The organism is Cryobacterium sp. AP27 (assembly GCF_056680495.1).
In genome coordinates this window covers 457,641-513,506 of sequence record NZ_CM155285.1, presented here as the reverse complement: position 1 = coordinate 513,506, position 55,866 = coordinate 457,641, and the positions used below count along the sequence as shown (strand labels likewise).

54 protein-coding genes (2 of these 54 running past the window's edge) are annotated in these 55,866 nt (G+C 66.9%); 20 read left to right on the top strand and 34 right to left on the bottom strand.

The window, feature by feature from the left end; genetic code table 11:
* The 3 genes from AC1MB9_RS02430 to AC1MB9_RS02420 all read right to left on the bottom strand — a co-directional run.
* Positions 1–738, bottom strand: partial view of an aldo/keto reductase gene (locus tag AC1MB9_RS02430; RefSeq protein ID WP_479963455.1) — the 5' portion only. It extends 96 nt beyond the left edge of the window; the window shows 738 of its 834 coding nt (coding positions 1–738); the start codon lies at positions 736–738; its stop codon lies beyond the left edge, outside the window.
* Positions 704–1,135: a hypothetical protein gene (locus AC1MB9_RS02425; protein WP_479963454.1), complete on the bottom strand. Its 432-nt coding sequence runs from the start codon at positions 1,133–1,135 to the stop codon at positions 704–706. The genes AC1MB9_RS02430 and AC1MB9_RS02425 overlap by 35 nt, the downstream gene beginning before the upstream one ends.
* Before the next feature lie 70 nt (positions 1,136–1,205).
* The gene (locus tag AC1MB9_RS02420) at positions 1,206–2,261 is read right to left on the bottom strand and encodes an ABC transporter ATP-binding protein (RefSeq protein WP_479963453.1); all 1,056 of its coding nucleotides are present in this window, start codon (positions 2,259–2,261) and stop codon (positions 1,206–1,208) included.
* A gap of 217 nt (positions 2,262–2,478) precedes the next feature.
* Here AC1MB9_RS02420 and AC1MB9_RS02415 point away from each other — a divergent pair, with 217 nt between their 5' ends.
* Positions 2,479–6,591, top strand: coding sequence for a DUF3418 domain-containing protein (locus AC1MB9_RS02415; protein WP_479963452.1), 4,113 nt, complete (start codon positions 2,479–2,481; stop codon positions 6,589–6,591).
* A gap of 144 nt (positions 6,592–6,735) precedes the next feature.
* Here AC1MB9_RS02415 and AC1MB9_RS02410 read toward each other — a convergent pair whose 3' ends face one another.
* The 8 genes from AC1MB9_RS02410 to AC1MB9_RS02375 form a co-directional block, all read right to left on the bottom strand.
* A complete protein-coding gene (locus AC1MB9_RS02410; protein WP_479963451.1) occupies positions 6,736–7,530 on the bottom strand; it encodes an amino acid ABC transporter ATP-binding protein in 795 nt (264 codons plus the stop codon).
* Positions 7,527–8,441: an amino acid ABC transporter permease gene (locus tag AC1MB9_RS02405; RefSeq protein ID WP_479963450.1), complete on the bottom strand. Its 915-nt coding sequence runs from the start codon at positions 8,439–8,441 to the stop codon at positions 7,527–7,529. The genes AC1MB9_RS02410 and AC1MB9_RS02405 overlap by 4 nt, the downstream gene beginning before the upstream one ends.
* A gap of 117 nt (positions 8,442–8,558) precedes the next feature.
* Positions 8,559–9,449: an ABC transporter substrate-binding protein gene (locus tag AC1MB9_RS02400; RefSeq protein WP_479963449.1), complete on the bottom strand. Its 891-nt coding sequence runs from the start codon at positions 9,447–9,449 to the stop codon at positions 8,559–8,561.
* A 337-nt stretch (positions 9,450–9,786) separates the two neighbouring features.
* Entirely contained in the window at positions 9,787–10,794 is a 1,008-nt protein-coding gene (locus AC1MB9_RS02395) for an iron-siderophore ABC transporter substrate-binding protein (protein WP_479963448.1), read from the bottom strand.
* 43 nt (positions 10,795–10,837) lie between these two features.
* Positions 10,838–11,680, bottom strand: coding sequence for an ABC transporter ATP-binding protein (locus tag AC1MB9_RS02390; RefSeq protein ID WP_479963447.1), 843 nt, complete (start codon positions 11,678–11,680; stop codon positions 10,838–10,840).
* Entirely contained in the window at positions 11,680–12,786 is a 1,107-nt protein-coding gene (locus AC1MB9_RS02385) for a FecCD family ABC transporter permease (RefSeq protein WP_479963446.1), read from the bottom strand. The genes AC1MB9_RS02390 and AC1MB9_RS02385 overlap by 1 nt, the downstream gene beginning before the upstream one ends.
* Positions 12,783–13,844, bottom strand: coding sequence for a FecCD family ABC transporter permease (locus tag AC1MB9_RS02380; RefSeq protein WP_479963445.1), 1,062 nt, complete (start codon positions 13,842–13,844; stop codon positions 12,783–12,785). Before AC1MB9_RS02380 ends, AC1MB9_RS02385 begins: the two co-directional genes overlap by 4 nt.
* Positions 13,841–14,833 carry a siderophore-interacting protein gene (locus AC1MB9_RS02375; protein WP_479963444.1) on the bottom strand — a complete coding sequence of 331 codons (993 nt, stop codon included), beginning with the start codon at positions 14,831–14,833 and terminating at the stop codon, positions 13,841–13,843. Before AC1MB9_RS02375 ends, AC1MB9_RS02380 begins: the two co-directional genes overlap by 4 nt.
* Positions 14,834–14,951: 118 nt before the next feature.
* On the opposite strand from AC1MB9_RS02375, the gene AC1MB9_RS02370 reads away from it, so the two are divergent.
* Both AC1MB9_RS02370 and AC1MB9_RS02365 read left to right on the top strand, forming a co-directional pair.
* Entirely contained in the window at positions 14,952–16,160 is a 1,209-nt protein-coding gene (locus AC1MB9_RS02370) for an MFS transporter (protein WP_479963443.1), read from the top strand.
* A gap of 34 nt (positions 16,161–16,194) precedes the next feature.
* Positions 16,195–17,019 carry an aldo/keto reductase gene (locus AC1MB9_RS02365; RefSeq protein WP_479963442.1) on the top strand — a complete coding sequence of 275 codons (825 nt, stop codon included), beginning with the start codon at positions 16,195–16,197 and terminating at the stop codon, positions 17,017–17,019.
* A gap of 6 nt (positions 17,020–17,025) precedes the next feature.
* Here the strand turns inward: AC1MB9_RS02365 and AC1MB9_RS02360 are convergent, their stop codons facing one another.
* Positions 17,026–18,012, bottom strand: a complete 987-nt coding sequence (locus AC1MB9_RS02360) for an aldo/keto reductase (protein ID WP_479963441.1) — start codon at positions 18,010–18,012, stop codon at positions 17,026–17,028.
* A 201-nt stretch (positions 18,013–18,213) separates the two neighbouring features.
* Here AC1MB9_RS02360 and AC1MB9_RS02355 point away from each other — a divergent pair, with 201 nt between their 5' ends.
* The 3 genes from AC1MB9_RS02355 (at position 18,214) to AC1MB9_RS02345 (ending at position 21,525) form a co-directional block, all read left to right on the top strand.
* On the top strand, positions 18,214–19,224 hold the full coding sequence (locus AC1MB9_RS02355; RefSeq protein ID WP_479963440.1) for an alpha/beta hydrolase: 1,011 nt from the start codon (positions 18,214–18,216) through the stop codon (positions 19,222–19,224).
* 130 nt (positions 19,225–19,354) lie between these two features.
* The gene (locus AC1MB9_RS02350; protein ID WP_479963439.1) at positions 19,355–20,308 is read left to right on the top strand and encodes an SDR family oxidoreductase; all 954 of its coding nucleotides are present in this window, start codon (positions 19,355–19,357) and stop codon (positions 20,306–20,308) included.
* A gap of 197 nt (positions 20,309–20,505) precedes the next feature.
* Positions 20,506–21,525, top strand: a complete 1,020-nt coding sequence (locus AC1MB9_RS02345) for an LLM class flavin-dependent oxidoreductase (protein ID WP_479963438.1) — start codon at positions 20,506–20,508, stop codon at positions 21,523–21,525.
* Positions 21,526–21,585: 60 nt separating this feature from the next.
* Here the strand turns inward: AC1MB9_RS02345 and AC1MB9_RS02340 are convergent, their stop codons facing one another.
* Together AC1MB9_RS02340 and AC1MB9_RS02335 are read right to left on the bottom strand one after the other, a co-directional pair.
* Positions 21,586–22,482: an alpha/beta hydrolase gene (locus AC1MB9_RS02340; protein ID WP_479963437.1), complete on the bottom strand. Its 897-nt coding sequence runs from the start codon at positions 22,480–22,482 to the stop codon at positions 21,586–21,588.
* A 3-nt stretch (positions 22,483–22,485) separates the two neighbouring features.
* Positions 22,486–22,686, bottom strand: a complete 201-nt coding sequence (locus tag AC1MB9_RS02335) for a hypothetical protein (protein WP_479963436.1) — start codon at positions 22,684–22,686, stop codon at positions 22,486–22,488.
* A 168-nt stretch (positions 22,687–22,854) separates the two neighbouring features.
* Here AC1MB9_RS02335 and AC1MB9_RS02330 point away from each other — a divergent pair, with 168 nt between their 5' ends.
* Both AC1MB9_RS02330 and AC1MB9_RS02325 read left to right on the top strand, forming a co-directional pair.
* Positions 22,855–23,730, top strand: a complete 876-nt coding sequence (locus AC1MB9_RS02330) for a DUF4349 domain-containing protein (RefSeq protein ID WP_479963435.1) — start codon at positions 22,855–22,857, stop codon at positions 23,728–23,730.
* Between the two features lie 111 nt (positions 23,731–23,841).
* On the top strand, positions 23,842–25,185 hold the full coding sequence (locus tag AC1MB9_RS02325) for a threonine/serine exporter family protein (protein WP_479963434.1): 1,344 nt from the start codon (positions 23,842–23,844) through the stop codon (positions 25,183–25,185).
* 4 nt (positions 25,186–25,189) lie between these two features.
* Here the strand turns inward: AC1MB9_RS02325 and AC1MB9_RS02320 are convergent, their stop codons facing one another.
* Complete coding sequence (locus tag AC1MB9_RS02320) at positions 25,190–25,435, bottom strand: hypothetical protein (protein WP_479963433.1); 246 nt, start codon at positions 25,433–25,435, stop codon at positions 25,190–25,192.
* 220 nt (positions 25,436–25,655) lie between these two features.
* On the opposite strand from AC1MB9_RS02320, the gene AC1MB9_RS02315 reads away from it, so the two are divergent.
* Entirely contained in the window at positions 25,656–25,778 is a 123-nt protein-coding gene (locus tag AC1MB9_RS02315) for a hypothetical protein (protein WP_255408738.1), read from the top strand.
* Positions 25,779–25,870: 92 nt separating this feature from the next.
* Complete coding sequence (locus tag AC1MB9_RS02310) at positions 25,871–26,755, top strand: alanyl-tRNA editing protein (protein WP_479963432.1); 885 nt, start codon at positions 25,871–25,873, stop codon at positions 26,753–26,755.
* A gap of 1 nt (position 26,756) precedes the next feature.
* Here AC1MB9_RS02310 and AC1MB9_RS02305 read toward each other — a convergent pair whose 3' ends face one another.
* From AC1MB9_RS02305 to AC1MB9_RS02260, 10 genes are all read right to left on the bottom strand, one after another.
* Positions 26,757–28,184, bottom strand: coding sequence for an MDR family MFS transporter (locus tag AC1MB9_RS02305; protein WP_479963431.1), 1,428 nt, complete (start codon positions 28,182–28,184; stop codon positions 26,757–26,759).
* 92 nt (positions 28,185–28,276) lie between these two features.
* Entirely contained in the window at positions 28,277–29,494 is a 1,218-nt protein-coding gene (locus AC1MB9_RS02300; protein WP_479963430.1) for an acetyl-CoA C-acetyltransferase, read from the bottom strand.
* Complete coding sequence (locus AC1MB9_RS02295) at positions 29,491–30,171, bottom strand: CoA transferase subunit B (RefSeq protein ID WP_479963429.1); 681 nt, start codon at positions 30,169–30,171, stop codon at positions 29,491–29,493. Before AC1MB9_RS02295 ends, AC1MB9_RS02300 begins: the two co-directional genes overlap by 4 nt.
* Positions 30,171–30,974, bottom strand: a complete 804-nt coding sequence (locus AC1MB9_RS02290) for a CoA transferase subunit A (RefSeq protein ID WP_479963428.1) — start codon at positions 30,972–30,974, stop codon at positions 30,171–30,173. Before AC1MB9_RS02290 ends, AC1MB9_RS02295 begins: the two co-directional genes overlap by 1 nt.
* Positions 30,975–30,987: 13 nt before the next feature.
* Positions 30,988–32,274 carry a bifunctional 3-oxoadipate enol-lactonase/4-carboxymuconolactone decarboxylase PcaDC gene (pcaDC, locus tag AC1MB9_RS02285; protein WP_479963427.1) on the bottom strand — a complete coding sequence of 429 codons (1,287 nt, stop codon included), beginning with the start codon at positions 32,272–32,274 and terminating at the stop codon, positions 30,988–30,990.
* On the bottom strand, positions 32,271–33,764 hold the full coding sequence (locus AC1MB9_RS02280) for a lyase family protein (RefSeq protein ID WP_479963426.1): 1,494 nt from the start codon (positions 33,762–33,764) through the stop codon (positions 32,271–32,273). The genes pcaDC and AC1MB9_RS02280 overlap by 4 nt, the downstream gene beginning before the upstream one ends.
* Complete coding sequence (gene pcaG, locus AC1MB9_RS02275; protein WP_479963425.1) at positions 33,757–34,344, bottom strand: protocatechuate 3,4-dioxygenase subunit alpha; 588 nt, start codon at positions 34,342–34,344, stop codon at positions 33,757–33,759. The genes AC1MB9_RS02280 and pcaG overlap by 8 nt, the downstream gene beginning before the upstream one ends.
* Positions 34,337–35,155, bottom strand: coding sequence for a protocatechuate 3,4-dioxygenase subunit beta (gene pcaH / locus AC1MB9_RS02270; protein WP_479963424.1), 819 nt, complete (start codon positions 35,153–35,155; stop codon positions 34,337–34,339). The genes pcaG and pcaH overlap by 8 nt, the downstream gene beginning before the upstream one ends.
* 24 nt (positions 35,156–35,179) lie before the next feature.
* Complete coding sequence (locus tag AC1MB9_RS02265; protein ID WP_479963423.1) at positions 35,180–36,361, bottom strand: 4-hydroxybenzoate 3-monooxygenase; 1,182 nt, start codon at positions 36,359–36,361, stop codon at positions 35,180–35,182.
* A gap of 114 nt (positions 36,362–36,475) precedes the next feature.
* A complete protein-coding gene (locus AC1MB9_RS02260; RefSeq protein ID WP_479963422.1) occupies positions 36,476–37,285 on the bottom strand; it encodes an IclR family transcriptional regulator in 810 nt (269 codons plus the stop codon).
* Positions 37,286–37,467: 182 nt separating this feature from the next.
* Here AC1MB9_RS02260 and AC1MB9_RS02255 point away from each other — a divergent pair, with 182 nt between their 5' ends.
* The 4 genes from AC1MB9_RS02255 to AC1MB9_RS02240 are packed head-to-tail and all read left to right on the top strand — an operon-like array spanning position 37,468 to position 40,900.
* Positions 37,468–38,430, top strand: a complete 963-nt coding sequence (locus AC1MB9_RS02255; RefSeq protein ID WP_479963421.1) for an ABC transporter substrate-binding protein — start codon at positions 37,468–37,470, stop codon at positions 38,428–38,430.
* 52 nt (positions 38,431–38,482) lie between these two features.
* Positions 38,483–39,286: an ABC transporter permease gene (locus AC1MB9_RS02250; RefSeq protein WP_479963420.1), complete on the top strand. Its 804-nt coding sequence runs from the start codon at positions 38,483–38,485 to the stop codon at positions 39,284–39,286.
* The gene (locus AC1MB9_RS02245; RefSeq protein WP_479963419.1) at positions 39,283–40,056 is read left to right on the top strand and encodes an ABC transporter permease; all 774 of its coding nucleotides are present in this window, start codon (positions 39,283–39,285) and stop codon (positions 40,054–40,056) included. The genes AC1MB9_RS02250 and AC1MB9_RS02245 overlap by 4 nt, the downstream gene beginning before the upstream one ends.
* Complete coding sequence (locus AC1MB9_RS02240) at positions 40,046–40,900, top strand: ABC transporter ATP-binding protein (protein ID WP_479963418.1); 855 nt, start codon at positions 40,046–40,048, stop codon at positions 40,898–40,900. Before AC1MB9_RS02245 ends, AC1MB9_RS02240 begins: the two co-directional genes overlap by 11 nt.
* A 67-nt stretch (positions 40,901–40,967) precedes the next feature.
* Here the strand turns inward: AC1MB9_RS02240 and AC1MB9_RS02235 are convergent, their stop codons facing one another.
* Together AC1MB9_RS02235 and AC1MB9_RS02230 are read right to left on the bottom strand one after the other, a co-directional pair.
* Entirely contained in the window at positions 40,968–41,978 is a 1,011-nt protein-coding gene (locus AC1MB9_RS02235; RefSeq protein ID WP_479963417.1) for a PDR/VanB family oxidoreductase, read from the bottom strand.
* A gap of 12 nt (positions 41,979–41,990) precedes the next feature.
* Positions 41,991–43,112, bottom strand: coding sequence for an aromatic ring-hydroxylating dioxygenase subunit alpha (locus AC1MB9_RS02230; protein ID WP_479963416.1), 1,122 nt, complete (start codon positions 43,110–43,112; stop codon positions 41,991–41,993).
* Positions 43,113–43,210: 98 nt separating this feature from the next.
* Here AC1MB9_RS02230 and AC1MB9_RS02225 point away from each other — a divergent pair, with 98 nt between their 5' ends.
* A complete protein-coding gene (locus tag AC1MB9_RS02225) occupies positions 43,211–43,816 on the top strand; it encodes a PadR family transcriptional regulator (RefSeq protein ID WP_479963415.1) in 606 nt (201 codons plus the stop codon).
* A gap of 35 nt (positions 43,817–43,851) precedes the next feature.
* Here AC1MB9_RS02225 and AC1MB9_RS02220 read toward each other — a convergent pair whose 3' ends face one another.
* The 6 genes from AC1MB9_RS02220 to AC1MB9_RS02195 all read right to left on the bottom strand — a co-directional run bounded on the left by AC1MB9_RS02220 (position 43,852) and on the right by AC1MB9_RS02195 (position 50,002).
* Positions 43,852–45,393, bottom strand: a complete 1,542-nt coding sequence (locus AC1MB9_RS02220) for an acyl-CoA synthetase (RefSeq protein ID WP_479963414.1) — start codon at positions 45,391–45,393, stop codon at positions 43,852–43,854.
* A 105-nt stretch (positions 45,394–45,498) separates the two neighbouring features.
* Positions 45,499–46,497, bottom strand: coding sequence for an ABC transporter substrate-binding protein (locus AC1MB9_RS02215; RefSeq protein ID WP_479963413.1), 999 nt, complete (start codon positions 46,495–46,497; stop codon positions 45,499–45,501).
* 49 nt (positions 46,498–46,546) lie between these two features.
* Positions 46,547–47,002, bottom strand: coding sequence for a MaoC family dehydratase (locus AC1MB9_RS02210; protein WP_479963412.1), 456 nt, complete (start codon positions 47,000–47,002; stop codon positions 46,547–46,549).
* A gap of 26 nt (positions 47,003–47,028) precedes the next feature.
* Positions 47,029–48,180, bottom strand: a complete 1,152-nt coding sequence (locus AC1MB9_RS02205; RefSeq protein ID WP_479963411.1) for an acyl-CoA dehydrogenase family protein — start codon at positions 48,178–48,180, stop codon at positions 47,029–47,031.
* Positions 48,177–49,061, bottom strand: a complete 885-nt coding sequence (locus tag AC1MB9_RS02200; RefSeq protein WP_479963410.1) for an amidohydrolase family protein — start codon at positions 49,059–49,061, stop codon at positions 48,177–48,179. The genes AC1MB9_RS02205 and AC1MB9_RS02200 overlap by 4 nt, the downstream gene beginning before the upstream one ends.
* Positions 49,061–50,002, bottom strand: a complete 942-nt coding sequence (locus tag AC1MB9_RS02195) for an SDR family NAD(P)-dependent oxidoreductase (protein ID WP_479963409.1) — start codon at positions 50,000–50,002, stop codon at positions 49,061–49,063. The genes AC1MB9_RS02200 and AC1MB9_RS02195 overlap by 1 nt, the downstream gene beginning before the upstream one ends.
* Before the next feature lie 101 nt (positions 50,003–50,103).
* Between AC1MB9_RS02195 and AC1MB9_RS02190 the strand changes: the two genes are divergently transcribed.
* Positions 50,104–50,589 carry a MarR family winged helix-turn-helix transcriptional regulator gene (locus tag AC1MB9_RS02190; protein WP_479963408.1) on the top strand — a complete coding sequence of 162 codons (486 nt, stop codon included), beginning with the start codon at positions 50,104–50,106 and terminating at the stop codon, positions 50,587–50,589.
* Between the two features lie 34 nt (positions 50,590–50,623).
* Here the strand turns inward: AC1MB9_RS02190 and AC1MB9_RS02185 are convergent, their stop codons facing one another.
* Positions 50,624–52,285 (bottom strand): FAD-dependent monooxygenase, encoded by a 1,662-nt coding sequence (locus AC1MB9_RS02185; RefSeq protein ID WP_479963407.1) that lies wholly within the window; start codon positions 52,283–52,285, stop codon positions 50,624–50,626.
* 134 nt (positions 52,286–52,419) lie between these two features.
* Here AC1MB9_RS02185 and AC1MB9_RS02180 point away from each other — a divergent pair, with 134 nt between their 5' ends.
* From AC1MB9_RS02180 to AC1MB9_RS02165, 4 genes are all read left to right on the top strand, one after another.
* Complete coding sequence (locus AC1MB9_RS02180) at positions 52,420–52,836, top strand: DUF6855 family protein (RefSeq protein ID WP_479963406.1); 417 nt, start codon at positions 52,420–52,422, stop codon at positions 52,834–52,836.
* Positions 52,837–52,854: 18 nt separating this feature from the next.
* The gene (locus AC1MB9_RS02175) at positions 52,855–53,874 is read left to right on the top strand and encodes a VOC family protein (protein ID WP_479963405.1); all 1,020 of its coding nucleotides are present in this window, start codon (positions 52,855–52,857) and stop codon (positions 53,872–53,874) included.
* A gap of 244 nt (positions 53,875–54,118) precedes the next feature.
* Complete coding sequence (locus AC1MB9_RS02170) at positions 54,119–55,348, top strand: NRAMP family divalent metal transporter (protein ID WP_479963404.1); 1,230 nt, start codon at positions 54,119–54,121, stop codon at positions 55,346–55,348.
* Positions 55,349–55,353: 5 nt separating this feature from the next.
* Positions 55,354–55,866, top strand: the 5' portion of a protein-coding gene (locus AC1MB9_RS02165) for a putative hydro-lyase (protein WP_479963403.1). Its footprint extends 291 nt past the window's final position; only the first 513 of its 804 coding nucleotides appear in the window; it begins with the start codon at positions 55,354–55,356; its stop codon lies off the right edge, out of view.

The following is a 55,866-nucleotide window of genomic DNA, read 5'->3' as shown; positions in this document are numbered from 1 at the left end:
GTCCAGATTCTCGATCATTCGTTCGCGTCGGTTCGACTTGGGGAACAAAATGTTGCCCGTTTGCAGGTGCCACCGAATCACGATCTGCGCCGGTGACTTGCCGTGCTCCTCGGCGGCGTCCACGACGACCTGGGCCTCGAAGAGCGGGTACTTGCCCTGGCCGAGCGGCCCCCAGGCCTCGATGTGCATGCCCGACTCGCGTGCGAACGTCGTCACCTCGCGCTGCTGGTGGGCGGGGTGCAGCTCGATCTGGTTGACGACGGGCACAATGTCGGTCTCGGAGAGCACGCGGTCCAGGTGCGGCACCAGAAAATTCGACACCCCGATGGAGCGGGAACGGTCGCTCTCCTGGATCTTCTCCAGAGCCTTCCAGCTCTCGATGAACTTGTCGTTGGCCGGTGCCGGCCAGTGGATCAGGTACAGGTCGACGTAGTCGAGGCCGAGCTTGTCCAGGCTCTCCTCGAAGGCGGTGAACGCCGACTCGGTGCCCTGGCGGTCATTCCACAACTTCGTGGTGATGAAGAGATCGTCCCGGTCGACTCCGGACTCGGCGATGGCCCGGCCCACGCCCTCCTCGTTGCCGTAAATCGCGGCCGTGTCGATGTGGCGGTAGCCCACATCGAGGGCGTCCCGAACGATTCGGGTCGTCTCGTCCGGGTCAACCTTGAACACGCCAAAACCGAGCTGCGGGATGGTGTGGCCGTCATTGAGGGTGAGGGTGGCTGCTGGCTTCGTCATGCCCACACCCTAGGGCCAAATGATGAACGCTGCCTGCCGATCCGTTAGCGCGCATCCGAATACGAGCCGCGTCGCGGGCGAGCAGGCAGGTCGCCCCCGTCGCGGCGACGCGCGGGTCGGGCAGGATCGCCACGAGCCCCCTCAGACCGATTGAGAAGATGTAGCCGAGCACGCGCGCCGGGCCCGGTGCCGGGAGGGTGCGCAGGTAGGGAGCCCACGGCTTCTCCCGGTCCTCCGCGATATTGAGGCCAAAGCCGAAGAGCGAGTTGCCCATCACCGCGAAGACGCTGAGCGAGATGACCGCCTGCGTGGCGAACAGGGGGTCGTCGGCGACGGTGCGTTGGGGCACGACGAAGAACAGCAACGACAGCGCGGGAAAGGCCAGGGTTCCGATCACGGCGATCGGGATGCGGATGGTTCGATCAGGTTGTACCGGGCGTGCACGACCCCGAGGCTCATGGTGCTCATCAGTCGTCGTCCCTTCGAGAGTCCGAGTCGTGCCGGTACGCATGTCGGCCCGTGGCGATTGTGCCCGGCGGGCCCGGGAACCGGTCGGCGTCCGCGACCACCCCGGCCGGCTCGGCGGGCATGCCGCTGGTGATATCGGCGGCCGACGCCGCGGTCGCGCGCGTGTCGGAGTCGGTGAGGGTGAGGAACGCCTCCTCAAGGGTCGCCCCGCGAACCGTCAGATCGCTGAACGGGATGCCGGAGCGCACGAGTTCGACGATCAGGGCGTCGGAGTCCTGCGCGTAGAAGGTCGTGGTTCCATCGAGCGTCGGCTCGTGCCGCACGACGCCGGGCAGTCCCGCGATGCGGTCGACCGCGGGTGAGCGCAGGCGCAGGCGGCGCAGGCCAACCCTGGCAAGGATCGCGGGCAGGGCGTCATCGGCGATGACGCACCCGTGACCCATCACGACGACCCGTTCGGCGAGAGCCTCGATCTCCTCGAGGTCGTGGCTCGTCACCACGACGGTCACCCCGCGCTCGTGCTGGCCACGCAAGGCGTCCCAGAGCGTGCGACGGGCGTCGACGTCGACGTCGACGTCGAGCCCGGTGGTCGGCTCATCGAGAAGCACGAGGCGCGGCTGCCCCACGAAGGCGAGCGCGACGCTCAGGCGCCGCTTCTGCCCGCCGGACAGGGCGCCGGTCTGGCGTTTGATCAGCTCGGTGAGTCCGAATTCCTCGGCCACGGCCGCCGTCGACAGGGGCGTCTCGAAGTGCTTCCCGACGAATTCGATCACCTCGCCGACGCGCAACGTCGGCGGGAGCGCCGTCTCCTGCGGCGTGCTGCCGAGCCCTTGCCGGTTGCGATAATTGCCTGGCGAGCCGCCGAACAGTTCGACGGTTCCGCTGCTGGGCCGTCGGAGCCCCTCGAGCAGCGAGATGAGGGTGGTCTTCCCGGCGCCGTTGGGGCCCAGCAGGCCGAGAATCGTGCCGGACGCGATGCTGAGGCTGACGTCATCCACGGCGACGAGGTCGCCGAAGCGGCGCGTGACATGGTCGAGCTGCGCGAGAGTCGTCATCCGTTGTCTCCCAAAGGTGCGAAGGGTTAGGAAATAGTCCTCGAAGGCGCGCAAGCCATGCGCAGCCAGGGCGACGTCGATGACCGATTACGGCCCGGACGCGCCTTCACGGACCCACTGTACTGCGCTGGCTCACCGACTGAAGGCTGGGGAACCCGTCCGTCGGGACAGACACGGGAAGGAGCCTCCGACCGCGGAGAAGTACGATAGGAGATCCATGGAAAATGTTCAGATCACCTTCCCGCCCGAACTGCCGGTCAGCCAGCGCCGCGACGATATCGCCCGCGCCATCCGTGACAACCAGGTGGTCATCGTGGCCGGCGCCACCGGCTCGGGTAAAACCACCCAGCTGCCCAAAATCTGCCTGGAGCTCGGGCGCCAGAATATCGGGCACACCCAGCCGCGTCGCCTCGCCGCGCGCACGATCGCCGAGCGCATCGCCGAAGAACTCGGCCAGGAGGTCGGCGGCATCATCGGCTACCAGGTGCGGTTCACCGACCACGTCGGTCCGGAGACCCGCGTCAAGCTCATGACGGACGGGATCCTGCTCAACGAGATCCACCGCGACCGCATGTTGCGCAAATACGACACGATCATCATCGACGAGGCGCACGAGCGCAGCCTCAACATCGATTTTCTGCTCGGTTACCTGCACCAACTGTTGCCCAAACGCCCCGACCTCAAGCTCATCATCACCTCGGCCACCATCGACCCGGCGAGTTTTGCGAAGCACTTCGCCGCCGCCGACGGTACCCCGGCGCCCGTCGTCGAGGTGTCCGGGCGCACGTTCCCGGTCGAGATCCGATACCGCCCGCTCGTCGCCGAGTCGGGCGTCGAAGACGACGACACGACGGATGCCGCCCCCACCGTCGACCGCGACTACATCGAGGGCATCACGACCGCCCTTGACGAGCTCGAACGAGAGTCGAGCGGCGATGTGCTCGTCTTCCTCAGCGGAGAGACCGAGATTCGCGACGCGGCGGATGCGCTGCAGGGCAAGTTCGCGTCGAGCGCATCGACCAATCCCACCGAGGTGCTGCCCCTGTACGGCCGGCTGTCTTCGGCCGATCAACACAAGGTCTTCCAGCCGTCGAAGGTGGCCGGGGTGCGGCGTCGCATTGTGCTCGCGACCAACGTGGCGGAAACCAGTCTGACGGTCCCAGGCATCCGCTATGTGATCGACGCGGGAACGGCACGCATCAGCCGTTATAGCGTGCGCTCGAAGGTGCAGCGGCTGCCCATCGAAGCGATCTCGCAGGCGTCGGGGAACCAGCGCTCCGGGCGAAGCGGGCGCACGAGCGACGGAATCGCCATTCGCCTGTACTCCGAAGAAGATTTTCTTCGACGGGACGAATACACCGAGCCGGAGATCCTGCGCACCAATCTGGCCGCGGTGATTTTGCAGATGATCTCCCTCGGCCTCGGCGACATCGCCTCGTTCCCGTTCCTCACCCCGCCGGACTCCCGCAATATCAAGGACGGCCTCGACCTGCTCGCCGAACTCGGCGCGGTCGAGGCCTCCGGGGCCGGCCGCACCAAGAGCTCACGCGGCCGCCGGAGCGATGCCACGGGCCAGCCGGCGTCCGGTGAGCCGGCGTCTGAGGCTCCGGCTGTCACACCGAAGCCGGATGCCGGGCCGCGCCTCACCCGCATCGGGCAGCAGCTCGCGCAGCTGCCGATCGACCCGCGATTCGGCCGCATGGTGATCGAGTCGAAGAAGCAGGGTACGAGCCGCGAGGTGATGGCCATCGTGGCCGGCCTCACGATTCAGGACCCGCGCGAGCGGCCACTCGAGCGGCGCGCCCAGGCCGACCAGCTGCACGCGCGCTTCGCCGACCCGACGAGCGATTTCCTCACCCTGCTCAACCTCTGGAACTACCTGGAGAAGCAGCAGGGCGAGCTCGGGTCGAGCGCCTTCCGTCGCCTGTGCAAGAACGAGTACCTGAACTACCTGCGGGTTCGCGAGTGGCAGGACGTGCTGCGCCAGCTGCGCCAACTCTCCAAGCCCCTCGGCCTGCACCTCGGTGAGCCGAGCACGAATCCCGACGGCGTGCATCGTTCGCTGCTGGCCGGTCTGCTCTCCCACATCGGGTTGAAAGACGTCGCCAAGAAGGACTATGTGGGTGCCCGGCAGCAGCGCTTCGTGCTGTTCCCCGGATCCACGCTCGCGAAAAAACAGCCGCAGGCCGTGATGAGTGCGGAGCTCGTGGAGACCAGCCGATTGTTCGCACGGATGAACGCGGTCGTCGACCCGGCCTGGGCCGAGCCGCTCGCCGGGGACCTGTGCAAGCGCAGTTACTCGGAGCCGCACTGGGAGATGAAGCAGGGCGCGGCCGTGGTCTATGAGCGCGTCACGCTGTACGGCGTGCCGATCGTGCCGCGCCGGCGCGTGCAGTTCTCCCGCATCGACCCCGCTTATGCCCGTGAGCTGTTCATCCGGCACGCGCTCGTCGAGGGCGAGTGGGACCGTGCCTCGAACGGCCCGGCGGCGGGCAACCCCGCCGATGCCGTGGCAGACCGCGGCGGCCGCGGGCCCGAACGCAACGAGCGCGTGGGCATCTCCCTCGACGGCCGCAGCGCCTCCGGTGGCCGCGGCTCCGGGTCGCCGGCGGGGGGCGGGGCGGCCCGCGGGGGCCGTCCGGGCCAGACCGGCGACCCCGGCATGTGGGCGTTTGAACGCGCCAACGCGCAACTGCGTGCGGAGCTCGCCGAGCTCGAGGAGCGCACCCGCCGCCGCGACATCCTCTTCGATGACGAGGCCGTGTTCGAGTTCTACCAGCGGCGCGTTCCCGCCGAGGTCTCGTCCACGAAGAGCTTCGAAGGCTGGTGGCGCAAGGCCCGACTGGAGACGCCGCAATTGCTGACCATGACCGCGGACGCGCTCGTGGCCGATGACTCCCCCGAAATCGACGAGGGCCTCTTCCCGCCGAGCTGGCAGCAGGGCGACCAGCGCCTCTCCCTCGGCTATCGCTTCGAGCCGGGCGCGGAGGATGACGGCGTGACCGTGCGTGTTCCCCTGGCGCTGCTCGCGCGGCTCTCGCCGAACGGCTTCGACTGGCAGGTGCCGGGTCTTCGGGCCGAGCTCGTGACGGCCCTGATCAAGTCGCTGCCCAAGAACATTCGTCGGAATGTGGTGCCCGCGGCGGACTGGGCGGCGCGGCTCCTTGCCGAGCTTCCGCCCGAACCGGGAATCGTACAGTCCCTGCCCACCGAGGTTCCCGACAAGACCTTCACCGCGACGCTCGCCGCGCTCATCCAGAAGCTGACCTACGTTCCCGTCACCGAACGTGACTTCGAACTCGACCGGATCCCCTCGCACCTGCGGGTGACGTTCGAGGTCACCGACGAGCGCGGGCGCACCGTCGCGGCCGACAAGGACCTCGGCGACCTGCAGCGCCGGCTGGGCACTCGGGTGCGTGACAGCGTCGCCAAGGCCACGAGCGCGGCGACACCGTCGAACGCCATCGAACGCAGGGGCCTCACCACCTGGGACTTCACCGAACTGCCCCGTTTCCTCGACACGAAGCAGGGCGACAACACGATTCGCGGCTACCCGACTCTGATCGATGACGGCGACTCGGTCTCCATCCGCATGATGAGCACCGAGATCGAGCAGGCGCGAGCCTTGCCCCGCGGCGTGCGGCGTCTGCTGCTGCTCGCGACACCGTCCCCGTCGGCCTACGTGCAGCAGCATCTCACCGCGGCCGAGAAGCTCAGCCTGGCGACGAGCCCGTACAAAAACACCCCGGCCCTGTTCGAGGATTGCCTCGCCGCCGCCATCGACGACGTGCTCTACCGGGTGCGCCCCGACGGCCAGGTTTTCATGAAGGCCGAATTCACCAGCATTCGCGATCGGGTGTCGGGCGTGGTGATGGATTCAATGTTTGAGACGGTCGGCCTCGTCGCCCGGGTCCTTGCCGCGAGCCGCACCGCCGACAAGGCGCTCAAGGCGGCCACGAGCATGGCACTGCTTCCGGGCATCAGCGACGCCCGCGGCCAACTTGCGGCGCTCGTCTACCCTGGTTTCGTGAGCCAGACCGGACTCGCGCAGCTGCGCCACCTCCCCCGGTATCTGGGCGGAATCAGCGCCCGCATTCCGAAGCTCGTCGACAACCCGGGCCGCGACCGGGTGTGGATGAATGAAGCCCAGGCTGCCACGACGCGCTTCGAGAACGCCGGCGGCAGCATGCCGCTGGCCCCGGATGCCGCGGCGAACCTGGTACGGGCCCGCTGGATGATCGAGGAGCTGCGCATCAGCCTGTTCGCGCAGGAGCTCAAGGCCGCGGAATCCGTCTCCCTGCAGCGCATCCACAAGGTGCTCGCGAGCTGACGCCGGCCTGCGACCCGCTGCCGGGGATCAGCGGGATCACTCGACGTACGCCCGGACGGTCCCGCTCGACGCCGCCGGTCTCGCCGGGATCCCGCTCAGCGGGGCTCTCGACGGGACCGGCGTGCGTGTGTCGGCGCCTGTCGGCTACAGCACCTTGGAAAGGAACGCCTGCGTGCGTGCGTGCTGCGGGTTGGTGAGCACCTCGCTGGGGACACCGGATTCCACCACGACACCGCCGTCCATGAACACCAGCGAGTCGGCGACCTCCTTCGCGAAGCCCATCTCGTGGGTGACCACGATCATGGTCATGCCGTCGCGGGCGAGGCTCTGCATCACGTCGAGAACCTCGCCGACAAGCTCCGGGTCGAGGGCGCTGGTCGGCTCATCAAAGAGCATGAGCTTGGGCTCCATCGCGAGCGCCCGAGCGATCGCCACCCGCTGCTGCTGCCCGCCGGAGAGATGCGCCGGGTAATAGTCGGCGCGGTTGGCCAAGCCCACCCGCGCCAACAGGGCGCGGGCGTTCGTTTCCACAGCGGCCTTGTTCAGGCCCTTGACCCGAATGGGCGCCTCCATCACGTTCTGCAGCGCGGTCATGTGCGGGAAGAGGTTGAAACGCTGAAACACCATGCCGATGTTGCGGCGCTGCAACGCGGCGGCCTTCGGATGCATCTCGTAGAGCTTCCCTCTGCTCTCGGTGTACCCGATGAGTTCACCGTCGACGCTGAGCCGTCCCGATGACACCACCTCGAGATGATTGATGCAGCGCAGGAACGTGGACTTGCCCGAACCACTCGGTCCGACCAGGCACATCACCTCGCCGCGCTTCACCTCCAGCGAAATGCTCTTGAGCACCTCGTTGGAACCGAAGCTTTTGGATACCGCCTCCGCAAGCACCATGGGAGCATCGTCGGTCGGTCGCTGTCCTGCCGTGGCGGTCATCGGCTGTCTCCGTCGTTGTCGGTGGACGGGCTCTCGGGCGTCTGCGGGAGCACCACGGTCGCCTGGCCGCTCCCTGCCCCCGGCACGATCCCGGTGATGGCGCCGGTGGCGTCATCGGCCTTGCGGTCGGGGCGTCGGTCGCCGATGCCGCGCGCGAAGCGCTTCTCCAGAAAGTACTGGCCGACCATGAGGATGGATGTGAAGAACAGGTACCAGATGGACGCCACGATAAGCAGCGGAACCGGGTTGAACGTGACCGCCGAGATGTCCCGAGATCGCGTGTAGAGCTCCAGCGTGAACGGAATGGCCGTGACGAGCGACGTGGTCTTCAGCATCGAAATGACTTCGTTGCCGGCGGGGGGAATGATGACGCGCATGGACTGCGGAATGACGATGCGGGTCATCGTCTGCGCCCAGCTCATGCCGAGGGCGGTTGCGGCTTCTTCCTGACCGGCGTCGACCGCCAGCAGCCCGGCGCGCACGATCTCCGCCATGTACGCCGCTTCATTCAGCGCCAGCCCGATCACCGCGAGCATGAAGGCGCTCACGGCCACCCGGGTGGGGTAGGACGCCCACGGTTCGGTGAACGGCAGGCCGATGTCGATCGTCTGGTAGATCGTTCCCACCAGGCCCCAAAACGTGAGCTGCACATAGACCGGGGTTCCCCGGAACACCCAGAGATACACCCAGGCGATGCTGTTGACGACGGGGTTCGGCGAGAGGCGCATGACCGCGAGGGTCACACCCAGGATGATGGCGATCACCATGCTGTACACGGTGAGCTGCAGGGTGACGAACGCGGCCTGGGAGATGCGCTGGTCGAACAGGAACTTGCCGACGGACGGCCAGTCGTAGGCAGGCCGCTGCGCCGCGTCGATCACGAAGAGAGCAACGAGGATCAGCAGGATCACGGCGAAAACATTTCGCCACGGGTGCCGGAGGCGGATTGCCTTGATTCCCGGGGTTGGGTCCGAACCGTTCGGCGGGGTCCGGCCCGCCGAACGGTTCACGACTGCTTCCGACATCAACTAGCCGTTGGCCGCGGCGTTGATCGTGATGGTGTCGAGGCCGCCGTCGGTGACGCCCCAGGCATCCAGGATCTCGGCGTACGTTCCGTCATCGACCATGGACTGCAGTGCGGCCTGCACGGCCTTGGTCAGCTCGGAGTCCTTGTTGACCACGATGCCGTACGGCGCCACGTCGAAGCTCTCGCCGGCGGCTTCGAGCTTCCCCTCGGTCTTGGAGATGGCGTAGAGGGCCACCGGGGAGTCCGCGCTGAGCGCATCCGCCTTGCCGAGGACGACGGCGTTGGTGGCCTCGTCCTGCGAGGTGTACGGCAAGACCTCGATGGCGGGCTTGCCGGCGGCGGCGCAGGCCGCGTTCTTGGCGGGCAGCTCGTCCGTGTCTTGCACCGTGTTCGACTGGACGGCGACGGTGAGACCGCAGGCATCGTTGGGGTCGACTGTGGTTCCGGCCTGGGCCGCCCAGAGGATTCCGGCGTTGAAGTAGTTGACGAAGTCGACCTGCTTCTCCCGCTCCAGGTTGTCGGTGAACGACGACTCACCGATGTCGACGGTGCCCCCGGTGATGCTGGGGATGATGTTGTCGAAGTCGGCGATCTGGTACTTGGGGGTCAGCCCCAGCTTGCCGGCGATGGCGTTGGCGAGCTCAATGCCCCAGCCGATGGGCTTGCCGGCATCGTCCTTGAATTCGTTGGGCGGGTAGGCCGCGTCCGTGCCGATCCGAAGAGTTCCCGAGCTCTTGATGTCGGCGGGAAGCAGCGCCACGGCGGCGGAATCGGGAGCGACGGTCGCAGTATCCGTTGAACCACCGGTGCTCGGCGTCGAATTGTCGACACAACCGCTGAGCAGGAGGGCGGCCGCGGCAGCGAAAGCCGGGAGTACGTATCTGGCACGCATAGGGAGTCCTTCGTTGTGATCTGGAGATGGGTTTCGTCATTGAAGCCGTTACACGATGCGACAGGGACGAGCCTATAACACCGCTGTACGGCGGTTTCGTGCGTCTGGAGCGGATTTGCACCCACTTCAGAGCGTCATGACGAATGTGTTGCGCAAAATTGAGCGTGGAGTGAAGCACGGACAGAACTGGCCGCCTCGCCGAGAAACGTGGCCTGCCCGGGCAAAGCACAATTCCATAGGCCTCATTTTGACACTCTTTGCCCCCAACTCCCCCGCTCCCCCTCCGGGAACGCGCATTCTCGACCGCAATCGTCGTCGCGAACCGGGAGCGCTCGGGCTACTTGGCGACCGCGGCGGACAGCACGTCGACGTAGTCCTGCAGCCCCCAGGTCAGCGAGAGGCCGGTGGGCGGGGACACCGAGGCAATGAACGCCGCGCCGACCGGGGATGCGACCGTGCCGTTCTGCACCTGCGGCATCACCTGCGCGTAGCCGGCGGCGAGGAACGCGTCGGACTCCTCCTGCGTCGGTTCAAAGTTGACGAGTACATCGCTGCTGAGCTCGTCGAGCTGTTCGTAACTCAGCGTGTAGTAGAAGGTGGCTTCGTCGGTCGCGAGCGTGTCGACGCTCGGCGCGCTGACGAAACCCAGGTCGAGCGTGAAGCCGACGCGAGGATCTTCCTTCTTATAGACGTAGAAGGCTCCGCCGCTGTCCGCCGTGAGCGCGATGCTCCTGCCCGCGAATTCCGGGTGCGCGGCGGCCTGGTCGGCGATATCCGTGTCGATCTCGGCCAGCAGCGTGGTCGCTTCCTCGTTCTTGCCGAGGGCGGTGCCGGTGATCGTGATGAGCTCACGCCAGTCGGTCGCCCAGGCCTCCCCCGGGTACGCGACGACGGGGGCGATCTGGCTGAGCAACTCGTACTGGTCCGAGGTGATTCCGGAATACGCGGCCAGAATCACGTCGGGAGCGGCGGCGGCGATCTCCTCGTACGGCGGTTCCTTCGATTCAGGCAGAACGATGGACACCTCGTCGCCGGATGCCGCCAGAGCTTCGGAGATCCAGGGCAGCACGCCGTTTTCGTCGCCGCCGTAGGACTGGAACGGGATGGCCACGGGGGTCACGCCGAGTGCGATCGCGTCATCGGCGCTCCCCCAGCCCCACGCGACAACGCGTTCGGGTCGCGCGTCGATGGTCGTTTCACCGAAGGCGTGCTCCATGGTGACGGGGAAGCTGCCGGAGGCCGGGGCAGCCGCTGTCACGTCGGCGTCGGACGTCGTGCAGCCGCTCAGGGTCAGGGCCAGGGCGGCCGCGGTGGCGGCAAGGGCGAGGGTGAGGCGTCGTGACACAGGTGTCTCCACTTTCATATGTGAGTCGTTTGTATAGGTAAGCCTAACCTAACATAGAGGATGGGCCGGCACGGTGAAAACGACCTTGCGGGATGACCATGGGTGAGCCGGTCACCGGGTCGGGGATGATCGTGGCGGCCAGCCCGAAGGCGTCGTCCACGATCTCGGCCGTCAGCGTCTCTGCGGGAGGCCCCGCGGCGCGGATGCTTCCGTGCTGGAGAATGACGAGCTGATCGGCGTAGCGGGCGGCGAGGTTGAGGTCGTGCAGCACCATGACCACGGTGGTGCCGCGGGTGCGGTTGAGTTCGAGGAGCAGGTCGAGCACATCGATTTGGTGCGCCACGTCGAGGAACGTCGTCGGCTCGTCGAGCAACAGAATGTCGGTGTTCTGGGCCAGTGCCATGGCGATCCACACCCGCTGCCGCTGGCCGCCGGAGAGGTCTTCGAGCCGCCGATGGCCGAGCTCGAGGGTGTTTGTGGCCGCCATCGCTTCGGCGACGATCTCATCATCAGTGCTCGTCCAGGTGCGAAACCAGCCCTGGTGCGGGTAGCGGCCCCGACCCACGAGGTCCGCGACCGTGATGCCGTCGGGGGCGACCGGTTGCTGCGGCAACAGTCCCACGACGGTCGCGACCTCCTTGCTCCGTCGTGCGGTGATGTCCCGCCCGTCGAGCGCGACCCGGCCGGCCTCCGGTCGAAGCAGGCGTGCCAATCCGCGCAGCAGGGTGGACTTGCCGGAGGCGTTCGCGCCGACGATGGCCGTGATCGCGCCGGGCGCGATGTCGAGGGTGAGGTCGTCGACGATGGTCGTCTTGTCGTAGCCGAGGGTGAGGGCCTCCGCCCGGAAATCGTGGGCGCCGGCCCGGTCGGCAGCGGGGCGGGGCATCAGGCTCCCTTTCCGGATCTATTGGAGGTGGCGAGCAGCCACAGCAGGTAGGGGGCACCGATCGCGCCCGTGATGATCCCGGCCGGCAGCTGCAGCCCGCCGGGGAGCAGATGCTGGGCGGTGAAGTCCGCGACCGTGGTGATGAGCGCACCGACGAACGCCGCCGGAACGAGCGCGAGGCCCCCGGTTCCGGAGATTCTGCGCGCAATCGGTGCCGCAACGAAGGCCACGAACGCGAGGGGGCCCACCGCGGCCGTGGCGATCGCGGCGAGAGCCACGGCCACGGCGAGCAGCAGCAGGCGCGACCGCTCGGTGGCCACGCCGAGGCTCGTGGCGGCGTCGTCGCCGAGTTGCAGCGCGCGCAGTCGCCCCGACATCCCCCACAACACGGGCAGCAGAACGGCGAGGAGGGCCGCGAGAACGACGATGTTGGTCCAGCGCGCGCCGCTGACGCTCCCGACGAGCCAGAGCAGGGCGCCCTGGGCGTCGTTCAGGTCCGCACGGGAGAGCAGGTAGCCGAGAAGCCCCTGAACCATGAATGCGACGCCGACGCCGATGAGAACGAAGCGGTAGCCCACGACACCGCCGCGCCAGGCGAGTGCGTAGATGAGGACGGCGACAACCACGGCACCGCCGAAGGCGGCGAGGGACGTCGCGAGGGCACCGAACCCGAGGATGAGCATGCCGAAGACGGCCGCCGCGCTCGCGCCGCCGGTGACCCCGATGATGTCGGGGCTGGCGAGCGGGTTGCGGAGCACACTCTGGAACACGGCACCGGAAAGCGCGAAGGCCACCCCCACGAGCAGCGCCAGCACGAGGCGCGGGAGCCTCAGCGTGAGAACGATGAAGTTCTCGCTGGCGGTTCCCTGTCCGAGCAGCGTGGCCAGGAGGTCGGGCACGCTCACCGAATAGGCGCCGACCGAGAGGCTCAACGCGGCGACCAGCAGCACGCCGACCGCGAGCCCCGTGACGACGCGGCGCTCGCGCCGGCGCTGGGCCTTTCGTCGGGCGGCCAGCGCGGATGCGGCCACCCGGGTCGGCGAGGCGCCGGGCACGGAGCCCCGCGGCGGGGAGGGGGGCCGCGCGGCGGATATGACGCCGGTCACAGTCCGGCCAGCTTCACGCGGCGAACGAGCGCGATGAGCACAGGGGCGCCGAGGAAGGCGACCACGAGACCCGCCTCAATTTCGCCGGGGCGACCGATGACGCGACCGAGAACATCTGCCGCAAGCAGGAGCGCGGGGCCGAGCAGCGCCGACAGCGCGAGGATGAGGCAATAGTCCGGCCCCGTGAACCAGCGGGCGATGTGCGGGACGGCGAGGCCCACGAACGCGATGGGACCGGCCATGGCCGTGGCCGAACCGCAGAGCAACACGATGGCGACGGCACACACGATTCGGGCCGTCACGAGCTTCTGGCCGAGGCCCCGGGCGAGGTCATCGCCCAGGGCCAGGGCGTTGAGCATTCGGCCGGCCGCCACGGCGAGCACTGCACCGACCGCGATGAACGGCACGAGCGGGAGCGTGGAGTCCAGCCCGCGGGCAACGAGCGAACCGGCCGCCCAGAAGCGGTACCGGTCGAAGGCTTGGTCGTCGCTCAGCAGGATGATGGTGATCAGCGAGGTGAGCGCTGCCGTGAGGGCGGTACCGGCGAGGGCGAGCTTGACGGGAGTGGCGCCTTCGCGGCCCAGGGACCCGATCACGTAGACGACGGTTGCGGCCACGGCGGCGCCGGCGAAGGCGAACCACACGTAGCCGAGCGCCGAGGTCACCCCGAACCAGGCGACGCCGACCACAACGAAGAGGGACGCCCCCGCGTTGACGCCGAGGAGCCCGGGATCGGCGAGGGGGTTGCGGGTGACTCCCTGCATCAGGGCGCCGGCGAGGCCGAGCGCGAGACCGGCGAGCAGGCCCACGACCGTGCGGGGCAGTCGAAGATCCAGCACCACGACATGGTCGGTGCGGGTGTGATCGGGGCGCAGCAGGGCATCGATCACCGTGCCCGGTTCAATGTCGCGGGTACCGACCACGAACGAGGCGGTGACCACGAGCACGAGGATAACCGCCGAGACGACGAATCCCCCCAGGATGCGCGGCGACGCCGCCCTGCCGCCAGGCGTGGCGGCAGGCGCGCCGGGTACCGGCGCCGCGAGGGACCCGGTCATTGGGCTTCGGCGCGACCGTGCCGCCAGTACCCCATGAAGGCGACGCGCTTGCGGTCGATGCCGGTTTCGCTGACCAGGAAGCGACGCAGCTGCTTGATGACGCTCGCTTCGCCCGCGAGCCAGGCGTAGAAGTTGCTGTCGGGCGCCGCGCGCGGCGATTCCCACAACAACTCGCGGTCAACGTCGATGTCGTCGAGGTCCTGCGCGTCCGGAAGCACCGCAATGCGGTCGCGATTCCGGGCGACCCAGGCGCGCACGGCCGCGTCGAGGAGCGTGCCGCGCGGTTCCGTGCCGCGAGAAAGCCAGGTGATCTCGCAGCCCGGAGGCAGGGTCGCCGTCGCGGCGGCCCTGGCATCGGGCGTGCCGGGCACCTCGAGAAAGGCGTGCGCTCGGCTGGCTTCGGGCAGGCTTTCGAGAATGGCGCAGATGGCGGGCGCGGCCGTCTCGTCGCCGGCGAGGAGCAGAACCGTGGCGCAACCCGGATGCCAGTCGAGGCCGGTTGCCGCGTGCGCGCTGCGGGCATCCGGTCCGACGATGACGAGTTTGTCGCCGAGCACGACGCTCCGGAGCCACCGCGCGGCGGGTCCGGCGTGGCCAATGGAATCGTCGTGGGCGACGAAATCGACGTCGATCTCGCGAGCATCGGGCCGCACCGCTCGAATCGTGTAGGTACGGAACGGGTTGCGCGCCTCGTCGGGCAGGGCGCGCCAGCGTGCGTGCCAGGTTCCGCCGTCGATGGTGGCGGGGTCCGCGGCGCCGATGTCGCTGACGCCGATCCCGGGCAGCGGAAAAACGATCTTGACGCGCTGGTCGAGGCCCGCGGTGCCGAAATTGTCGAAATCGGCTCCCGCGAACGTCACCCGCACGGAGTGCTCGCCGAGGCCGCGCAGTCCGGCCACGTGCGCAACGTACGGTCGGTAGGCGGGCCGGTCGGCGGCCATCCGTTCGGTCGCCGCGTGAGGCGCCGCACTCTCAACTAAGGTAAGCATTACCTAAGTATGACATGCCTTATGTGATAAAGCACCGCGTTCGGCCAATCGGCCAACGCCGGTCATCTCGTCACGCAGATACCCCGGCAACCGGAGCCGGGCCGCTTAGACTCTGAGGGTGAGCAGCTACGCAAGTCTTCTGAAAACGCCGGGCGTGGCCCGGCTGATCGGAGCCCAGCTGACGGCTCGACTCCCCTTCGGAATGCTTTCCCTCGCCTTCCTGATCCACATCGAACGATTGTTTGACTCCTATACGGCCGCCGGGCTCGTGCTCGGCGCCATGAGCATCGGCCAGGCCGTCGCCGGTCCGCTCACCAGCCGGTTCATGGGCCGGTGGGGCATCCGCCCGGTCATCGTCGTGACGCTCGTCGTCTGCGCCATCTCGATCATCGCGATGGCCGTCGTGCCCATGGGCATTCCCCTGTTGATGGTCATCGGTCTCGTGGCGGGACTGGCAACCCCGCCCATCCAACCCGCGGTGCGCACGATTTACCCGAAGATCGTCAACTCTCGCCAGCTGACTCCCCTGTTCTCACTGGATGCCTCGGCGCAGGAGGTGATCTGGGTGCTCGGCCCCGTGATCGCCACCTTCGTCGCCATTCAGGTGAGCACCGTCGCCGGCATCCTGCTCGCGGCCGTGTTCCTCATCGGCGGCGGCATCTGGTTCCTCGTGCTGCCCGAGGTGGGCCGGGTACGTATTCCCCGCAGCCGCCGCAAGCTCGGCGTCGTGCTCAAACGCCCGGCCGTTCTCCTCAGCACCGTCGTCGGGTTCATGCTCGTGGCGGCATGTGCCGCCCTCGAGGCGGGAATCGTGGCCGTGTTCGGACACGGCAACGCCAATTCCGGTTGGGTCCTGTGCATCTTCGCCGTGGGCTCCCTCGTCGGCGGGCTCGCCCTCGGCCACGCACCGATCGGCCCATGGGCGCTCGCGAGCCGCATGCTCATCATCACCGTCGGCATGGCGGCAGCCGGCATCTGGCTCAACTTCGCCTGGCTCGCCGTGACCCTGTTTCTCGCCGGCATCGGCGTCGCTCCGGCGTTCGCGGTGTTGTTCGGAATCGTTTCGGCGAGCGTAAAATTCAGCGACACGGCGGAGGCCTACGGCTGGATCGGAACGGGCCAGCTGATCGGAGCGGCCATGGGTTCGGCGTTCGCCGGCTTCGCCATCGACCAGTCCGGAGCCGCCGCAGCCATCTTCCTCGCCGCGGGCTTTGCGGGCCTCGGTTGCATCATCCCCGCGCTCGGGCGCCGCTGGCACCCGGACTTGCGCGGCCGGGACCCCAGTCCCATCCCCGACACCGAACCGGTCCAGGTTCAGATCTCCTAGCGTTTAAGGCACGGGCGACCTGCGACGATAGAGCATGACCTCTTCCCCGCTCCTGACGCTCAACGACGGCCACTCCATCCCACAGCTGGGACTCGGCGTCTACAAGGTCGCCGATGACCTCGCTGCCGAGACGGTGCAGGTCGCCCTGGAGGCCGGCTACCGGCACGTGGATACGGCCGCACTATACGAGAACGAAGTCGGCGTGGGGAAAGGCCTGGCCCGCGCGGGACTCCCCCGCGCCGACGTGTTCGTGACGACCAAGGTCTGGAACGACCGCCACGGCTACGACGAGACGCTGCGCGCCTTCGATGAGAGCCTCACCAAACTCGGTCTGGACTACGTGGACCTCTACCTCATTCACTGGCCCGCTCCCCGGCAAGATCGCTACGTCGACACCTACCGGGCGCTCGAAACGCTGCGCGCCGACGGTCGCGCACGGTCCATCGGAGTCTCCAACTTTCACACCCACCACCTCGACCGGCTGCTCGCCGAGACCGCGGTCGTTCCGGTGATCAACCAGGTCGAGTTGCACCCGTGGCTGCCGCAGACCGACGTGCGCGAGTATGACGCGGCCCACGGCATCCTGACCGAGGCCTGGTCGCCGTTGGCCCGCGGCCGCGCCATCGGCAACCAGACGCTCGATCGCATCGGCGCCAAACACGGAAAGTCGGCCGCTCAGGTGGTGATTCGCTGGCACCTGGAGCTCGGAACCGTGGTCATTCCCAAATCCGTGACGCCGCAGCGCATTCGCGACAACCTGAACGTGTTCGACTTCGCGCTCGATGCGGAGGACGCGGCCGCGATCGCGGATCTCGAGTCCGGCGAGCGCACCGGCAAAGACCCGGATCTGTTCGACTAGGCCCGTTTACCAGCGCGGGTGGATCGCGTCGCGCAGCAGACGATCGTAGATGTCCTGCACGCCCTCGTTGAATTCGAGGCTGAGATCCTCGGCCTCCCCGGCCCGTGCGTTGCCCTGCGCCTGCGCCACCGATCGCGCACCCGGAATGACAGCGCTCACGCCGTCGACCTGCGCCACCCAGGAGAGCGCGGCCTGCGTGGCGGTGACCCCGGCCGGCGCGAGTGCTGCGAACTCGGTGGCCGCCTGCAGCCCCACCTCGAAATCCACGCCGGAGAAGGTCTCGCCCACGTCGAAGTGGCTGCCGTCGCGGTTGAAATTGCGGTGGTCGGACTCCGCGAACACGGTCGCCTCGGTGTACTTGCCGGTGAGCAGCCCACTGGCCAGGGGAACTCGGGCGATGATGCCAACGCCGGCGGCCCGGGCGGCCGGAATCACCGCGTCGAGCGGCTTGAGACGGAACGCATTGAACACGATCTGCACCGTGGCCACTCCGGGTCGCTTGATTGCGGCGAGCGCCTGCTCACACGTCTCCACACTCACGCCGTAGCTCTCGATCACCTGCTCCGCCACGAGGGCGTCGAGAGCGTCGTACACCTCGTCGGATTCCAGGACGGAGCCGGGCGGGCAGTGCAACTGCACGAGGTCGAGTCGCTCGGTGCGCAGGTTGCGGCGGGAGCGATCGGTCCACGCTCGAAAGTTCGCGAGAACGTAGTTCTCCGGCACCTGATCGACGCGGCGCCCCATCTTCGTGGCCACGGTGATGTTTTCACCGGGTGCATCATGCTCGAGAAACCGCCCGATCAGGCGTTCGCTGCGCCCGTCGCCGTACACATCTGCGGTGTCCAGGAACGTGACACCGGCGTCCACGGATGCCGCGAGCACGCCGAGCGCGTCGGCCTCCGTCACGGCGCCCCAGTCGCCGCCGAGTTGCCAGGTACCCAGCCCCATCACGGAGACTGCTCGGCCGGTGCGTCCCAAGATTCTTGTCTGCATGGAACGAGTTTATGGTCTGGGGCGGGCGGAGCGCGCGTCACGTTTGACGGCAATCTTCCGAGAGGCGCGTCCGTGCGATTTTCGCTTGCCGATCCGGAATGCGTGTGGCGATTTTCGGCCCCGTCCTTGACTATCTTGAACACCACTGTATAGATTCTATCTCATACATTAGTGTACGACTTAGATTCTCGGAGGCATACCTTGCGGAAGCACGATTCCCACCGCACGCGAACCGGACGGGTACTGCGCCGAATCGGCGCGGTGGCGGCCGTAGCGGTGGGCCTGACCCTGGCATCCACGGCAACCAACCTCGCCCTGGAGCAGCACGAACGCGCGACAATGAAGCCCTACGGTCAGCGGATACCCGTCGTCGGCGGCGAAATCAACGTCTACGAGCACGGGCATGGCGACACGACCATTGTGCTGCTGAGCGGATACGGCACGCCGGCCCCAGCGGTGGATTTCGCGCCGCTGATCCGCGAACTCGGCGATGACCACGTGGTGGTCGTCGAGGGCTTCGGCTACGGATACAGCGACCAGCACGCCGCGCCGCGAACCGTGGAGAACATCACGGCGGAGCTGCACTCCGTCGTGTCGACACTGGGCATCAGCAAGCCGTTCGTGCTGGCCGGCCACTCTCTTGCGGGCTTCTACACCCTGTTCTACGCCAATGCCTACCCGGAAGACGTCTCGGCGGTCGTGGGAATCGACCCCACGGTACCCGCCTCCACGTCCGGCGCCTCGGGAAGTTCCGCCGCCGCGGGCGGTTCCGGCACCTCGGGCAGTTCCCCGAATGTCGGCCGCCTCGTGTCGACGACCGGTTTGATGCGCTGGGCGGGCGCGATCGCCCCCGACCTGGTCGAGCCCCCGGGTGACGCTTTCAGTGCGGGCGAGCTGGAGCGCATCCGTCTGATGACCAGCTGGAATTACAGCAACGCCGCCGTTGCCGATGAATGGAACGAGATGGGAGCGAACGCAGCCAGGCTTGATGGGCTCTTGTACCCGCCGCACCTGCCGGTACTGACATTTCTCTCGTCGGAATCGGTCGATTCGATTCCACACTGGTACGACACTCATGAGCGGCAGGTGCGCGGCAGCGATCACCACGAACTTCAGGTGCTCGACGGTGGCCATTACCTGCACTGGACCCAATCGAAGGCGATGGCCGAGAAGATCACGACCTTCCTGACGGCGAACGTTCAGGTCCGGTGACGCACCTGCCGGGGGCGCCGCGACGGTCCCCGGGCGGGGCCCTCCGAACCGTGAATGTGCCCCTCCGGTTCGACATCGCGCGGTCGAGCGAGTTGGATAGACGTCACACCAAGCGAATACGGGAGTAATCATGGCACGCGAACTGGCGGACATTGTGGTCCCGGACCTCACCGGGAAGCTGGCCGTCGTCACGGGCGCCAACAGCGGTCTCGGCTTCGGCCTCACCGGTCGGCTCGCGAAGGCGGGTGCCGACGTGATCCTCGCGATCCGCAATCAGGCCAAGGGCGAGGCCGCCATCGAACGCATTCTCGCGCAGACGCCGGATGCGAAGCTCAGCATCCGTCACATCGACCTCGCGTCCCTGAAATCCGTGGCGGCATTGGGTGCGCAGCTCAGTGACGAGGGCCGCCCGATCGACATTCTCATCAACAACGCGGGCATCATGATGCCGCCGAAACGCGAGGTCACCGAGGACGGCTTCGAGTTGCAGTTCGGTAGCAACCACCTCGGCCACTTCGCTCTCACCGCGCACCTGATGCCGCTTCTGCAGGCGGCCGGCGACGCGCGCGTCGTGAGTCTCAGCAGCCTGATCGCCCGCACGGGACGCCTCGACTTCGACGATCTGCAGGGGCGAAGCTATCGGCCGACGCGTGCCTATGGCCTGTCCAAGCTCGCTACCCTGATGTTCGCCCGTGAGCTCAACCGCCGCAGCATCGCGGCCGGCTGGGGAATCCGCAGCGTGGCGGCGCACCCGGGGGCGACGGCCACCAACCTGCAGATCACCGGCCCCACTCACGGCGGGGCGTCGGCGCGAGCGATGCTTACGCTGACAGAGGCGACCCAGCGCATCGGCTGGATGTGGCAGCAGATTCCCCAGGGAATCCTGCCGGCACTGTTTGCCGCGACCAGTCCCACGGCCGCCGGCGGCGGCTACTACGGCCCCGACGGTTTCGGCGAGCTCACCGGAGGCCCCTCCCCCGCGCGCATGCCCTCGCGCGCGCTCAACGACGCCGACGCAGACCGGCTGTGGCGCGCATCCGAACATTTCACCCGGCTGACGTTCCCGAGTGTCGTCCCGGCCTGACCGACCGCCGCACCCGGCCTGGCCTTCACGCCTCATTCGCAGCGGCCCGCTCGTCGGTGCCTAGTTCAGGAGATCGTCCGCCCTGCCGACCGTCGGCCGCACTCCTCGGCGGGCGGCCAACGCCGACCGACGCGGATCTCCTGAACTAGCCACAGGCACCGGGGAATAGTCAGCGCCCCTGGCGTGCTGCACCGAGCATGAAGCGCATCGGATTTCTCTCCTTCGGCCACTACCAGAGCGTGCCGGGCTCCCAGGCCCGCACCGCAAGCGATGCTCTGTTGCAGACCATCGAGCTCGCCGTGGCCGCCGAAGAACTCGGCATCGACGGCGCCTACCTGCGCGTGCACCATTTCGCGCGTCAGTTCGCGTCGCCGTTCCCGCTGCTCTCGGCGATGGCCGCACGCACGAGCAGCATCGAACTCGGCACCGGCGTCATCGACATGAGATACGAAAATCCCATGTACATGGCGGAAGAGGCGGCCATCACCGATCTCATCAGCAACGGCCGCCTGCAGCTGGGCATCAGCCGCGGCTCGCCCGAAACCGCACTGCACGGCTACGAGGCCTTCGGTCATGTGCCCGCAGCAGGCAGCACTGACGCGGATGACGCCCGCGCCCGCACCGCCGTCTTCCGCGCCGCGATCAGCGGGGCCGGCATGGCCGCGGCCAACCCGCAGATGACCGGCAACTCTCGACTCCTCGCCATCGAACCGCAGTCCCCGGGCCTGAGCGAGCGCATCTGGTGGGGCGCCGGCACCCGCAAAACCGCCCAGTGGGTCGGCGAACAGGGCATGAACCTGATGAGCTCGACCCTGCTCACCGAAGACACCGGGGTGCCGTTCGGCGACCTGCAAGCCGAACAGATCGCCATCTACCGGAAGGCCTGGGCCGATGCCGGGCATGCGGGAACCCCGCGGGTGTCGGTGAGTCGCAGCATCATGCCCATCGTGAACGACCTCGATCGCGCGTACTTCGGCCGCGCGGCAGCGGCGGGCAGCGAAGACCAGGTCGGGCACCTCGACGGCGGGCTCGCCCGGTTCGGCAAGAGCTACGTCGGCGAGCCTGCTGCAATCGTCGAGCAGCTCGAAACGGATGCCGCGGTGCACGACGCCGACACCGTGCTCGTGACCATCCCCAACCAGCTCGGCGTGGACTACAACGCGCACCTGCTCGGCACGATAGCGCAGCAGGTCGCCCCCGCCCTCGGCTGGCGCTGACGCCCGGCCGGGGCCGGTCCACGCACGGCGGCAACCGCTGAGACAAGGTCCGCGGCGGGACTACGAGCGAACGGATGCGGCCGCGTCGACCGCCGCCGGGGCATCCGTCTCGATGACGCGCACCAGAACCCGCGCGAGGCCCCGGCGAATGATGTGGTCGTTCGCCTCGACGCGGTGCATGGTGACGTGACGCATGCGCTCGATCACGGTCAGGCTGCCGAGGGCGATGAACTGGTCGAGTGCGCCGTAGACCACGTCGATGGGCATGTGCAGGCTCGCGATGTCGCTCACCACGGTCTGCGACTCGATGCAATGCTCGAGCGATTTCACGAACGGCGTCCACGTTGTGGTCGTGATCTCAAAGACGCCCTTGGGCAGGAGATGCGAAATGATCGCCGCATTGGCGAGCGTGAAGTCCCGATTGGTGCGCAGGTAGTCGTAGGCGCGCAGGTACGCCGCAACCCGGGCGCGGGTACGGGCGTCGCCAATGTCCTGCGGAGACGTGTAGACCGGCGGCCCGACGAGCACGAGCCGACTGACCGGGCCATGGCGCGTGAGCCGATTCCACAGAGATCGCGCGGTGCCCCGTCGGTTCAGAGCGGCATAGCGGGTGCTGATGAGGCTTCCCAGCGAATGTCCGACCAGCAGAAATGGCTCCCGAAGCTTGAGTGAGCGGATGGTCGCCGCCAGCGCCGCCACATGGTCCTCGAGCCGATACTCACACCCGTCCGGTGCCGGAGATTCCCCAAACCCGAGGATGTCGATCGCGATGACCCGATGTCGCGGCTCAAGAAGCGGGATCACGTCCTGGAACGTCACCGACGAGGATGCGATCCCGTGAACCAGGATGACCACCGGGCCGGACCCCTGGTCCGCGGCAATGTGCAGGAGCGGTGCGCGGCGCCGGGGTGGACGGAGGGGCCGGCTTCGCCCGGCTCCCCCCATCGACCTCTTCATATATCAAGTATCGTCGCGCAGCTGCTCCTTGTAGTCATTCTTGGCCTTCGTGGCGTCGCGCTCGGCCTCGGCCTGCTTCACCTTGGCGTCGGCCCGGCCTTCCTCGACCTTGTCTTCCATCGATTCCCGAGCGTCGTCGACCGACCGACCGATCTTCTTACCGGTGGCGTCGAGCGCATCCTTGGCGTCGTCTAGAATTCCCATGTTTTCCTCCGAAATATGCGAGTTGCAGTGGACAGTAGAGCTGGCGTCTACGCCGAAGCGCCGCCGACCCAATGACCATACTTCGAGTCACTCAATCGAGTCTGAATTGTGATGCGTCTCCCAGAAATCGGGCAGACAGCGGTGTTCCGAGGGGGAATACTTGTGAATATGAGACGATCCTGGGCACGTACCGGAGTACTGACCGCAGTCGTTCTCTCTGCGCTTCTTCTTGGCGGCTGCACCTCAGACAGCGGCGGGTCCAGCAGTTTCAGCCAGGACAGCGCCCCGAACCTGGGCGTTCCCGAGCCGGGCATCCGGGACGAGAACGCCGGCGTCTCCGCCGACGGGATCACCAGCGAAGTGAAGACCGCCAACCGTGATGTCATCACGACCGGGTCAGTGTCGATCACCGTCTCCGACCCGATCAGAACCGCTCAAACGGCGGTGACACTCACCGAGCAGGCAGGTGGGCGGGTGGATTCCCGCAACGAGATGCCGGCGACCGACAACCAGCCGGCCAGCGCAACGCTGGTGTTGCGTATTCCCTCGGATGTCCTCGATCGCACGCTCACCGAACTCAAAGCCCTCGGCACCGTGAACTACGTGTCGCTCAATGCCACCGACGTGACGCAACAGAGTAAAGACCTCGATGCGCGAATCACGGCCCTGCAGACGTCAGTCGACCGGCTCCTCTCCCTCATGAGCGCCGCGAGCGACACCGCGGATCTCATTTCGATCGAAGGGGCTCTCTCCAGTCGGCAGGCAGATCTGGAGAGCCTCCTCTCGCAGCGCAACCTGCTCGCGGACCAGATCGACTATTCCACCATCTCACTCGATTTCTACGAGGACGGCACCGTCGCCCCCGGCGCCCCCGGCGATTTCTGGGGCGGGGTCGTGGCGGGATGGACTGCCCTCGTCGCCGCCGTCGGGACGGCCGTGGTAGCCCTCGGCGTGGCTCTGCCCTGGATCGGCGCGATCGCGATTGTGGGTCTGATCGTGCTCCTGATCGTGCGCTGGTTCACACGCAAGCGCAAGGCTGCGTAGGCTTAGCTGAGTGTTCGAGTTTTTCTTTGCAGTACCCCTGAGCGCGGCGAGTCCCGCGCGCACTGATTTCGCTGCGCCTGCCGTCGCGCGCCGTTCCCCCGGTTCCCCCGGATGAACGACCTCACCGGGGCGATTCCGCTGGATCATGCCGCCTACACGCGAGCGGTCCTCGACCTCACCATGCGCCTCGCCGAGGTGATCTTCACCGCGGGTGCCGGCGCGGAAGACGCGACGGCCGCGATGGAAGCGCTCACTCGGGCCTACGGCCTCAAGGGCACCGACGCGAACATCACGCACACCATCATCACGCTCACGATGGAAGACCAGGCCACGCACGAGTCCATCACCCGCAGCCGAAACGTGAAGTATCGCACGCTCGACTACAACAAGCTCACCCACACCTCTGAGTTGATTGCGGAGCTCATCGAGCACCCGGTGGATATCGCCGAGGCCCGCAAACGCCTGGCCATCATTGTCAGCTCGAAGCCCCAGGTCACGGTGCGCTATCGCCGCCTCGGCTGGAGCATCGTCGGGTTCGGCGCCGCCGCGTTGATCGGGGGCGGTCCGATCGTGATGATTGCCGCCTTCGTCGCAACCTATCTCATCGACCTCATCACGTCGACGCTCGCGAACCGTCAGGTTCCGCTGTTCTATCAAACGGTCGCCGGCGGGGCCATCGGGCCCCTGTCGGCCGGAGTCGTGCACTTCGTCGAGCCGACGGCCAATTCCTCCATCGTCGTCGTCGCGACGATCATCATGCTCCTGGCCGGGGTGACGACGTTCGGCGCCGTGCATGACACCCTCTCGGGCTTCTACCTCACCGGAACCGCCCGAATGGTCGAGGCCGTGCTGATCACCGGCGGGCTCGTCACCGGAGTGGCCGGGGCCTCGCTGTTCGTGAGTCGATTCGGTCTCGACCTCAGCGTCGAGTCGCGCTGGGAGCCGACGCTCGACGACCTGCCCCTGCTGCTCGTGGCATCTGTGGTGATTGTCATCGGTTTCGCCCTTGCGGTGCAGGTGCCGTGGCGCGCGTTCTGGGTAGTATGCCTGCTCGGCGCGCTCGCAGAGTTTCTCTACCTGCTCGGGGCGGTCGCGGGATTCGGCCTGGTCTGGGCCTCGGGCATGAGCGCAATCGGTGTGGGGCTGGCGGCGTCTGTCGCCTCACGGCTGGTGCGCACCCCGCCGCTCGTTATCGTCGTCACGGCCCTCGTGCCGCTCGTGCCGGGACTCATTCTTTTTCGAGGGCTGCTCCAGCTGTCCAACGGCGACATCAACGGGCTCCTGAACCTGTTGACGGCCGCGGCGGTGGCTCTTGCCCTCGCCGCCGGCGCCATCCTGGCCCAATACGTCGTTCAGTACGTGTGGGGCCCGGCACGACGCCTGCAGCGACGGTTCGTGGGACCGCTCATGGCCTTGCCGGTGCGCTTGAGCCGCACGGGCGCCAAACGCATCTAACCGGTCAGTTTTTCACGTCGGGTTCCGCGTCGACCTCGGCGTCGGTCTCGGCGTCGAACCGGTACGGAACCGGCTCGACCGTTTCATGACCGCGACGGTAGGTGCGCATGATCACGCTGCCGTCGTCCACGGCCTCGAGCACCACCGTGTCCTGGTATTCCCCGTCCACGTACTCCAGGTCGAGTTCCAGTCCGCCCGCGATGGGGTTGGGGCCGTACAGAACGGCCTTGTAGGTGGCGATACCAGTCATGGTCCCTCTTCCCTGTCGTGCGTCCGGTGGGGGTCATGGACGCCTCGTGCACCGCCAGCATACGGCGACAGCGCGCGGATGCACAGGGGCGTTTGTCACTCCCCCGTGGATTCAGTGGCTTTCATCAGTGATTTCCCGAAAGCCAAAGTGGTGCCGGACCGGTCGTTTCCGCGTATTCTTCATGTGACGGGGCCGAAGGGCTCCCCGCGAAGGAGTGCACATGGCTGACAAATCACCCAAGAAGGATGCGACCAAGAAGGTCGCCGACAAGTCGCTGAAGGAGAAGAGGGCCGACAAGAAGGCCAAGTCTGAAGAGACCGCCTCCAGGGCTCGCAAGAGCTAGGTTCCTTCTCGCTGACATAGCATCGAGGGTGTCGCCACGGTTGTGGCGGCACCTTTTTGTTCTCCGTTTCATGCCCGAAAGGCGCGCACACGATGACCTATCCCGCCGAAGACACCGTCGTCAGCTACCCCACGGGATCCGTGGAGACGGGGGCGACGGTGCTCCACGTGGACGCGCTGCCCGATGGTCGCCGCGCGGTGCTGCTTGACGTGACGAGCGTGCACCCGGTCGACGCGGGCTGGCCCGACCAGGGCGCCGACCACGCCGTGCTCCGCGCGGGCAGCGTCGACACACCCGTGCTCGACTGCGTCGTCGGCGCGACGGACGGCATCGCCCTGTACCTCGGACGTGGCATCCCCGTGGGCAAGGGCAGCGAGGGCTGGGCCTTCGTAGTGGTTCATGTCGTCGCCGGCGATTGCGCCCTGGCCGACGGCGATGCGGTCGTCGTCGCCGTCGACGCCGGGTTCCGGGCTCGCACGTCGGCGGGGCACACTGCCTGCCACCTCGCGTCGCTCGCCCTCAACCTCGCGGTAGCGAACCGGTGGAAAAAGGAGCCCCGCGCCGACGCGCTCGGCACGCCCGACTTCGATGGCACCGCCATCGACGTCTCGCTGATCACCGAGAACGCCTCCACCGACACATATCGCCTCGGAAAGTCCCTGCGCAAGAAGGGCTTCGTGACCGAGGGTATCGATGACCACCTGCCGGCGCTCACCGAACTCATCAACGCCACCCTGGCCGAGTGGGTGGCAACAAATGCCGAGGTGCACATCGACCGGGACGGCGACCGCCTCACCGACCGCCGCTTCTGGGTGTGCGCGCTTCCCGGGCGGCCTGTCAGCATCCCGTGCGGCGGCACGCACGTCTCCGCTCTCGGCGAGCTCGGCAGGGTGCTGGTGACCCTCTCGACCCATGATGTGGAGGGCACGAGTGTGCTCACGATGGTGACCACCGTCGACGCGGCGGCGTCCCGCTGACCTATCGCCGTATACCGCCGCGAGCGGATGTCGGCCGCGGGCCCGCGCGCTCGTCCGGCATCCAGAAGGCCGCGGCCAGGACGCCAACGGCGGCAACCACAATGGCGATGAACACACTCGTGGAGGCCGCCTCGACCGCGGCCGGGGTGCGTTCGCCGGTGCCGGAGGCGAGGATCGCGTTGGCGACGGCTCCGAAGATGGCTACCCCCACGGCGCTGCCGATCGACCGGGAGAACAGGTTGGTGCCCGTGACGACGCCGCGCTCGTTCCACGGCACGCTGGACTGGGCCGCCACCAGGCTCGGCGTGGCGACGAGGCCGAGCCCGAGGCCCACCACGAAGCAGCTCAGGCCCACGACAAGAAGGCTGGGGCGTCCGCCGAAGACGGCGAGCAGGCTCGCGCCCGCAATGACGAGCACCACTCCGAGCAGCACTGTCGTGCGAAACCCCACGCGGAGGTAGATCCGGCCGGACAGCGTCGCCGAGATCGGCCAGCCGATGGTGAGCGTCGCCAGGGTCAAACCGGCCACGAGCGGCGAGCTGCCGAGGGATCCCTGCAGGTAAGTGGGCACGTAGGACGTGAGGCCGATCAGGATCGCGCCGACGCCGAGACTGACCAGGGAAGTGGACAGCAGCAGCCGCCGGGAGATCACCCAGAGCGGCAGCACGGGCTCTCCTGCGCGGGTTTCCGCCCAGACGAACCCGGCGAGGAGCACTCCGCCGAGTGCGAAGGCTCCGACCGACTGTGGTGAGGTCCACGCCCAGGACTGCCCGCCTTCGAGTACGGCGAGAATCAGCAGGGTGAGCGAGAGAGTGAGCAGTGCGGCACCGAGATAGTCCACCCGGTGCCGACGCTTCTCGATCGTCTCGTGGAAGCTGCGCCCGAGCAGCCACGCGGCGAGCAGGCACAGCGGAATGTTGACGAAGAAGATCCAGCGCCACGACAGGAATTCAGAGAAGACGCCCCCGAGGGTGGGGCCGACGACGGCGGAGACCGCCCAGACGCTCGCGAGGTAGCCCTGCACCTTGGCGCGTTCGGCGACGCTGTAGATGTCGCCGGCGATCGTGACGGCCATTGGCTGAACGGCGCCCGCACCGAGGCCCTGCACCGCGCGGAAGGCGATGAGGGCGGGCATGCTCCAGGCAAGCCCGCACAGGATCGACCCGAGCAGAAACAGACCGATGCCCACGAAGATGATCGGCTTGCGACCCACCGTGTCGGACAGTTTCGCGTACAGGGGTACCGACACCGCCTGCGCCAGCAAGTAGACCGAGAACAGCCACGGAAACTGCGCAAACCCGCCGAGGTCATCGACGATGGTGGGCACCGCCGTGGCGAGTATCGTCGCATCGATCGCCACAAGCCCGGTGGTGACCATGAGCGAGATGAGGATGGGGCCGCGCTCGGAGCGAAACCCCACGTCAGACATGCACACAGCCTAGGGCAGCGTCCGTTCGCAGCAGTGTCGGCCGCGGCCCATGCCGGCGTTCCCAGAAGCAGCGCCACAGCACGTGCGTCAGATCAGGCCCGTTCAAAGACGGCGGCGAGGCCCTGCCCCCCGCCGATGCACATGGTTTCGAGGAGGAAGCGTCCGTCGGTGCGGTGCAGGTGCCGTGCGGCGGTGGCGAGGATGCGCGCGCCGGTGGCTCCCACCGGGTGGCCGAGGGAGATTCCGGAACCGTTCACGTTGGTGCGCTCCCAGTCCACCTCGGCGAAGTTCCACTCACGCGAGACGGCGAGCACCTGCGCGGCGAAGGCCTCGTTCAGTTCGATCAGGTCGATGTCGGCCAGAGTGAGCCCGGCGCGTTCGAGGGCCTTCCTGGTGGCGGGCACCGGGCCGAGGCCCATGCGCGACGGTTCGACGCCGGCGCGCGCCCAGGAACGAAGTCGCACCAGTGGCGTGAGGCCGAGTTCGTCCGCGCGCTCCGGCGTGGTCACGAGGCACGCCGCGGCCGCGTCGTTCTGGCCGCTCGCGTTCCCGGCGGTGACGGTGGCTCCCGCATCGGCCTGCCCCAGAATCGGCCTGAGTCCGGCCAGCGCCTCGAGACTCGTCTTCCGCGGGGTTTCATCGGCGGAAATCACGACCGGGCCCTTACGGCCGGGCACGGTGACCGGCACGATCTCGTCAAGGAACCGGCCGTCGGCGACGGCGGTCAGGGCGCGCTGTTGGGAGCGCAGCGCGAGTTCGTCCTGTTCGACCCGGTCGATGCCGTAGTCACGTCGCAGGTTCTCGGCGGTTTCGAGCATGCCGCCGGGCACCGGGAACCGCCGTCCGCCGGCCGTCTCGCGGCCACGGCCGAGAGCGTCGCGCAGCAGCATCCCCGCGGTTCCGCCCACACCCCAGCGGGAGTCCACCGTGTAGAACGGCGCCTGGCTCATCACATCGACACCGCCGGCGATGCACAGGTCGCTGACGCCGGTCTGCACCTGCATCGCGGCATCGAGAATGGCCTGCAGGCCGGAACCGCAACGACGGTCGACCTGCACACCGCCGACGGTCACCGGCAACCCGGCGTTCAGCGCCGCGACCCGGGCCACCGGGGCGGCCTCGGCCGTGGGATACGCCTGGCCGAAGATCACATCGTCGACGAGTGCTCCGTCCAGGCCGGTGCGGTCCATCAGGGCGGCGATCACCGCGGCGGCCAGATCTGCGGGAGCCACCGTCGTGAACGCCCCGCCGAAACGGCCGATCGGGGTGCGCAGCGGCTCGCAGATGACGACCTCACGCAACGCCCTCATGCGCCGGCCTGTTCGGTGAGCAGCGTCTGCATCGTGAGCGGCGGCTCCGGAACGAGCAGCGTCGCCTCGGTCGCGGCCTGCACCTCCTCAACGGTGACACCCGGCGCGATCTCGCGCAGCACGAGGCCCTCCGGCGTCACGTCGATCACCGCGAGGTCGGTGATGATGCGCGTGACCACGGCCTTGCCGGTGAGGGGCAGGTCGCACACCTTCTTGATCTTGAATTCGCCGGTCTTCGTCACGTGTTCCATCACGACGATCACGGTGTCGGCGCCGTGCACGAGGTCCATCGCGCCGCCCATGCCCTTGATCATCTTGCCCGGCACCGCCCAATTGGCGATATCGCCGGCGACCGACACCTGCATCGCCCCGAGCACGGCCACGTCGATCATGCCGCCGCGAATCATGCCGAAACTCTGCGCCGAGTCGAAGTACGCCGCACCCGGGTTCACGGTGACGGTCTCCTTGCCGGCGTTGATCAGCTTCGGGTCTTCCTCGCCCTCCCACGGGTACGGGCCCACACCGAGCACACCGTTTTCGGAGTGCAGCACCACGTGCACGCCGTCGGGCAGAAAATTGGGAATCAACGTCGGCAGGCCGATACCGAGGTTCACGTAGGAATCCGGGGCGAGTTCCTGGGCGGCGCGGGCCGCCATTTCATTGCGCGTGAGGGCCATCAGTTGTGTCCTTCCAGACCGGCGGGCGCGGTGGGCCGCGGCCTCGTCGTCGTCTTCTCGATCGGCAGGTCCGCGGCATCCGCTGCCCCGAGTTGCACGATGCGGTTCACATAGATTCCGGGCAGATGCACCTGGTCCGGGTCGATCTCGCCCGGTTCGACGAGCTCGTCCACCTCGGCAATCGTGATGCGACCGGCCATGCCCGCCACCGGATTGAAGTTACGCGCCGACTTCTCAAACACGAGGTTCCCGTGCCGGTCCCCCCTGGCGGCGCGCACGAGGGCGTAGTCGGTGACGATCGCCTCCTCGAGCACGTACTCCTGCTCCGACCCGAGTGAGGAGAACATGCGAGTGTCCTTCGGCGGGCTCGACACGGTCACCTCGCCGCCCGGCCCGTAACGCCACGGCAGGCCCCCGTCGGCGACCATCGTACCCACCCCACTCGCCGTGAAGAACGCCGGGATGCCCGTTCCCCCGGCACGGAGACGCTCGGCGAGGGTGCCCTGCGGCGTCAGCTCCACCTCAAGTTCACCGCCCAGGTAGCGACGGGCGAAATCCTTGTTCTCGCCGATGTAGGAGGCGATCACCCGGCTGATCCGACCTTCGCGCAGCAGCTCGCCAAGCCCCCAGCCGTCGACGCCGCAATTGTTCGAGGCGACGTGCAGGTTGCTGCTGCCGAGCTCGAGCAGCGCCCGAATCAGCACGATCGGCACGCCGACCAGGCCGAAACCGCCGACGGCGAGCGAGGCACCGTCAGGAATGTCCGCGACGGCAGCCGCTGCAGTGCTGTAGGTCTTGTCCATAATGCGAAGTCCTCTAGTTGGGGCGAATGGCGGTGTCGTCCGTGGTATCGGTGGGGTCAGGGTGGTCGGCGGGGTCGTCGGTTGCCGCGTCGAGCCCGGCGAAGGTCGCGCGGGCCACGGCGAACGCGGCGTTGGCGGCCGGAACGCCCGCGTAGATCGCGGTGTGCAGAATCGCTTCGCTGATTTCCGCGCGGGTCAGGCCGTTGGTCAGGGCGGCCCGAACGTGCATCGCGAGTTCGCCCTCGTGCCCACCCGTGACGAGCGCGGCGATGGTGAGAAAGCTGCGGGTGCGCCGATCGAGGCCGGGCCGGGTCCAGATCTCGCCCCAGGCGTAGCGGGTGATGAAGTCCTGGAACACGGCGGTTTCGGGGGTGATCGCGGCGGTGGCGGCATCGACGTGCGCGTCGCCCAGCACAGCGCGGCGCACCAGCATGCCGTCGGCATAGGCGGATGCCGCGGTGCGGCCGGCCGGCATCGGCTCGGCCGAGTCGGTTGCGCCCGCCCTCCCGGCAGCGGCGACGGCACCGGCCACCCACTCCCTCAGCAACGCGCCAACCTCGATCGGCTGCTCGAGGGACGGCAGGTGCGCGACCCCGGCAATCTCAACGGCTCGGGCCCCGGGGATACGCGCCGCCAACTCCTTCAGCTGCGCGGTCGGTGTCACGGTGTCCAACTCGCCCGACACGCACAGCGCGGGCGTGCGAATGCCGCTGAGGGCATCCGTTTGGTCGAAAACGGCCAGCGCCTCGCAGGCGAGCGCATAGGATTCGTCGTCGATGTCGAGCAGTTGGTCGAGCGCACGCGAACCGGCCTTGGGATCGCGGCCGAGGAAGTCCGGTGCAAACCAGCGGGCGGCGCTGCCGGCAATGAGCGACGGGGTGCCGCTCGCGCGTACCGCGACCGCGCGATCGGTCCAGGCGTCACTCGTGCCGATTTTCGCGCCGGCACAGAGCACCGCGAGGCTCATGAGCCGGTCCGGGTGGTTCACGGCGAGGGCGAGGCCGATGGCGCCGCCGAGCGAGATTCCGGCGTAGTGGAAGGTGCCGACGTGGATCGAGTCGACCAGGCCGATGACAGCGTCGGCGAGCTCCTCGAGACTGAACGGCTCGGTGGCGCGCGGGCTGAAACCGTGCCCGGGCAGGTTGAAGCGGAGCACCCGGTGAGTCGCCGCGAGCGCGGGAAGCACGCCGCCCCAGAGGTCGACGGTCGTGCCAAGCGAGGGGCCGAGCACGATCAGGGGTGCGTCGGCATCCCCGTTCTGGGCTGGCTCGATGGTGCAGAGAATGACGGGCTGGCTCATGAGATCCTCGCGGGGGTGGTGGACAGGGTATCTGCGTGAAGGCTGCCCTCTGGCCGGGCGGCACGCTGCGCCGCGGCATCCGCTCGCTGCCGGAAGCTGCGCACGACGCGGTTGATGCCGGCCGCCGACTGACCCGGCTCTCCCTCATAGCTGAAGGCCGCCCAGATCTGTGCGCGCAGGGCGTCCGAACAACCCTCGGCGATGAGGATGCTCGCGAGCACGACCTGCACGGGCCGGCGTGTCTTGAAGGCTTCGTGTGCAGCGCGTTCGACCAGCGCAAAGGCGGTGGTCTTGCCGACGGTCTCGGCCAGAATCGTGGTGACCCGCTCGCTGAACACGAGTCCGTCGGTGAGGTCGAGGTTCGCCCGCATGCGGTCCGGGTCGACGTCGAGGCGCGCCGCGAGCGAGGCGGCGCCGGAGACGGCGGAGATCGTGAGGCGCTCGAGCACCCGCAAGGACTGCCATTCGGCATGCCAGGCGCCGCTCGGGCGCTGGTCTTCGGCGAGCATGCTGCCATAGAGCGTGGATGCGAGACCCGGTGTCTGCAGCGCCGCCGCCGTGATCAACACGGCCGACACCGGGTTGCGTTTGTGCGGCATGGCGGAGGATCCGCCCTGGCCGGGGGCGAGGCGCTCGCTGACCTCGGCGATTTCGGTGCGGGAGAGCACCGACACGTCGAGGGCGAAGGTGCCCGCGACGCCGGTCGCGGCGGCGAGCACCGAGGCCAGCTCGGAGATGACGACCCGGTTGGTGTGCCAGCTCAGGCGCGGCACGACGAGGCCGACGTGGTGGGCGAAGCGCTCCAGAACGGTGTCGAGTACGTCGGCGGCGATCGCGTCACTGCGCCTGGCCCGGGCGATTTCGGTGAGGACGGCGAGGTTGCCGACGGCTCCGCCGAGTTGCACCGGCAGGGTGTCTCGAATTGCGTCGAGGCGGGTGAGGATGAGCAGCACGGCGTCCAGCCAGCCCGCCGCCACGAAACCGAAGCTCGTCGGCGACGCCTGCTGGCCGAGGGTGCGGCCGCTCATCACCGTTCCGCGGTGCTCGTCAGCGAGGTCGGCCAGGGTCGCGCCCAGTGAATCGAGCTGGTGGATGAGTTCGCAGGTCACTCGGCGCGCCACGATCATCGCTGCCGTGTCCAGAATGTCCTGGCTGGTCGCGCCGACGTGAATATGGTCGGACGCCCCGATGCGCACCTTCTCGGCCGCCCGACCGAGGTGCTTCACGAATGGAATCACCGGGTTGCCTCCACCCCGAGCCTCGACGGCGATCGCGCCGAGATCGAACTGGCCGGCGTCGGCGAGCGCATCGCAGACCTCGATCATCCACTCGGGGGCAAGCTCGGCATCGACGAGCGCTCGGGTGAGCGCGAGCTCAGCATCGACCATCGCCTGCAGCCAGGCCTGATCGCTCGTCAGCTCGGACTCCCGGGTGCCGTGGCTGAGCGGATTGAGCAGCCCGGCGTCAAAAGTGTGCTCAAAGTCACGCATCAAAATCCAAAAAGACGGTCTCGTTCTCGCCCTGCACGCGAATGTCGAAGCGGTACGACTCTGCTCCCCCGACCACTCCCTCGGAGACGCAGATGAGCGTGTCGCGGCGGTCGGCGGGCACCGCGCGCAACACGGCATCCGTCGCGTGCAGCGCGGAATCCTCGGCGAAGTACGCGCGGGTGAACAGGTGGCGGGTGACTCCGCGGGCGAACAGGGTCACGAGGATGTGGGGTGCCGCGGTGCCGGCGGCCCCTGGCTTGAGCGTCGTGAAGGTGTAGTGGCCGGCGATCGTGGTGGCGCAGCGGCCGAATCCGGTGAAGGTGAAGCCGTCGCGGTCGAGGCTACCGAGTTCGCGGCTGAGCGCGCCGCTCTCGTCGGCCTGCCAGATCTCCAGCAGGGCGTCGAGAATCGGTTCGCCGGCGCCGTCGGTGACGGTGCCATGCAAGCGGATGGCGCGGGGATGGTGCCCGGGAACCAGTTCCGGCCCTCCCGCATACGGCAGGGCATAGCCGTAGAACGGCCCGACGGTCTGCGATGGGGTCTGCAGAGCAGGAGTCTGCGCAGTAGTGGGCTCATTCATCGGCGTCTTCGCTTTCCATCCAGGTCGATTTCGGACCGGTCAACACGATGTCCCAACGGTAACCGAGCGAGAACTCGGGCACGCTCAGACTGTGGTCGTACTGCCCGACGAGACGGGCGCGGGCACCCGCATCGGCAATCGACTGGTAGATCGGGTCGAGCGCGAACAGCGGGTCACCGGGAAAATACATCTGCGTGACCAGGCGCTGCGTGAACGCGGTACCGAACAGTGAAAAGTGAATGTGCGCGGGTCGCCAGGCATTCACGTGGTTCTTCCACGGGTACGGTCCGGGCTTGATCGTGGTGAACGAGTACTGACCGTTGTCGCCGGTAATCACCCGGCCGACGCCGGTGAAGTTGGGGTCGAGCGGGGCGGGATGCTGGTCTCGCTTGTGCACATAGCGGCCGCCGGCGTTGGCCTGCCACAGTTCGATCAGCTGGTGGCGCACCGGGCGACCCTCGCCATCGAGCACTCGGCCGCTCACGGTCATGCGTTCGCCGATCGGCTCGCCGGTGTGCTGAATTGTGAGGTCGCTTTCGAGCACGTTCACGTCGGTGTGGCCGAACGCGGGTGAGACCCGTTCCACCTCTTCCGGGTCGACGCGCACGAGCTCATGAGTGGGGTGGCGCAGCAGGGAACTGCGGTACGGGGCGTAGTCGCGCCGTGGCTGCAGCTCGGGTGAGCCGCCGGCGGCGACGCGCGCTGCCGCATCCGCTTCGATCTCTTCGATCTCAGCGGTGATCTCGTTCTGGCTCGCCGGGCCGGCGCCGACGCGAATGCCGCGGTTAACAGGAACTGGTGTCTGGCTCATGATTTCTCGTGTCTGTCGTAGGGCTTAGAGCAGGAGTCCGGTGTACTGCTCGGCGAGCATGCGCTGCGCGAGCGGCGAGTGGGTGACGTAGTCAAGCTGGCCGAGCTGGCTGCGGTAGTCGAAGGCGCCGGACTGCAGATCGCCGGGGCTCGTGTGCAGCATCTCGGTCATCCAACGGGAGAACTGCTGCACCCGCCACTGCCGAGCCAACGCGGTCTCGCTGTAACGATCGAGGAGGGTGTCGTCGTTCGCGTAGAAGGCGGTGAGCGCCGCGGCGAGCTGGGTAACGTCGGAAATGGCCGAGTTGAGGCCCTTGGCGCCGGTCGGCGGCACGATGTGTCCGGCGTCGCCGACCAGGAACAGGTTGCCGTAGGCGAGACGCGAGGCGACGAAGCTGCGCATCGGAGTGATCGATTTGTCGGTGATCGGCCCTTCGTTCAAGGTCCAGCCTGGAGTGCCGAGCCGGGCCTGCAACGCCTCCCAGATGCGGGAATCCGACCAGTTTTGGATATCGTCTGCCGGGTCCACCTGCAGGTACAGGCGGGAGACGACGGGCGAACGCATCGACAGCATTGCAAAACCGTCCTGGTGCAGGGAGTAGACAAGCTCCTCCGACGACGGCGCGACGTCGGCGAGGATGCCGAGCCAGGCGTAGGGGTAGCTGCGGTCGAAGAGGGTTATTTCCTTGGTGGGGATCGAGGCCCGGCAGATGCCGTGAAAGCCGTCGGCGCCCACGACGAAGTCAGCGTTGATGGTGTGCGCCTCACCGTTGTGGCGGAATGTCACGCTCGGGTTCTTGGTGGTGAGACCGTCGACCGCAACGTCGGAGGCTTCGTAGTAGATCGTGGACCCGGCCTGTTCGTGCGCGCCGACGAGGTCTTTCACGACTTGTTGCTGGCCGTAGACGGTGACCGTGCGGCCGATGAGTTCGTTGAAGTTCACGTTGTGGCGTTCGCCGGCGTACTGCAGGAAAATCCCATCGTGCCGCAGACCTTCGATGGTGAGTCGTTCACCCAATCCGAGGCGTTGCAGGGTTTCCACCGAGCCCTGTTCCAGAACGCCGGCACGGATGCGGCCGAGCACGTAGTCCTGCGAGCGGTTCTCGACGACGATCGAGTCGATGCCGGCGTCTCGCAGAGCCCAGCTCAGGAGAAGCCCGGCGGGACCGGCGCCGATGATGGCGACGCGGGTGGTTTCGTGGGGCACGGGTTCTCCTAGCGACGATGACAGGGGGGTTTGATGATCAGTCTGGGGTGCAATCTGACACCACGGACAGTGTTTTCCACTCAGTGAAAGTGATGACATTTCTTCATGTTGCGCTCACTGCTGGGCACGCCGGTAGCCCAGTGCCCGACTGATGCCCTGGGCGGCAACACGCACGGCCCGCTCGTTCTCCGGGTCTACGGTGTCGGTGGTGCGGGTCACGATCGACACGGCCGCCACGACCTGGCCGGTACGGTCCCGAATCGGCGCGGCGATCGAGCTCGAGCCGGCGGTCATCTCCTCCGACATCCGGGCCACCCCGACGAGGCGGATCTCGGCCAGGCGCTTGCGCACCGCGTCCGGCTCGGTGACCGTGCGCGGCAGAAAGCGCTGCAGGCTGGTCGCGAGATACTCCTGGACGACGTCGGACGGTGCGTACGCCAGCAGCACGAGCCCCACGCCGGTGGAGTGCAGGGGCAGGCGTGCACCGACCCTGGAGATCAGGCGCACGGCATGGTGGCCCGAGAGCTTCTCCAGATACAGCGCATCGCGCCCCTCCAGAATGGCGAGGTGCACGTGCTCCCGGGTCGTCTCATAGAGGTCTTCAAGGTATGGCAGGGCGATGGTGCGCAGGTTGCGGGCGGTCGGCGTCTGCACGCCGAGCTCCCACAGCTTCATTCCGAGCGAATACTGGCCGTTGTCATGTTTGGTCAGGCCGCCCCAGACCACCCACTCCGCAACCAACCGGTGCGTCGTCGACAGAGGAAGCCCGGCGCGTTTCGCAATGGCCGTGAGGGTCAGAGTGAGCGAAGTCGCCCCGGCGGGCGCGGCGAAGGCATCGAGAATAGCGAAAAGCCGTGCTGCGACGGAACGATCGTCGCCGACAACGGCGTCTCCGCCCTTCTTTTGTGCCGGTTTTCCGCTCATGGTTCGATACGCTACCCGGATTCAACTAGAACTTCCACTGGATGGAATCACGTATTTCTCTCGTCAGGGAGCTGGCTAGTCTCCACCTAGAGCCAATCAGCCGTGTCAACAACCGACGTTGTCACGCAGTGAGTTCGATGCTCAACAGCAGCGCGACCCGCACCACAACACAATGGAGTGACATGAAGAAAATGCTCATGATCGGAATTGCCACGGCGTCCGTCATCGCCCTCAGCGCCTGCTCGTCCGGGGCCGACTCCCCCGCCCCGGCCGGCAGCGACGCTCTCACCCCGGTCAAGGTCGGCGTCATCCCCATCGCCGATACCGCTCCGCTCTATCTCGGTCTCGACCAGGGCTTCTTCGAAGACGAGGGACTCGACCTCACCATCGAGACCGCAACCGGAGGCGCGGCCATCGTTCCTGCCGTCGTCAGTGGCGACTACCAGTTCGGCTTCAGCAACCTGATCTCACTGATGGTGGCCAACGACAAGGGCCTGCCGCTCAAGGTCGTCAACGCGGCCGTCGCGTCAACCGGCGACGTGACCAGTGACTTCGGCGCCGTCATTGTCAAGGGCGATTCCCCGGCCAAAACGCTCGCCGATCTCGATGGCAAAACCGTTTCGGGCAACAGCCTGAACAACATCGTTGACACGGTCATGCGCAGCTCAATGGACCGTCTGGGGGGCGACTCGTCGTCGGTTTCGTTCGTCGAGATTCCGTTCCCGGACGCGAGTGCCGCCGTTGAGAACGGACAGGTCGATGCGGCCTTCGTCGTTGAACCTTTCGTGACCGCCGCGATCGAGAGCGGCCAGCGCGTGATCTCCTACGGTTACGCCGATTTCAACGTGAATCTTGATGTCGCCGCCTACTTCGCATCGGCCGACACGGTGGCCACGGATCCGGAGCTCGTGACCAAGTTCCAGACGGCGATGAAGAAGTCGCTCGAATACGCCCAGGACAACCCCGATGCCGTGCGCGCGATTATCGCGACCTATACCAAGACCCCCGCGGACGTGCTCGCGAAGATCGTGCTGCCGAAGTTCCCGACCGAGATCAACGTCGACGCCACCACCGCACTGGGCGAGGCGGCCGTCAAGTACGGAGTGATCGACACCGCACCCGATATGAGCTCGTTCCTTCCGTAACCGGCAGACGCGTGTCGTCAGCACACCGACCACGAGGAAGTGGCTTGCCAGCATGAGAAAGCAACGTAATGCTGCTGCGGGGCCTCAGGCGAAAGCCTTGGGCCTCGGCATCAGCGGAATAGTCCTGTTCTTCCTGATCTGGGAAGCCACACCCCGGCTGGGCCTGGTCAGCGACCGGTATCTGCCGCCCGCGAGCGAGGTGCTCGTGCGCCTCGGCCAGTACCTGACCGAGGCCGCATTCTGGAGAGATGTGGCCGACACCATGACCAGCTGGGCGCTCGGGTTGCTGATCGCGACCGTGGCGGCAATCGTCGTGGGGTTGATCATCGGCTCCAGCCGGTTCTTGCGCCGCGCCACCCACACCACGATCGAGTTTCTCCGCCCCATTCCCTCGGTCGCCCTCATTCCGCTGGCCGTGCTCATCTTCGGGACCAGCATCGAGTCCACGCTCCTGCTCGTGGTCTATGCCTCGTTCTGGCAGGTGTTGCTGCAGCTGCTCTACGGCATTGCCGATGTGGATGCCGTCGCCAACGACACCGCGAAAAGTTACGGACTCGGCCGACTGGCCCGGGTGCGTTACGTGATCTGGCCCACCGCCTTGCCGTACCTGATGACCGGACTGCGGCTGGCTGCGGCCGTGGCCCTGATCCTGGCCATCACCGCCGAGCTCATCATCGGTACCCCCGGGCTGGGAAAGCAGATTGCCCTCACCCAGTCCGGCGGCGCCATCTCCTCGATGTACGCCCTGGTGCTGGCCACGGGAATGATCGGCGTGCTCATCAACCTCGCCGCCCGCATCGTTGAAAAACGGGTGCTGTCCTGGCATCCATCCGTGAGAGGAGAGGTCGTCCTGTGAGTCCCCTCAAGCGTGTCGCCTATTTCTTCGGCCTGCCGATTCTGCTCATCGTGCTCTGGTGGGCCTTGTCGTTCGGCTCGACCAATTTCTTCGTGCCGAAACCGGTCGAGCTCGCCCAAACCCTGTGGACCACCTGGATCGGTCCCCGCTTCTTCGACGATGTTGTGCCGAGCCTCGGCCGCCTCGCCGTCGGCCTGATCTTCGCGATCGGCCTGGGCATTATTTTCGGCCTCCTCATCGGTTCCACTCGTTGGCTGCGTAACCTGCTCGAACCCCTGCTCGAATTTTTCCGCGCCATCCCGCCGCCCGTGCTCGTTCCGCTGCTCATGCTGCTCATCGGCGTGAATGACGGCATGAAGGTCGCCGTCATCGTCTCCGGCGCCATCTGGCCGGTACTGCTCAACACCGTCGAAGGCGTTCGCGCCGTCGACTCCGTGCTCAATGACAGCTGCCGCAGCTACGGCATCCGCGGCTTCGCGCGCATCCGCTACTTCGTTCTCCCCGCGGTCACGCCGCAGATCATGGCCGGCGTGCGCCAGTCGCTGTCGATCGGCCTGATCCTCATGGTCATCAGCGAAATGTTCGCGTCATCCTCGGGTCTCGGCTTTACCATCGTGCAATTCCAGCGCAACTTCGCCATCCCCGAGATGTGGAGCGGCATCGTCGTGCTCGGCCTCATCGGCCTGGGCCTGGCCCTCATTTTCCAGTTCGTCGAACGACGGGTACTGCATTGGTACCACGGTCTGAAGGAGATCACTCATGACAGCTAGCGACACCACCGTGAACCAGCCCGTCACCACCGTGCCAATGCTCTCGGTGCGCGGCCTGCAGAAAATCTACAAGGTGCCCGGCGGCGATGTCGAGGCGGTACGAGACCTCACGTTCGACCTTGCCGAGGGCGAGCTCGTGTGTCTCGTGGGCCCGTCGGGGTCGGGCAAAACCACGCTGCTCAAGTGCATTTCAGGACTGATGGAACAGACCAGCGGCACCGTCGAGCTGGCCGGCAGCAAGGTCACCGGCCCGCCCAAATCGATGGCCGTCGTCTTCCAGGAATACGGCCGCAGCCTGTTTCCCTGGATGACCGTGCGCGCGAACGTCGAACTGCCCCTCAAAAATCAGAAGGTTCCCAAGGCCGAACGCGCCGCGCTCGTCGACGCCGCCCTGAAGTCGGTCGGACTCGACCATGTTCCCAAGAGCTACCCGTGGCAGCTGTCCGGCGGTATGCAACAGCGCGTCGCGATCGCCCGTGCCGTCGCCTATCGCCCACAGGTGCTGCTCATGGACGAACCGTTTGCGGCCGTCGACGCGCAGACCCGAGCCGACCTCGAAGACCTCATCCGCACCATTTGGAAGCAGCTCGGAGTGACGATCCTCTTCGTCACCCACGACATCGACGAGTCCGTCTACCTCGGCGAACGCGTCATCGTGCTCTCGAGCTCACCCACCGTCGTGCAGGAAGACCTCACTATCGACCTTCCCGCGAAACGCGACCAGCTCAACACCCGCGCCCTCCCACGGTTCATGGAGCTGCGCTCCCACGTCTACGCCGAGATCCAGCGAGCCAAGGCCGGCCCGGTCACCGAGCAGATCACCGCCCAGCGCAAGCCACACTGACGTAGTCCCCCGCACAAACGGATGCCCCGGCGATTGTCGCCGGGGCATCCGTTTTCTTATTGAGTGCCTACGAAACGTTGATCGTCACGATCGCGGGGCCACCCGGCGAGGCGTCCGTTTGGCGGCCGGTGGGTGAGGTGACCGCGCGGGAGACGCAGCAACACATTTTCTCCGTCGCGTGCTGCTGCCGTTCGCTGTAGAACACGTCGCGGTGGTCGATGGCGCCCTCGAGCGCGAGCACCTTCACTTCGCAGAGCCCGCATTCGCCCTTGCGGCAGTCGAACATCATCTCCACCCCGGCGTCTTCGAGGGCTTCGAGCATGGAACGCCCCGCCGGCACCCTGGTTTCGACGCCGAGGCGTGGCACCCGCACAATGAATTCCTCAGGGTCGTACCAGCCGCTGTTGCCGAAGGTCTCGAACCGCAAATTCGGGTCCTTCAGTTCGCGTTCGCGCCAGGAGCGTCGCACGGCGTCCATCAGTCGGATCGGCCCGCACATATACAGTTCGGTGTCCGGAGCGATGCCGCCCACGAGGTCGGCCACCGACAACGCGGTGCCCTCGTCGTCGATATGTACCTGCAGGTTGTCGCCGTGCAGCGCGAGTAGTTCGGGCAGGTAAGCCATGCGCTCGCGGCTGCGCGCCGTGTAGACAAGTGTGTAGTTTGCCCCCAGATTCTTGAGCACCCGGGCCATGTTGACCATGGCCGTCACACCGATGCCGCCGGCCAGCAGCACGTAACCGGGTGCGCCGACGCGCAGAGGAAAGTTCTGGAGAGGTTGGGTGATTTCGAGGGTGTCGCCGGGGCGGAGCGCGTGCATGAAGATCGATCCACCACGGGACAGCGGTGCCTGCAGCACGCTGATCGCGATCCGCGAACCATCCTCGGTGGAGTCGACGATGGAGTAGGAACGTTTGTGCCGTTCCCCGTCAATGGTCACGAACAGGTCGACGTGCGACCCCGGCTCGGCCCGTTTCGGCAGAGTCGGCGCCAGCACGATGCGTTGAATGTTGGTAGCGACAGCGTCGGTCTCGATGACCGTCGCCTGCTGCCACACCTCAATGTTGGTTGCTGCCATGATCGCGCCCGCCTAGTTGGCGGAGCTCACGCGGTTGGCACGGCCGGCGGAGACCGGTCGGCCTTCGGCTTCCAGCATCCGTTCGATCAGGCGGCGCACCCACAGCCCACCGGCGTCGATGTTGAGGTTGTAGAACTCGTAGTCGGGATTGGCGTCGATGGCGGCCTGCTGTGCCTGGAGCATGTCTTCGTCTTCCTTGAAGACGCCGGTGACACCGGCCCGCAATTGCGTGGTGATCAGCTGGCTCTCCAACCGATAGTTGCGCATGAAGGCCCAAAAGTAGTGTGCGCTGCGGGCCGTTTCGGGCGTAATCGTGTTCATCACGTAGCCGTTGACTCCCTGGCTGCGGTCGCCCTCCGGCGCCCCGGTACCGGCCTTGGCCACGCCCACGTCGATGCAAATGGTCGACGGCGCCTCAAAGTGGATGATCTGCCAGCGGTCGACCTTTCCGGTGAAGCCCGGAAACTTGTCGCGCATGTTCTTGAGCCAGAACGGCGGGGCATCAATGCCCCGCATCCAACGCGAGACGGTGACAGTGGTGTCGTCGTGGGTGACCTCGAAGTCGGACTCGCTCAGTTCGGCCTGGCCGATGCTCGAGCCGTGTACGAATTCCTCATGAGTCAGGTCCATCAGGTTGTCCAGCACCAGTTGGTAGTTGCAGGTGACCGGGATGGTCAGGCCGTCGCCGGCCCAGTCGGGGTGGTCCATCTGGTGCATGTCGGGAATGCTGTCGGGGTTGGCGAGCGTCGCATCTCCCAGCCAGACCCAGAGGAAGCGGTGGCGTTCCACCACAGGGTACGAGGGCACGGTGGCACTCGGGTTGATGGTCTCCTGGGCGGGCATCGACACGCACCGACCGGCCGAGTTGTAGACGATGCCGTGGTACGGGCACTGGATCTCGTCCTTGGGGAGAACCTTGCCCATCGACAGCGGGGCGAGGCGGTGCCAGCAGGCATCGGCGAGCGCGACCGGTCTACCGTCTTCGGTGCGATAGATGGCGAGCGGTTTGTCGGCGACCGTGCGGGAGATCAGCTTGCGGGTGACCTCGTGGTCCCAGGCGGCGACGTACCAGGTGTTCAGCGGGTAGTTGAGCACCTTGTTCGTGGTCGAACTCTTGGTCTGGATGATCGTCATTGAAAACCTCCGGTCAGCTACCTATCCCCATAGATAGTTAGCGCAGCCCCAGACTATCTATGCTGGTAGGTACATACAAGTACCGAGATGGGATCGACTTGAGCCTTCGACACGCGCTGCTCGCGCTCCTCACCGTGGAGCCGATGACCGGTTACGACCTGTCGAAGGCGTTCCAGGCCTCCGTTTCGCATGTCTGGCACGCCCCCGACTCACAGATCTACCCGGAGTTACGCCGCATGGAGGCCGAGGGCCTGCTGCGGGGCGCCGAGGTACCGTGGGGGCCGCGCGGCAAGAAACGCGAATACCACGTGACCGAGGCGGGCCTCACCGCATTTCGTGCCTGGATGAACGAGCCGCTCACCTACACCCGCGAGCGCGACCCGGCGCACCTCAAGGCCGCCTACCTCGAGTGGGCCGAGCCGGACGCCGCACGGGCCCAGATGCGCGCACACATTGACGCCTACGCGGTTCGGCGGGACGACTGGCAGGAGAAGGTGCGGGAGATCGACACCGGCGGCAGCACGATTCTCGAAAAACGCCTCGCTCACGCGCCGGCGAGCGAACATGCGAGCATCCGAGCGTACAAGCGCTACACCTACGAGGGCCTTATTGCGCGGGCCGAGCACGAGATCGAGTGGGCCGAGCGGGGCCTCGCGCTCATCGACGAGCTCAATGCGGATGCGTCGGCGCCGCCGGCCGACTGATCGGCGCGCGCCCCGGCATCCGGTCGCCGGGCCCGTTATGACACCGCGTGGGCCTGGCGCAGGTCTGCCTTGCGGATCTTGCCGCTCGCGGTGCGCGGCATATCGGCCACGATCACGACGCGCTTCGGAATCTTGTAGCGGGCAAGGCGGCCCTCAAGGTGTGCCTGGATGTCGCCCGCATCAAGGGTGAAGCCGCCGCGCACGGTGACGACGGCACAGGGCACCTCGCCCCATTTTTCGTCGGGGATGCCGATCACGGCGACGCTGGAGACCGACTCGAGTTCGGAGATGACCAGTTCTATTTCGGCCGGGTAGATATTCTCTCCGCCGGAGATGATCATGTCTTTCAGCCGGTCGGAGATGAAGAGGTAACCGTGTTCGTCGATGTACCCCATGTCGCCGGAACGAAACCAGACATGGGCGGCATAGCTCTCTGCGGTCGCCTCGGCCCGGTTCCAGTACTCCCGAATCACGTTCGGACCGGAGATTTGAATCTCGCCGACCTGGCCGGTCGACACTTCGGTGCCGGTTTCATCGACGATGCGCACGTCGGTGAAGAAGTGGGGCAGCCCGGCCGACCCGGCCTTCTCACGGGACTTGTGCGGAGCCAGACTCGTGGCGCCGGGCGCGGTTTCGGTCAGGCCGTAACCGCCGGAGAAGGACAGGCCGCGCTTCTCGTAGGCCTCGAGTACCCGCGTGGGGACGGCTGAACCGCCACAGGTCAGTTTCTGCAACGAGCTGATGTCGGTTGTTGCCCAATCCGGGTGCTCGCACAGGAGCTGGAAGGTCGTGGGCACTCCGCTGATCACCGTCGCGCCGTGCCACTCGATCAGGCGCAGGGTACGGCCCGGCTCGAACTTGGGCTCGAGTACGACGGTGCCCCCCTTGAGCAGTGTCGGCAGCACCCCCATGCCGAGCGAGGCGACATGGAACATGGGCGCGATCATGAGGGCCACATCACTGCTGATGAAATCGTAGTCAACGAGCACGTTGAAGCTGTTCCAGGTCATGTTGCCGTGGGTGAGCAGGGCGCCCTTGGGCTGCCCTGTGGTGCCGGAGGTGTAGAGAATGAGAGCGGGGTCGTCGAGGGAGACGTTTTCGTCGCGGTGCGTGGCGGGAGCACCTTCGATGACATCCTCGAGGTTTTCGACCACGTCCGCTTCGGCAACGGGAACGGCGGCATCCGTGACGACGATGCGCTGCTCCACTCGCGTTCCGGGCGTCGCGCGCTCGGCCAGATCGGTCAGGGCCGCGGCATGCACGAGAATTCGGCTGCCGGAGTCCGTGAGGGCAAAGGTGATCTCGGGCGCTGCCAGCCGGGTGTTGAGCGGCACGAAGATCGCACCGAGCACGCCGCAGGCGAACAGTGTTTCGAGAAAGGCGGGGTGATTTTCGCCCAGATAGGCGACGCGATCCCCCGAACGGATACCGCGGGCATGGAGCGCGTTCGCGAGTCGGTCCACCCGTTCGGCGAGCTCGGCGTAGCTGACACGATCGTCGCCGCTGATGAGCGCCGTCTGATCGGCCGACTTCACGCGCCGGCGGTGGATCCAGGAACCGAGACCTTGGTTATGCATCGTTGCATGTACCTTTCGCACGCCTCCGCGGACGGAGGCACTGACACTGACGGGATCAGGGTGTGCTCACCGTACTACGGGGAGCACACCCTGACTGACGGCGGACTAGCTGGCAATCATCGCGGCGACATCGGGTGATTCGGTCACGATCTGGTACTTCTGCATGAGCTTGCCGAGGCCGGCCAAGACATCGACGGGTACCTCGCCGTCAAACGATTCCATCTTGAGCTTGGCGGCCACGGCCGCGTCCATGCCCATGAAGGCGGGGAGCGTCGCGCGCACCTCATCGGGATTCGCTTCGGCCTGGGCAAGGGTCTCGTCGACGGCATCACGGAATTTGCTGAGGGTGTCGGCGTTGGCGGTCGCGTATTTCGCGCTGGTGAAGCTGACCATTGTTGGCAGGCCGGGAAGCGCCTGCTGGTTGGGGTAGCCGATGAGTTTGAAATCGGGGCTCGCGAGGGCCTTGCTGAGGAACGGCTCCGGCACCCAGATCGCGTCGGTGTTGCCGGCGGCGAGCTGCGCCTCCATGTCGGGGAATGGCATCTCGTTGAAGTTGATCTGCGACGGGTCACCGCCGTCCTGTTCGGCGCTCTCCTTGATGGTGAGGTCGCCCTGAGTGCTGACGGCGTTGACCGAGACGGTCTTGTTGTCGAGGTCGGCGAAACTGTCAATCCCGGAGTCCGTGCGCACGACGACGCCGTTGATGTCGTCGCCGTCGGCCTTTGAATTGCTATAGCCGGTGACGATCTGCATCTCGAGGCCCTTGTCAACGGCCACCATGACCGAGAGCGGGTTGCCGATCGCGAAGTCCATGCTGCCCGCATAAACGGCGGGCAACATGGCGGCACCGCCCTGCCCGGTTTCCAGTTGCACGTCGAGGCCGTGCTTCTCGAAGATGCCCTCGTCGATGCCGTATTGCATCGCGACGGACGGGGCGATCGCCAGCACGCCGACGGTCACGGTGGTCAGTGCGCCGCCTGCCGTGCCGGCGGTCGGGTCAGCAGCTGGCGCCGAGCCGGAGCAGCCGGTGAGGGCCAGAGCGACGACGGCGAGGCCGGCCAGGCCCGAAACGGTACGAGTGTGGGTGGGGTTGCTGTGAAACATCGTGCCTCTTCCTTGAGGGTTGGATAAGACGGGGTGAAGCGGATGCCGGTCAGACGTAGAAGCGGTACAGCCCGTGCGCGACGACGGCCGGTTTGGTGCCGTCCTTGATCTCGATGGTCTGGTCGACGCCGAGCTGAACTCCGCCGGCGATTTCGGTGACGCTTGCGATGGTCGCTCGCATGCGGATCTTGGAGCCGACGGTGACGGGGGCGGGAAAGCGCACCTTGTCGAGGCCGTAGTTGACCTTGGTGGTCACGTCGGTCACGTCGAGCAGCTCGGTCCAGAACGGGATGGCGAGAGAGAGGGTCAGAAACCCGTGTGCGACCGTTTTGCCGAACGGGCCGCCCTTGGCCTTCTCCGGGTCGGTGTGCAGCCACTGGTGGTCATCGGTGGCGTCGGCGAACGTGTCGATTTGACCCTGGTCGACCTCGATGTAATCGGTGTAGCCGAGGTCGGTTCCGGCCAGGCCGGGGAGTTCGGCGAAGGTGGTGACGGTGGTACTCATGGTGCTCCTTATAGATAGGGGACGTGTTAGATGAAGGCGCTCTGCCCGGTGACGGCCCGGCCGACGATGAGGCTGTTGATCTCGTGGGTGCCCTCGTAGGAGTACACGGCCTCGGCGTCGGCGTGAAACCGGGCGACGTCGGTGTCGAGGGTGATGCCGTTGCCGCCGACGACCTCGCGGGCCAGCGCGACGGTGTGGCGCATCCGCTCGCAGCAGAACATTTTGGCCAGCGCCGAGTTCTCCTCGGTGAACACGCCGGCCTCCTGCTGCTGGGTGAGCCGCACGACCATGCCGAGCGACGCCGTGACGTTGCCCAGCATGGTGGCGAGTTTTTGCTGGGTCAGCTGAAAGGCCGCGACAGGCTTGCCGAACTGGTGGCGGGTGCTCACGTAGCGCAGGGCCGCCTCGTAGGCGCCGGCCTGCAAGCCGGTCGCGATCCAGGCCACGTCGGAACGCATGGACCGCAGCAGTGCGGCGACGTCGGTGAACGAGTTGATGCGCTGCAGTCGGTCGTTGTCGTGAACCCGCACGTCGACGAGGTCGATGTCTGCGTTCTGCATGATGCGCAGGCTGGTTTTTCGTTCGATCTTGCGCAGGGTGACGCCGGGGGCATCCGTCGGCACCAGGAAGGCCTTGACCTGGCCGTCCGATTCGTCGCGGGCGAAGACGGCGAGCACATCGGCGCTGGTGGCGCCGCCGATCCAGCGCTTGTGACCGTTGAGCAGCCAGCTGTCGCCGGTGCGGCGGGCGCTCGTGGCGAGCCCGCGGGCGATGTCGGAGCCGTGCTCGGGCTCGGTCAGTGCAAACACGCCCGTGTAGTCGAAGCTCTGAATCTTCGGGTCGAGTTCGGCGGCCTGCTCCGGGCTGCCTCCGAGGTTTACGGTGGTGCGAAAGAGACCGGACTGCGCGTTGTAGAAGGTGGCGACGGATGCGTCGGTGCGGGCCAGTTCGAAATTTCGAAAGCCGCCGTAGAGCGCGCTCGTTCCCCGGCTCATGAGGTCGAGGTCGACGAGCTTCGGTACGATCTGAAAGGGGAACTCCCCCGCTTCCCAGTGGTCGGCGAGGAGCGGCTGCACCTCGGCCTCAAGCACGGCCCGTAGCCCGTTCAGCACATCGAGTTCGCTGTCGCTGAGCAGGGTGGAGTAGCCGAACTGGTCGCTCGGGTAGAAGGCGGTCATGCGGCCAGCCCGAGCAGGCGCACGGCGTTGTCCTTCAGGATTTTCGGCCGCACGCTGTCTTTGAGGTTCAGGTCGGCGAAGTCCTTCAGCCAGCGATCCGGGCTGATCAGGGGAAAGTCGCTGCCGAACAGTACCTTGTCTTGCAGGACGGAGTTGGTCTGGCGCACGAGATTCTCGGGGAAGTACTTGGGTGACCAGCCGGACAGGTCGATGTAAACGTTCTGTTTGTGGGTGGCGACGGAGAGGGCTTCGTCCTGCCAGGGCACGCTCGGGTGCGCCATGATGATGGGCAGCACCGGAAAGTCGGCGGCGATGTCATCGAGCAGCATCGGATTGGACAGCCCGAGCTTGAGGCCGAAGCCGCCCGGCAGGCCCGATCCGATGCCGGTCTGTCCGGTGTGGAAGAGCGCCGGCAGGCCGAGGTCTTGCAGCGCCGCCCAGAGCGGGTAATACTGTTCGTCGCTGGGGTTGAAGTTCTGCACGGTCGGGTGGAATTTGAAGCCGCGCACCCCGAAATCACCGGCCAGGCGCAGGGCCTGGGTCACGGCATCCGCTCCGCGGGTGGGGTCAACCGAGCCGAACGGAATCAACACATCATTGTTGCGGGCGGCGCCGAGCGCGATCTCTTCGCTGCTGTTCGGCCGATGGCCCAGGTTACGGGACGCGTCGACGGTGAAGACCACCGCCGCCATCCGGCGCTCGCGGTACATGTCGGCGATCTCGTCGAGGCCGGGGCGGGGCGCGTCCGTTTTGAAGTATTTGCTCGCGGCGTCGACGAGCGGCTGCGGGAGCGCGTTGTGCCCGTCGTCGCCGACCTCGATGTGCACGTGCGTGTCGATGGCCGTCAGCGCGTCAACGTTCAGGCCGAGTTCGTAGACCATTACTTCGCTGATGGGTGCAGTGCGGCCGGCTGCAGTTCGGCCGGTAGCTCGGGCAGCTTTTCGCCGACGCTCTGCAGCTTGTCACCGAACAGCGAGGAGAAGTCTTCGCTGAGCGTCCGGGCGGTCCAGCCGCCGGTCTCGAACGCCGTGGCGACGACCTCGGGGTGCGACCAGAGCTGGACACGGTCGCCGCCGGAGCCGACGACCTGGCCGGTGATGCCGGCCGCGGCGTCTGAGGCGAGAAAACCGACGACTCCGGCCACGTCCTGCGCGGTCCCGTAGCCGAGCACGCGGCGGGCGAAGGGCGGCATGGTTTCGCCGCGAGCGGCGGCGTCGTTGAAGGCCTTGAAGAAGGGAACAGTGTCGGTCATCGCGGTCGCCGCAACGGGTACGACCGCGTTGACAGTCACGTTGGCACGGGCCAGTTCCATCGACCACGTGCGCACCATGCCCACGATGCCGGCCTTGGCGGCGGCGTAGTTGGTCTGGCCGAAGTTGCCGCGCTGCCCGGTCGGTGAGCCGATGCAGATGATGCGGCCACCCTCACCCTGCTCACGAAAACGGATGGCCGCCTCGCGCACGCAGGTGAACGTGCCGCGCAGGTGCACGTTGATGACGGTGTCGAAGTCGTCGTCGGTCATCTTCCAGACCACGGTGTCGCGCAGCACACCGGCGTTGGTGACGAGAATGTCGAGGCGGCCGAAGCTGCTGACGGCTGCGGCGACGAGCTGCTGCGCGGTGGCGGTGGAGCCGACAGGGGCGACGACGGCGACGGCTTGCCCGCCTGCAGCGACGATGGCGGCAACGGCATCATCGGCGATGAGCTGGTCGACGTCGTTGATCACGACGGCTGCCCCCTGGCGGGCGAGTTCCTGCGCGTAGGCCAGGCCCAGGCCGCGGCCACTGCCGGTCACGATTGCTACTTTTCCTGCCAACGTCATTGTGGACTCCTCGCTCAATCAGCAACAATTCGCTGCTGAAACCCATGAAAACCCATATCATTGAAAAAGTCAACGATTGAGGTTGGGATTACTGTATGAATGTGGGAGATCCAGTTCAGGTACCGAAAACGTCACCGGAGACGTCTGCCGAGCGCTTGCGCGATACCGATCTGGCCAACGAGATCGAGTTCATGACCGCTCGGGCCCGCTCGGTCGGTTCCGGCCGGGCCAACAGCATGCTCGCTGACCTCGACCTGCGCGTGCGGTCCTATTCGGTGTTGTCGCTGGCCTGCAGCGGGCAGAACCCCTCCCAGCGCGAGCTAGCGAACTTTCTCAGCCTGGACCCCAGTCAGATCGTGGCCCTCGTCGACCTGTTGGAGAATCGCGGAGCGGTCACCCGGGAGCAGGATCCGCGTGATCGCCGTTCCAAGGTGATTGTGGCCACCCCGCGTGGTCGGGAACTCTACCTGCAGGCTGCCGCCGTCATCCAGGATGCCGAAGACCAGTCGCTGCGCGACCTCAGCCCGACCGAGCGTGAGCAGTTGCGTTCTCTGTTGCGTCGGATCGCGTTCGAGACCGCAGAGTGACGCCGCGCCTCATTCCTTCCCCCCGCCGACGCCGCTAACCGGGGCCGGGCAGCCACCGGTCGAGGTACGCGTGCAGGCCGGCGAGGTCGGCCTCGTCGGAGCGGTAGCCCACGTAGCCATCCGGCCGAAGAAGCAGTTGCACGCTGCCGCGGGTGTGGGCGCCGAGTCTGCGCAGAACCTCGGTCTGCCACAGGCGGTGAACGGTGAGCATCGGCCGGCCGGCCTTGCTCGGGGCACCGACGGCCTCGGCGTCGGTGAGCGCCGTCCACCCTCGACCACAGAGCAGCAGGTGCCACCCGGGCGCGGCCACGAGCGCATGCAGCGACGTGGTCACCGGGTGATGCGCGAGCGAGCGCGCGCCTCCCGGCTGCCGGGCGAGGGACATGTCGGGGAGCCGATCGCCGGTTCGCGGTGACCGGCTCCGTGCGCCGGGGCCGTGCGCCGCCAGGTCGGTCCCGTGATAGCTGGTACTCAGCTCGGAGATCGTTCGGAAGGCCAGGCGACGCCCGACGCGCGACCGCAGCACGACGGGGAGCACGACCGGGACCAGATACCGCCGGGCGAGACGAGCGCCGGCGGAGCCGGAGGTGATCACCAGAAAGGCCCGGTCGGTGAACCGTCGCACCGCGCGGCCGACCGGGGCACGTTCCTCCTCATAGGTGTCCAGAAGCGCGGGCGGTGCGCCGTGCCGCAGCACCAGTGCGAGCTTCCACCCGAGATTCACGGCGTCCTGGATACCGATGTTCATTCCCTGCCCGCCTGCCGGACTGTGGATATGGGCCGCGTCCCCCGCCAGGAACACCCCACCGGCCCGGTAGCGGGAAGCTCCGCGGTTGTGCACCCGAAAAGCTGTCAGCCAGAGGGGGTCGTGCAGCGCAATCCTGGTCTCGGTTGCGGCGTCGGTCAGGGCCTGTAGCTGGGCGAGGGTCACTGGCTCATCGACCGGTCCGGCATCACCAGGCGCACGCATGGCGATCATTCGCCAGGTTGCCGGCGTCCCGAGCGGAAAGAAGAGCAGGGGCCCGCGGGGCCCGGAGAGGAAGGCGTGCACGACACCGCGTTCGATCCCGTCCGCCTCGACGTCGGCCAGCACGAACGTCTGCGGGTAGGCGCTGCCAGTGAAGGCGATGCCCGCCTGCTCGCGCACCGTGCTGTGTGGCCCGTCGCATCCCACCACATAGCTGGCGCGCACGGTTTCGATGCTGCCGGAAAGGTCACGCAGGGTGGCCACCGCGTTGTCACCATCCGGTCGCAGGCCGACGAGTTCGCGTCCACGATCCACGTCTATGCCAGACAGGGACAGGTGCGCAGCAAAGATGCGTTCCGTCTCCGCCTGCGCCAGGAACAGCAGGTACGGATAGGCGGTGTCACTCACGCCGATGTCAAACAGGCGAAGGGGAATCACCCGCCTGCCGGCGTGCAGGCGCAGCTGAACCGCTCGGTTGCCGACGGCCAGCAGATCAGGAGTGATGCCGCAGTTCGCGAGGACCTCAAGCGTGCGCGGCTGAATGGCGAGGGCCCGCGATTCGTGAGCGCGATCCAGCGATCGATCCACAATTCGAAAGCGGATGCCGTATCGGGCGAGTTGCACGGCCAGCGCGAGTCCTGTGGGGCCGGCTCCGACAATGAGCACCGGGAAGTGGGGCGGCGTTGGCACGTCGCCGTGGTCGTCGTGGTTGTCCTGGTCGTCTGTCACAGCGGCAGCATACTCAGGGTCGTCGACGTGCGGGCGAATACCGCCCATCGCTGGTGCCGCGTCACCTCCTAAGCTGGAACAGCGGGGGCGCGCCCGTGCAGGGCCGTTACACCTCGATCGAGCAGGAGGCAACCATGAGCAATGACGCTACCGGTACCGGCACGAAGGACGACCCCTGGGTTCTGCGCACACCGCCGGGAACGAGCGAATACCTGATGTACCGCGATGAGACGGCCAGCCCGCCGGCACTGGTCTGCATGGTCGGCACGACCACACTCACGTATCAGCTGCGCTGCATCGAGGATCTGCACGGGATGCTGAAGCAGGCCGGCGACTGGGTCGCCCTCGGCAGTGCGGATGAGCAGAAACCCGTGAAAGACGGCACCGTCGAATCCTGGGGACGATCGGAGTCCAATCCCGTGGGAGGCTGGTACGGTCTGAAGAAGGGCCTGCGCGGGCGTTTCGGCATGTACCTGCCGCCTCTGCTGGAGGCCCTCGGGCTCGCCGAACTCGAGCACAACCCCCGAAACAACCGCATGCGCGCGCTCTAACGTCTGGCCCCACTCCTCATGATCAAGCTGCTGTCCCACCTCTCGCACGTGCGAGTGGCGGCACCGGATGTCGAGGCATCCGTTCTCTTCTACAGCCACCAGTTGGGCCTGCGCGAGATATACCGGGACGAGGGCTCCGTCTACCTGCGCACGAACGATGACTATTACCTGTTCAGCCTCGCTATTGAGCGCGGACCCGAACCCGCCCTGGTGAGCGTGGGCTGGCGCACGGTGAGCGAGGCGGCGCTCGACGAGGCGGCGGCGCGCGTGCGGGCATCCGGCGTGGAGGGGCACTGGCGGCAGCCGTCATTCGGACGCGGCCACTCCTTCGTGTTCACCGGGCCGTGGGGGCACACGATGGAGCTGTTCGCCCACGCCGAAAAATTCCGCCCCCCACAGCACGCCGCGGACGCGGACGCGAGCACGGCTCGGGCGCGCACACTCGACCATGTGACCATCGCGACGGCCGACGTGACCGCCTGCGTCACGTGGCACAGCGACGTGCTCGGGTTGCAGCTCCTCCCCGACACTCGACTGGAGATTTCCGGCACGGCCGTATATGCCGTTCTCGGCGCCAACGCCACGTCCTGCGAGCTCGGCGTGGTGCTCGACAGTTCCGCGAGACCCGGACGCATCAACCACGTGGCGTATCGAATGGACGGCCGGCGGGCCCTCGTCGATGCCGCCCCGGCACTCGCCGTCGCCGGAGTCCGTGTGGAGCACGGTCCGAGCACCCACCTCGAATACGGTCCGAGCATCCACGTGCTCGGCGAACAGAACTACCTCTATGTTCGCGATCCGAGCGGCCTGCGGGTGGAACTGACCACCGGAGCGTTTCTGCCGGCTGTGGCTGACCCCACGCCTGCCTTCTGGCGACCGTCCCCCGGACCCGCCAACTTCTATCTGAACGCGCGCATGCCCCTGTCGATGGCCGAGGGGTTTCCGTCGGATTCCGCCCCCACCGCGACCGAGGAGGGTCTGGTTCCGGGCACGGAGGCACGCCTCCTGCCACCGAGCGCCACCCGCCGCACGCGCTGACCGGCCGACCACCTTCCGCTCGACGGCGGCCCGTGTGCCCGTGTGCCCGTGTGCCCGTGTGCCCGATGCTGCCGGATCGCACCGGCGCGCGCATCACGTCGCTGCGGTCGAACGGACCGCGTTGCCCGCGTATTCCGGCCAAGTGGACACTTGTGCTTGCGTTGATTGTTCAACAATCGTAGGCTTTCACACACCCAGTGGTCACCGGCGCTGCGGTCAGCCCCCAACGAAGCGAGCTCAGCACATGGTCACCACGGTTCCTCCTGTCCACGAAAAGGGACGCAAGCCCCGCAGCCAGCACCGCGGTGCTCTTCTCGGCGCCATGTTCCTCATGGCCACGAGCGCGGTGGGCCCCGGCTTCATCGTGCAGACGACAACCTTCACGGTCCAGCTCGGCGCCGCCTTCGCGTTCGCCATCCTGGTATCGATCCTCGTTGATATCGCCATCCAGCTGAACGTCTGGCGGGTCATCGGAGTGAGCGGCAAGCGCGCCCAGGAACTGGCCAATACGGTTTTGCCCGGCGCCGGCTGGTTTCTCGCCGCGTTGATCTTCCTCGGTGGCCTCGTTTTCAACGTGGGCAACACAGGTGGCGCGGGCCTGGGACTCAACGTGCTGCTGGGCATCGACCCACGGCTCGGCGGCATCCTCTCCGCGGCCGTGGCCATCGCCATTTTCCTCAGCAAACGCGCCGGACTGGCGCTCGACAAGATCGTCGTCATCCTTGGCGCGCTGATGCTCGTGCTCATCGGCTATGTGGCCATCGTGTCGCAGCCGCCGCTCGGCGACGCCATCAAGAACGCCGTCATCCCGGACAACATCGATTTCCTCATCATCACCACGCTCATCGGCGGCACCATCGGCGGTTACATCACGTACGCCGGAGCGCACCGCATGATCGACGGCGGTATTTCCGGCAAGGAGAACGTTCGCGAGATCACGCGGAGTTCCGTTCTCGGCATCATCATCACCGGCGTCATCCGCATTCTCCTGTTCCTCGCAATCCTCGGCGTTGTCGCCGGCGGTGTGGCCCTCACCAGCGACAACATCGCGGCCGAAGCGTTCCAGTCAGCGGCCGGTGACCTCGGCTTCCGCCTCTTCGGCGTGATCCTGTGGGCGGCATCCATCACCTCCGTGATCGGTGCCGCATATACCTCGGTGTCCTTCGTCACCACGGCGAAAACCTCCCCCCGGGTGCGCAGCATCGCCACCTGCGTCTTCATCGCCGTGTCGACCCTGGTCTTCGCCCTCATCGGCCAGGCCCCCGCGACGCTGCTCATCATGGCCGGTGCCGTGAACGGCCTCATCCTGCCGGTGGGCTTCGCCGTGATCATCTGGGTGGCATGGCGTCGCCGCGACCTGCTTGGCGGCTACGTGTACCCCAAATGGCTGCTCATCATCGGTGTGCTCGCCTGGCTGCTCACGCTGTTTCTCGGATACCAGTCCCTCGGCGGCCTCGTCAAGCTCTGGGTGTAAAGCACGTGTTCATTCCCGTCGTGCCCGCCGACCCGGCGACGGTCACCCCGGCCGCGGCGCGCGCGCTGTTCCGAAACGGCCTGGTCACTCCGACGGCAGGTTGGTCGCGTGGGTTCACCCAGGCGAACCTCCTCATCGTTCCGCGCTCCCAGGCGTTCGACGTGCTGTTGTTCGCCACCCGTAATCCGCAGGCCTGCCCGATCCTGGGCGTGCTGGATGCGGGCGAAACCAGCGGTCCGCTGTTGGAGGGAGGGGACATCCGTTCCGACGTCGGCCGTTACACGGTCTATGAGAACGGCGTGCTGGTTGCCGAGCCCACCGATCTGGGCGAGTGGTGGCGGCCCGACCTGGTGACCTTCATCGTGGGATGCAGCTTCACCTTTGAGGCGGCGTTGCAGGCGGCCGGAATCGCGATCGCGCACATCGATCAGGGCGTGAATGTGCCCATGTATCGCACGAACGTGCGGTGCGCGCCGGCGGGCGCGTTGTCCGGCCCGCTCGTGGTGTCGATGCGGCCG

Bases quoted from the DNA above. Each gene is read 5' to 3' on its own strand.
- AC1MB9_RS02420 (WP_479963453.1), bottom strand. From the start codon at position 2,261: ATGACGACTCTCGCGCAGCTCGACCATGTCACGCGCCGCTTCGGCGAC.
- AC1MB9_RS02415 (WP_479963452.1), top strand. From the start codon at position 2,479: ATGGAAAATGTTCAGATCACCTTCCCGCCCGAACTGCCGGTCAGCCAG.
- AC1MB9_RS02410 (WP_479963451.1), bottom strand. From the start codon at position 7,530: ATGACCGCCACGGCAGGACAGCGACCGACCGACGATGCTCCCATGGTG.
- AC1MB9_RS02400 (WP_479963449.1), bottom strand. From the start codon at position 9,449: ATGCGTGCCAGATACGTACTCCCGGCTTTCGCTGCCGCGGCCGCCCTC.
- AC1MB9_RS02390 (WP_479963447.1), bottom strand. From the start codon at position 11,680: ATGCCCCGCCCCGCTGCCGACCGGGCCGGCGCCCACGATTTCCGGGCG.
- AC1MB9_RS02380 (WP_479963445.1), bottom strand. From the start codon at position 13,844: ATGACCGGGTCCCTCGCGGCGCCGGTACCCGGCGCGCCTGCCGCCACG.
- AC1MB9_RS02375 (WP_479963444.1), bottom strand. From the start codon at position 14,833: ATGCTTACCTTAGTTGAGAGTGCGGCGCCTCACGCGGCGACCGAACGG.
- AC1MB9_RS02365 (WP_479963442.1), top strand. From the start codon at position 16,195: ATGACCTCTTCCCCGCTCCTGACGCTCAACGACGGCCACTCCATCCCA.
- AC1MB9_RS02360 (WP_479963441.1), bottom strand. From the start codon at position 18,012: ATGCAGACAAGAATCTTGGGACGCACCGGCCGAGCAGTCTCCGTGATG.
- AC1MB9_RS02350 (WP_479963439.1), top strand. From the start codon at position 19,355: ATGGCACGCGAACTGGCGGACATTGTGGTCCCGGACCTCACCGGGAAG.
- AC1MB9_RS02345 (WP_479963438.1), top strand. From the start codon at position 20,506: ATGAAGCGCATCGGATTTCTCTCCTTCGGCCACTACCAGAGCGTGCCG.
- AC1MB9_RS02340 (WP_479963437.1), bottom strand. From the start codon at position 22,482: ATGAAGAGGTCGATGGGGGGAGCCGGGCGAAGCCGGCCCCTCCGTCCA.
- AC1MB9_RS02335 (WP_479963436.1), bottom strand. From the start codon at position 22,686: ATGGGAATTCTAGACGACGCCAAGGATGCGCTCGACGCCACCGGTAAG.
- AC1MB9_RS02330 (WP_479963435.1), top strand. From the start codon at position 22,855: ATGAGACGATCCTGGGCACGTACCGGAGTACTGACCGCAGTCGTTCTC.
- AC1MB9_RS02325 (WP_479963434.1), top strand. From the start codon at position 23,842: ATGAACGACCTCACCGGGGCGATTCCGCTGGATCATGCCGCCTACACG.
- AC1MB9_RS02320 (WP_479963433.1), bottom strand. From the start codon at position 25,435: ATGACTGGTATCGCCACCTACAAGGCCGTTCTGTACGGCCCCAACCCC.
- AC1MB9_RS02315 (WP_255408738.1), top strand. From the start codon at position 25,656: ATGGCTGACAAATCACCCAAGAAGGATGCGACCAAGAAGGTCGCCGAC.
- AC1MB9_RS02310 (WP_479963432.1), top strand. From the start codon at position 25,871: ATGACCTATCCCGCCGAAGACACCGTCGTCAGCTACCCCACGGGATCC.
- AC1MB9_RS02305 (WP_479963431.1), bottom strand. From the start codon at position 28,184: ATGTCTGACGTGGGGTTTCGCTCCGAGCGCGGCCCCATCCTCATCTCG.
- AC1MB9_RS02300 (WP_479963430.1), bottom strand. From the start codon at position 29,494: ATGAGGGCGTTGCGTGAGGTCGTCATCTGCGAGCCGCTGCGCACCCCG.
- AC1MB9_RS02295 (WP_479963429.1), bottom strand. From the start codon at position 30,171: ATGGCCCTCACGCGCAATGAAATGGCGGCCCGCGCCGCCCAGGAACTC.
- AC1MB9_RS02290 (WP_479963428.1), bottom strand. From the start codon at position 30,974: ATGGACAAGACCTACAGCACTGCAGCGGCTGCCGTCGCGGACATTCCT.
- pcaDC (WP_479963427.1), bottom strand. From the start codon at position 32,274: ATGAGCCAGCCCGTCATTCTCTGCACCATCGAGCCAGCCCAGAACGGG.
- AC1MB9_RS02280 (WP_479963426.1), bottom strand. From the start codon at position 33,764: ATGCGTGACTTTGAGCACACTTTTGACGCCGGGCTGCTCAATCCGCTC.
- pcaG (WP_479963425.1), bottom strand. From the start codon at position 34,344: ATGAATGAGCCCACTACTGCGCAGACTCCTGCTCTGCAGACCCCATCG.
- pcaH (WP_479963424.1), bottom strand. From the start codon at position 35,155: ATGAGCCAGACACCAGTTCCTGTTAACCGCGGCATTCGCGTCGGCGCC.
- AC1MB9_RS02260 (WP_479963422.1), bottom strand. From the start codon at position 37,285: ATGAGCGGAAAACCGGCACAAAAGAAGGGCGGAGACGCCGTTGTCGGC.
- AC1MB9_RS02255 (WP_479963421.1), top strand. From the start codon at position 37,468: ATGAAGAAAATGCTCATGATCGGAATTGCCACGGCGTCCGTCATCGCC.
- AC1MB9_RS02250 (WP_479963420.1), top strand. From the start codon at position 38,483: ATGAGAAAGCAACGTAATGCTGCTGCGGGGCCTCAGGCGAAAGCCTTG.
- AC1MB9_RS02240 (WP_479963418.1), top strand. From the start codon at position 40,046: ATGACAGCTAGCGACACCACCGTGAACCAGCCCGTCACCACCGTGCCA.
- AC1MB9_RS02235 (WP_479963417.1), bottom strand. From the start codon at position 41,978: ATGGCAGCAACCAACATTGAGGTGTGGCAGCAGGCGACGGTCATCGAG.
- AC1MB9_RS02230 (WP_479963416.1), bottom strand. From the start codon at position 43,112: ATGACGATCATCCAGACCAAGAGTTCGACCACGAACAAGGTGCTCAAC.
- AC1MB9_RS02220 (WP_479963414.1), bottom strand. From the start codon at position 45,393: ATGCATAACCAAGGTCTCGGTTCCTGGATCCACCGCCGGCGCGTGAAG.
- AC1MB9_RS02215 (WP_479963413.1), bottom strand. From the start codon at position 46,497: ATGTTTCACAGCAACCCCACCCACACTCGTACCGTTTCGGGCCTGGCC.
- AC1MB9_RS02210 (WP_479963412.1), bottom strand. From the start codon at position 47,002: ATGAGTACCACCGTCACCACCTTCGCCGAACTCCCCGGCCTGGCCGGA.
- AC1MB9_RS02205 (WP_479963411.1), bottom strand. From the start codon at position 48,180: ATGACCGCCTTCTACCCGAGCGACCAGTTCGGCTACTCCACCCTGCTC.
- AC1MB9_RS02200 (WP_479963410.1), bottom strand. From the start codon at position 49,061: ATGGTCTACGAACTCGGCCTGAACGTTGACGCGCTGACGGCCATCGAC.
- AC1MB9_RS02195 (WP_479963409.1), bottom strand. From the start codon at position 50,002: ATGACGTTGGCAGGAAAAGTAGCAATCGTGACCGGCAGTGGCCGCGGC.
- AC1MB9_RS02180 (WP_479963406.1), top strand. From the start codon at position 52,420: ATGAGCAATGACGCTACCGGTACCGGCACGAAGGACGACCCCTGGGTT.
- AC1MB9_RS02175 (WP_479963405.1), top strand. From the start codon at position 52,855: ATGATCAAGCTGCTGTCCCACCTCTCGCACGTGCGAGTGGCGGCACCG.
- AC1MB9_RS02170 (WP_479963404.1), top strand. From the start codon at position 54,119: ATGGTCACCACGGTTCCTCCTGTCCACGAAAAGGGACGCAAGCCCCGC.